We start from the raw sequence: 56,218 nt of genomic DNA on the forward strand, positions 1-56,218 counted from the left end.
ACCTGCCCAGCAGCTCACCGAAGCTGGGAACGCTCGACGGCATCACAAGCCTCCCTGATCATCGGGATCATCCGGGCCGGAATCCGGATGATCGCTTCCGTGTCCGGCACCGAGCCGTTCGCCGGACTGGTCGCCTCGCACTGGGCATGAGTCTCCGCGTTGGGCTTCCAGCCCTGGAAGAGGACTTCCTGAGACTCCGTGTCGGCCCAGACGGTCGGGCAGTGGTCGCGGTCGGTGTTGGGGTCGATTCCCACGAACTCTACGGACATGCTGGCCTCCCGGCTCAGAGAGTTTGCTCAGACTTGCGTAAGCCCTACCCACCTGCACTGATGCATCAACTTCGTTTCACATGCAGAAAATTGGTGTGCAAACTCATGCAAGGAAGTTGAGTCCCGGTGAGCGCGGTCCCTAGCGTCTTTGCAGAGCCCGACCAGGCTCTCCCGCCACACCCGTTCACAGCCAGGGGAGAAATGACGACGCGCCATAAGACGACGCAGGAGGCACCGGTAGACCTGCCGGTGGGATTCAACGCATGGTTGCTGGACTGCGCTCCCGCTCCGGGCTGTGCGACCTGCCGGACCGAGTGGCGAAGCCTCAAGGAGGCCGAGGAGACCGGGGAGATCTGGCAGGCCGCCGACCACGCCACGAAGATCCGCGACCACGCTTCGGGGAGCCACTGATGCCGATGGATATGCATACCTACCGTGACGGCACCGTGCACTTCCGTGCCGCGACCACCACTTTCCGGCGTGGCGGATGACCTGCCTCCTCTCGGCTTGGGCCCTCGTCGACCAGTCAGTTGCATAGATCAGAGGAGATGGACGATGACCAGTACCCACGTTCCGGTTGAGGCCGGGAAGCACGGTGGGTCCCCGTCGGACAGGCCGTGGACGCCGCCGCAGGAGCCGAAGCCGTCGCCGGACGGCAGCCGTCCCCAGTTCGTGCCGCAGTCGTGAGCGGCGCGCGCGAGGCACCTTCGTACGCGGACCTGGTCCAGGATCTTGCTGATCGTGGGTTGCTCACTGGTCGTTGGCGGGAGGTGTTCGATGCTGTGCCGCGTAGCCGGTTCGTGCCGGCCGAGGTGTGGCGGCAGCTCCCGGACCGTTGTGAGCCGGTGGTGGGGGTGGATGCCTGGCTTGCGTTGGTGAACAGTGATGAGCCGGTGGTGACGCAGCTCGACGACGGGGTCGGGGGCGGGCCTGGTGTGGCGACGTCGTCGAACTCGATGCCGTCGATGGTGGCCCGGATGCTCGGGCTGCTCGACGTCCTAGACGGGCAGCGGGTGTTGGAGATCGGGACCGGCACCGGGTACGTGTCAGCGTTGCTGTGCGAGCGTCTCGGGGATGATCTGGTCCACAGCGTGGAGCTGGATCCGGTCGTGGCGCGGCAGGCGGCCGAGGCCCTGGCCCGGTCCGGGTACCGGCCGCACCTGCGGGTCGGGGACGGCGAGCGGCCGTGGCCCGGCCTGGGGCTGGTGGACCGGCTGATCGCCACCTGCGCGTTGCGGTACGTCCCGTACGCGCTGCTGCGGCAGGTCCGGCCCGGCGGGGTCGTCGTGGCCCCGCTGGCCCGGGAGTTCTGGTGCGGTGCCCTGGTCCAGCTCCATGTCCAGGACGACGGCACCGCGTCCGGCCCGTTCCGCGGCGGGGCGACGTACATGCCGATGCGCGGCCACCGTGTGCCCGACCTCCACGACGTACACGGGAAGGGGCGGGCGCGTGCGGCCGGTCTGGACCCCGCCCAGGTCCTCGACCTCGGGTTCGCCCTGTACGCGGGCGCGCGGCTTCCCGGTGTCCGGCTGATCCACCAGAACACCGGCGAGGGTGCCCAGGTGTGGGTGACTCGCGAGAACGGGAGTGCCGCGACGGCCGCCACGGGGGAGGAGGTGTGGCAGTACGGGCCCGGGTTCCTCTGGGAGGAGATCGAGCAGACCTGGTGGGAGTACGAAACGGAGGGCCGGCCCGACGCCGACCAGTTCGGGCTGACCGTCACCGACCGGGGCCAGCACGTATGGCTGCGCGACCCGAGCGAGGTCATCCGGCCTGCCAGAGTCCGGCTTGCGCGTCCCGGCGTCGGACGACCCGGGGGGTGACCTCGTCGCGCTTGGTCGACCAGTTCGTGACGATCGGCTTGTCCACCGTGGGCGCGTCGGGCAGCTCGACCTCGGCCGGGTTCGGGTGGTCCACGCCGACGGCCAGGGCGGAGGGGGTGGCGAGGCACGAGCGCATGGTGAACTCCAACGGCGGCCGATGCGGCCCTCCGGGCTGACATCGACGCCGTCAGGGGCGGCTCCATCCCGAAATGAACCTGCGTAGGTCCAGGTTCTGCTTCAGCGAATCCGTTCCATCGAAGAGTCGATCATTTTCGCCACATCGCAGCTCACGGTGCTTGTTCCGGCCCGGTGACCGCTACCGCTCCCCGTTCGTACACCCGGCACACATCCAGGTCGCCGAGCCTGGCGAACAGCAGCGGCTTCGCGTCTCAGCCCCACCCGTCCGACCTCCGGGACCGGCGGCCGTCCCCGTGGCTCCACTCATGTGCGGCCACGACCAGGCAGACGGCCACCAGTACCACGTTCTTGACGACGTACTGCCCCTCCATCGTCGGGGCGGGCGAGTGGGGTTGCCACATCGCGTCCGGGAGGAGGAAGAGGGTCGAGAACACGCCGCCCATGTGGAGGAAGAACGCGACGAGCGCGGGGCGCAGCAGGCGGCGGCCGGCTATCAGGCCGATGCCGATGGCCGTCTCGAGAGCTGCGAGGGAGAGCAGCAGCACGGTCTCCGGGACGAGGCCCAGGGTCATCTTCGTGGCTGCGTCCACGGCCAGCTGCTCCGCCGGGCTGGCCGAGGGGAACAGCTTCAGCACGCCGAAGCCGACGAAGACGAGGCCGACCGTCGCCCGCAGCAGAGTGAGGGCGTGGGTATCGACCAGCTCGGCGAGCCGTCGAGGGAACCGAGGGCCGGGCGGTCGGTGCGTTCGGTCCAACTCGCGCTCGCTTAGCGGACCTTCAGGGCCTTCGCCGGCCGGGGGCAGGCTCGGCTCTACGGTGTGGCTGCTCATGTGCGATCTCCCGTGATGTCTGTGGGGGTGGGAAAACGTGCATGGATGGGCCCGCGCGGCTCGTCGGGCGCCCGGGGAATGGGGGAGTGGGGGGATGGGGGCGGGGAGGGGGACGCGTTGCTGGGCGTCGGGGCCGGCGCAGATCAGTGCGCGCCTTGAAGCGGGGCTGGGTCGGCACGTGATCGACGTGCCCGGATCACCCTCACCGCTTGGTCTAGACCATACGGATCGGGGTTGGCAGGTCGTCAAGGGGCGCGTGTCGCGGCACCCGTCGCAAGGGGCGCATTCGCGCCATGTTGCTTCAACGGATGCAAGCGGTTGCTCGCACGGTCGTCGTACGGGGGCGGGGTGCGACCTCTGCGAGGCCCGGCAGGGTCCACCCTCGGCTCACCGGTGCGGATGGGCTTTTCGGTCACCCCACGCCCCGCTGCTCATCACGGCCGCTTCTCGCCCCACCCTCCGTGATTCCCTTCGCATTCCCCCGTATCCCCGATCTTCCATCCGGCCGAAAGCCGTCCGGCCGAATCCGGGAGGAATCAGCTGCCGTACGCCGAAGGGTCCCGGGGCGCGTACACCCCGGGACCCTTCGACGCGTTGGGATCAGCCCCGCTCCAGCCCACCCCGCCCGATCACCTCCGCGTACCACCGCGCGCTGTCCTTCACCGTCCGGCGCTGCGACGCGAAGTCCACGTGCACGATGCCGAACCGCTTGCTGTAGCCGTACGCCCACTCGAAGTTGTCCAGCAGCGACCAGAGGAAGTAGCCCCGTACGTCGACCCCGTCCTCGATCGCCCGGTGCACCGCCCCCAGGTGCCCGTCCAGGTACGCCACCCGCTCCGGGTCGTGCACATCGCCCTCCGGGTCCGCGTAGTCGTCGTACGCCGCCCCGTTCTCCGTCACCAGCACTGGCACGGTCGGGAGTTCGTCGCGCAGGCGGGTCAGCAGTTCGTACAGGCCGTCCGCGTCCACCGGCCAGTCCATCGCCGTGCGCGGGCCCGCCGCCGGGGTGAACGCCACATGCTGCTCCGCGCCCGCCCACGGGGACGGGGACTCCGACGTACCCGCCGAAACCACGCTCGGCGAGTAGTAGTTGATGCCCAGCGAGTCGATCGGCGTCGACGTGATTTCCAGGTCGCCGTCCTTCACGAACGACCAGTCCGTCACCGCCGCCGTGTCCGCCACCAGGTCCTGGGGCAGCCGCCCGTGGAACACCGGTTCCAGGAAGATCCGGTTCGCCACCGCGTCGATCCGGCGCACCGCGTCCCGGTCCGCCTCGGTGTCCGTCAGCGGGCGCAGGGCGTGGAGGTTCAGGGTGAGGGAGATCTCCGCCGTGTCCGGGAGGCGGTCCCGCAGGATCCTCGCACCCGCTCCGTGCGCCAGGTTCAGGTGGTGGGCGGCGCGCAGGGCCGCCAGGTCGCTGGTACGGCCCGGGGCATGGACCCCGTTTCCGTATCCGAGAAACGCCGCGCACCAGGGCTCGTTGAGCGTCGTCCACGTCGACACCCGGTCGCCCAGCGCCCCCGCCACCAGGCCCGCGTACTCCGCGAACCGGTGCGCCGTGTCCCGCTCCGGCCAGCCGCCCGCGTCCTCCAGCTCCTGCGGCAGGTCCCAGTGGTAGAGCGTCGCCACCGGTCTGATCCCGGCCGCCAGCAGCTCGTCCACCAGGCGGCGGTAGAAGTCCAGGCCGCGCTCCACCGCCGGGCCCCGGCCGGTCGGCTGGACCCGGGGCCAGGAGACCGAGAACCGGTAGTCCGTGACGCCCAGTTCCTTCATCAGGCGTACGTCGTCCGGCATCCGGTGCAGATGGTCGGCGGCGATGTCACCGGTGTCGCCGTTGCGCACCTTGCCGGGCGTCCGGCTGAACGTGTCCCAGATGGACGGCGTACGGCCGTCCTCGGCGGCCCCGCCCTCGATCTGGTACGCGGCGGTCGCCGTGCCCCACCGGAATCCGGCCGGGAAGCGGAGCACCGTACCGGTCTCGGGTCGGGCGCCGGGGGAGGTCGCCGGGCGGGCTTCATCGACAGCGGTCATGAGACGGACACTCCAGAGTGAGGGGAGGAGGGGGAGAGGAGGAGGGGGCGGCTGCTCGGGTCAGCCCTTCACCGCGCCCTGCATGATGCCGCCGACGATCTGCCGGCCCAGCAGGCCGAAGACCAGCAGCACCGGCAGCGTGCCGAGCAGCGTGCCGGCCATGATCACCGACTGGTCGTTGACGTAACCGCCGCCGAGCTGACGCAGTGCGACCTGCACGGTCGGCTCCTGTGAGGACAGCGCGATGATCGGCCAGAAGAAGTCGTTCCATGCCGTCATGAACGTGAGCATCCCGAGTACCGCCATCCCCGGCCGGGCGATCGGGATCACGATCGACCAGAAGATGCGCGCGGTGGACGCGCCGTCCACCCGGGCCGCCTCGATCAGCTCGTCCGGCAGCGACTGCACCAGGTACTGGCGCATGAAGAAGACCCCGAAGGCCGAGACCAGGCCCGGCAGGATCACTGCCTGGAGCTGGTTCACCCACTGGAGTTCGGCGATCAGCATGAACAGCGGGATCACCCCGAGCTGCGGCGGGATCATCATCGTCCCGATCGTCAGCGTCAGCAGCGCGTTGCGGCCCTTGAACTTCAGCTTGGCGAAGGCGAATCCGGCCAGCGTGCAGCACAGGACGGTGCCGATCGTGATCGACCCGGACACGATCAGCGAGTTCAGCAGCGCCTTGCCGATGTCCGCCTCTTCGAGGACCTGCTCGAAGTTCTTGATCAGGTTCGGGCCCGGCAGCAGGCTCGGCGGGACCTTCGCCATGTCCGCGTTGGACCGGCTGGCCGTGACGATCGTCCAGTAGAACGGGAACGCCGAGATGAGGAGGGCGAAGCCGAGGATCAGGTAGGAGAGCCAGCCGCCCTTCATCGTGCGGCCCGCGCCTCCCTTGCCGATGCGCCTGCCCGACGGCGGGGTCTGCGGCGGGTCGCCCTTCTCGGGCGCGGTCGGCGGTGCGGCGAGCGCGGTCATCGGCCGGCCTCCTTGCGTGCGCGGCGGCGCGCGATCAGGGCGTTGACCCCGACGAGCACCACGATGAGGACGAACATCACCCAGGCGATGGCCGCGGCCCGGCCCAGGTGGAAGAAGCCCCAGCCCTGCTCGTACATGTACAGGCCGAGGGTCTGGTACTGGTGCGAGATACCGCCCGAGATCGACCCCTCGAACAGCAGCGGCTCACCGAAGAGCTGCGTCGCGCCGATCGTCGAGATGATGACGGTGAAGACGATCGTGGGGCGCAGACCGGGCAGCGTGACGTGGAGGAACTGCCGCCAGCGCGAGGCCCCGTCCATCTCCGCTGCCTCGTACAGCTCGTGCGGGATCGACTGCATCCCCGCCAGGTAGATCAGCGCGTTGTATCCCGTCCACCGCCAGATCACGATCGTCGACACCGCGATCTGCGAGGCCACCGTGCCCGTCTGCCAGTCCACCGGGTCGAATCCGACCAGGCCGATCACATAGTTGATCAGCCCGAAGTCCTTGCCGAAGAGCTGCGCGAAGACGAGCGTCGCGGCGGCCACGGAGGTCGCGTACGGGAGCAGGATCGCGGTCCGGATGAAGGTCCGGCCGCGCAGCTTGTAGTTGAGCAGGTGCGCGAGGCCCAACGCCATCGCGAGCTGCGGGACCGTCGACAGCACGCCGATCGTGAACGTGTTGCGCAGCGAGGTCCAGAAGTACTCGTCGGTGAACAGCGCCGTGTAGTTGGCGATGCCCCGCCACTCCATCTCGCCGCTCGTCTGGAGCTCGACCCGGTAGAGCGAGACGAACGCGGTGTAGAGGAGCGGGAAGAGGCCGAAGGCCAGGAAGAGCGTGAAGAAGGGGGCGATGTAGGCGTACGGGGAGGCTTTACGCCAGGTGCGCCGGAGCGCGGCGCCCCGGCCGTCGTCGGGGCCGGGCCCGGTTCCGGCGGGGCTGTGGGGCCCGGCCTTCGCGGTGGCGGTGAGGGACACGGTGCGGCCCTTCGGGATCGGGGGCGGGAGAGGCGGGAGTTACGGGTGGCGAGGAGTTACGGGGAGCGCGGGCGGGTCTTGGCCGGCGGGCCCGTCCCGCCTGTGGGTCAGCGGTGCGGGGGTGGGCGCGGGTGTCGGTGGCCCCGCGCCCTGCGTCGGTTGTGCGGGCCCCGTCGGGCCCGTCCCTCCCGCTCAGCGGTACGGGGCCGGGGCCGGTCCGCCCGCGCGCTGCGGGGGCGGACCGGCCCGGGTGGGGAGCTGGGCGGCGCGTCCCGGCGTCAGCCGGTCAGGTCGCCCCGGGGAAGAGGGACAGCGCGTGCCGGCGTCAGCCGATCACGTTGTCCACGCCCTTCTTCGCCGTCCCCCACGCCTTCTCCGACGACGTCCCCTTGCGCTCGACCTCGCTCAGCGCGTTCGTGATCTGCTGCATCACGTTCTGGTCGTGCACACCCAGCACCTGGACCGGGGCCTCCTTGGCCGCGTCACCGAAGATCTGGCCGATCGGCGCGCCCGAGAAGTACTCGTCCTTCGCGTCCGCGATCTTCTCGATGGCACCCGTCGAGGACGGGAAGTTGCCCTGCTTCTGGAAGACCTTCGCCTGCTGCTCGGGGGCGGTCAGCCACTCGATCAGCTTGTACGCCTCCTCCTTGTGCTTGGCCGCACGCGGGATGGAGAGGTACGAGCCGCCCCAGTTGCCCGCGCCGCCGGGCAGCTTGGCGATGTCCCACTTGCCCTGGCCGCCGTCGCCGGCCTGGCCCTTGATGTAGCCGAGCATCCACGCCGGGCAGGGGATGGTGGCGAAGGAGCCGGCGGCGAACGCCTGGTTCCACTGCGGGGACCACTGGTCGAGCTTGGCGCTCAGGCCCGCCTCGGCCGCCTCCACGGAGGTGTCCCAGGCTTCCTTGACCGCCGGGTTCTTGTCGTAGATCAGCTCGCCGGAGGCGTCGTAGTAGCGCTCCTCCTCCTGGCCGATCATGATCCCGTAGAGCGAGCCGACGCTGTCCAGCCAGGCGCTCTTGGCGGGGGCCTTCTTCTTGTACTCCTTGCCCAGCTCCAGGTAGCCGTCCCACGTGGCCCACTTCTTGGCCAGCTCCTCGCGGTCCGTGGGCAGCCCGGCCTCCTTGAAGAGGTCCGTGCGGTAGCACATCGCCTCGGGGCCGACGTCCGTGCCGAGGCCGAGGATCTTGCCGTCCTTGGTGGTCGCCGCCGACCACTTGGCCTCGGCGAACTCGCCCTTGAGCTTGTCGGCCCCGAACTCCTTCAGGTCCTGGAACTTGTCGGACTGCTGCTGGGTGACCGACGCGATACGGCCCACCTCCACGCCCTGCACGTCCGCCAGGCCGCCGCCGCCGGCCAGCCGGGTCTGGAGCGACTTCCAGTAGTCCGCCTCGTCCTGGGTGTCGCTCTGCTTGATCGTGATGTTCGGGTTGAGCTTCTGGTACTCCTCGTAGAGCCCGGCCTCCTTGAAGCCGAAGGACCCGAAGAGGTCGACGTTGAGCGTGACCTTCCCGCCCGCGCCGTCGGAGGAGTCCGACGAGTCGCTGGATCCACAGGCGGCGAGGAGGGCCCCGGCGAGGACGACCGCGCCGAGGCGGGCGGTGGCTCTCTTGGCGGCTCGGGCGATGGGCATGGGAAGCCTCCCTTGGCTTCGGGATGAACCGAGCGCCTTGAGAGCGCTCTCAAAACCTGCGTCTGGAGCGTCCCCCACCGCCCCCGCCCCGTCAAGACTCGAACGCATAACAGCTTGGGGTTGCATCGGGTCGTCTCCCAACTGCCTCCTGTGTGCGTTCTCTTGACACTCACGTTTCAGGAGTTTTACGTTCCTTGGCACTTGAGAGCGCTCTCGAACGCGCTCTTCGCCCCCCATGATCGAGGTGCTGCTCGTGCTGACCTCCCTCTCCGGACTCGCTTCCCGAGTCACCCCCAGACCCGCGGCCGCGACGCTCCTCGCGATCGCCGTGGCCGCCGTGGGCCTGGGCCCCGCCGCTTCCCCCGCTGCCGCCGCCACCATCCCCGCCGGCGCCGGCAGCTACACCGACGCGCGCCCGGCCGGCACCCAGGGGCCGACCTCCAACACCGGGGCGCCCGTCACCCCGAAGATCACCTCCGCCGTGCGGGACAAGCCGGTCCCGACCAACGACTGGTGGTCCTCGCTGGCCTTCCAGCGCTACGGCGACAACCCGTACAGCACCCCCATGTACGGGCACCCGCTCACGTACCAGGCCAAGGCCTCCGGCCTGGAGGTCGGCTACCCGACGACGCCCGCGATCGTCGGCGACGGCCGCCAGTACGAGTACGCCCACAAGGCCGACCTCACCGTCGGGCTCTCCGGGCTGAACTCACCCGACACCAAGGCCGACGCCTGGTCCGACTGGACGGTCACGCCCTACTGGGCCGACGGATCGCGCACCTTCCGGGCCACCATCGGCCACGGCATGCCCTTCGTGTACGCCAAGGGCTCCGGCGGCGACGCCCGGATCACGACCGCCTCCGCGCCCACCGTCTTCTCCGACCAGGGCAACGTCCTCGGCATCACCGTCGCCGGTCACCACTACGCGCTCTTCGCGCCGACCGGCAGCGACTGGAACATCTCCGGTTCCACGATCACCGCCGGCCTGGGCTCCAAGGACTACTTCTCGCTCGCCGTGCTGCCCTCCACGGACGCGCTCGCCACCTACCGCAAGTACGCCTTCAGCTTCGTCACCGGCTCCCAGGTGGCCTGGCAGACCACCGGCGGCAACGTGCGGGCGACCTACAGCCTGACCACCGAGGCCAAGGAGGGCACCGAGCGCGGCACGCTCCAGGCCCTCTACCGCCACCAGTGGCTGCACACGGCCGACGCGCTGACCCCGTACACATACGTATCGCCGCGCGGCACGATGAAGGTGCGCGAGTCCGCCACCTTCACCACCAGCCAGAAGAACAACGGCGTCGTGCCCGCGCTGCCCGCGTCCAGCGGCGTCGACAGGGCCCGGCTGACCGGCTATCTCAACGAGGTCGCGAACGCCTCCGACCCGTTCTCGGGGGCCACCGACACCTACTGGACGGGCAAGGCGCTCGGCCGCCTCGCCCAGCTGGTGCCCGTCGCCGACCAGATCGGCCAGACCGCCACTCGCGACAAGCTCCTCGGCCTGATGAAGGGCCGGCTCCAGGAGTGGTTCACGGCGGGCGGGGCCAGCGAATTCAGCTTCGACAGGAACTGGAAGACCCTCACCGGGTACCCGGCCTCGTACGGCAGCGACACCGAGCTCAACGACCACCACTTCCACTACAGCTACTACGTCTACGCGGCGGCGATCATCGCCCAGTACGACCAGGCCTGGGCGGCCGACTCGGCCTGGGGCACGATGATCAAGCACCTGATCCGGGACACCGCCAACCCCAGCCGCACCGACTCCGCCTACCCCTTCCTGCGCGGCTTCGACGTGTACGCGGGCCACAGCTGGGCCTCCGGCCACCAGGGCTTCGCTGCGGGCAACAACCAGGAGTCGTCCTCGGAGTCCATCAACCTCAGCGCCGGTCTGGTGCTCTGGGGCTCGGCCACGGGTGACACCGCCCTGCGGGACCTCGGCAGCTATCTGCTGACCACCGAGTCCGAGGCGATCACCCAGTACTGGTTCGACGCCTCGCAGCAGGTCTTCCCCGCCTCCTTCGGCCACGACACGGTCGGCATGGTCTGGGGCAGCGGTGGCGCGTACTCCACCTGGTGGACCGCCAACCCGGAGGAGATCCACGGCATCAACGTCCTTCCGGTGACCGGCGGTTCGCTGCACCTCGCCCGCGAGAAGGCCGCCGTCAAGCGGAACATCGCCGAGATGGAGCGCGAGAACGGCGGGCCCGCCCAGGAGTGGCGCGACCTCCTCTGGGAGTTCGAGTCGCTGGCCGACCCGGCGGCCGCGAAGGCCAAGTGGGACGGCGTGAACGGCAATTACGAGCCGGAGCAGGGCGAGTCCAGGGCGCACACCTACCACTGGATCAACACCCTCGCGGCGGTGGGCGCCCCCGACATGACGGTCAGCGGTGACATCCCGACCTCCGCCGTCTTCTCCAAGAACGGGACGCGCACCTACACCGCTCACAACCACGGCTCCAGCGCCCGTACGGTGACCTTCTCCGACGGCAAGACCCTGTCCGTGCCCGCCCGTTCGACGGCCACGAGCACCGGTCCCGGCGGCACCGACCCGGACCCGGAGGAGCCGGGGGAGCCGGGCAACGGGAACACCTTCCGACTCAAGACCGGCGGCGTCCTCACCACCGCCACCACCGACCCGGCGGGCGCGGACACCATCGCCTCGGCCGACGGCGTCAACCGGGACGGCACCCCCTACCGGCCGACCGTCTACGAGGTGAAGAGGGTCAACGGCAAGGTCACCGCCGGGGCCGCCACCGCGTTCCGCCTCCGGGTGGACGCGGGCGCCAAGGTCGGGCTCGCCCCGCAGGTCCGGGTCAGCTACGACCTGACCGGCGACGGCACGTTCGACCGGGCCGAGACCTTCCGCTACTTCGCGACCGACCCGGTCAACGGGTGGGAGGAGTACACGCAGGCGGCCGGCGTCAAGGCGTCCACCGGAAGCCTCGGCGAGCTGAAGAACGGCACGGTCCGGCTGGAGATCTGGAACGCGCTCGGCAACGGCACGTCCCAGGTGCAGACCGGCACGGACGCGGCGGTGCTGCGCATTCCGTACCAGTGACCGTCGCCGGTCAGCGGCCGGTCGACGATCGGCCGCTGACCGGTGTGCGGTGATCTGTACCGGGCGACCACTGGGGGACGGCCGGTACGGGTGACACAGGGCGCGGCGGGTCTCCGGTTCCTCAGGCGGAGGCCCGCCGTACCAGCGTGACCGGGGTGATCACCGACTCCGGGACGTCCCCGCTGCCCGTACGCTCCCGGTCCAGGGCGCGCAGCAGCAGGCGGGCCATCAGCCGCCCCTGCCCCTCGATCTCCTGGCCGACGGTCGTCAGCGGCGGATCGGTCTCCGAGGCCACCGAGTCCATGTCGTCGAAGCCCACCAGCGCCACCTGCTCCGGCACGGAGATCCCCCGCTCGCGCAGGACCCGCAGCGCGCCCGAGGCCATCAGGTCGTTGGCGGCGAACACCGCGTCCAGGTCGGGCCGCCGCTCCAGCAGCTCCGCCATCGCCCGGGCCCCGCTCTCCACGGTGAACGCCCCGTTCGCGACGAGCGTCGGGTCCACGTCCAGCAGCACGTCCCGGTAGCCGTCCAGCCGGTCCATCGCGGAGGTCTGGTCGGCGGGCCCGGCGATGTGCGCGATGCGTCGGCGCCCCAGGTCCCGCAGGTACTGCACGGCCAGCCGCGCCCCGCCCCGGTTGTCCGCGTCCACGTACGGGACGGCCTGGTCGCCCGGGTCGGCGGTCCAGCTGGGCCGTCCGCCGTACACCGCCGGGATGCCCGCCCGCCGGGTCATCGCGGGGACCGGGTCGTCGGTGTGCAGCGAGAAGGCGAGCGCCCCGTCGACATGCCCGCCGGCCAGATACCGGGCGATCCGGTCGAAGTCCCCGGGCCCCTCCACCAGCAGCAGGACGAGCTGGGTGTCGTGGGCGGTGAGCTCCTTGCTTATGCCCCGGATCTGCTGGGAGAAGAAGGGGTCCGAGAAGAACCGGGTCTCCGGCTCCGCGATGACCACGGCCACCGCGCCGGTGCGCCGCGTGACGAGGGTCCGCGCCGCGTGGTTCGGGATGTAGCCCAGCTCGTCGACGGCCTTGAGCACCTTGTCCACGAGCGGCTTGCGGACGCCGTCGCCCCCGTTGACGACCCGGGAGGCGGTGGCCCGCGACACCCCCGCGCGTGCCGCGACGGCTTCCAGGGTGGGCCGGGACCCGGGGGACTGCTCGGGCAAGGCGGTCGCTCCTTGTCGACGGGGCGGCGATACGCGGGCCGGTGCGTGCGTCTGCGCGTACGTGTGCGTGATGCGTGCTCGGTGTCGTCGCCGGATCGTCTACAGCCTAGCGCCGGGCGCCGACAGCGTTGAGAGCGCTCCCAGGAGCTGTGCTCGCTACGCTGCTCCGATGGCCGGGGATTCCTGGCGGCTGGGCTGCCGGTGGGCCGGGCGGCGCCCCCGGAGGAGGGCGAGTCCCCGCGGAACCCGTGGCCGAACTGGCGGGACGGCGACCCGGAGAAGGGGTGGCCGGAGCCCGCCGCCGCGGCCCGGGTGCCGTTCTGGTCGGACCTGGCGGGCCGAGGGCTCAGGGCGCACGTACGAGGCGGCGGGGCCGACCCCTCCTCGGGGCCGGGCCCGCCGCCGCTCGGGGGCGTACGCCGGTGTCCGTCACATGATCCGGTACGCCAGGTAGTACGCGGACAGTTGCTCGTGGTAGGCCGGGTCCTCGGTCTGCCGTTGGCGGTCGAACTCCGGGGAGTTCTTGACCTGTTCCCTGGTGAGCTCGACGTGGACCTTCCGGTCCTCCGGGTCGATGCGCTTCACCGTGCCGGCGGGCAACAGGACGTGCTTGCCGAAGATCCAGACCCCGGTGTCGACGAGCAGGCAGGCCGATCCCACCTTGTCGGAATGCTTGTCGACCTTTCCGATACTGCCGTCGGTCGCCTCGACCGAATAGCCGGTCAGATCGATTCCCGCGGTATGCCCGCACGAGGGCTGATAGCCCCACAGGGAGTCGCTCATTGTGGCTCCTTTCTTAAAGGTCGGCCGGGCCATTCCTTCCGGTGTTCTCGCCGACTTTCTTCCGGCGATCTTTCGGCTTTGCCGCGGCGGATCATCGACGCTTCGCCGATGTCTCCGCCGGACTTCGTGTGCCCGGGGTGAGGCGGCTTACACCCGCTGCGGCTACCAGCGGTACCACCGGCCCCGTCGGCCGCCACTCGCGGCGGGGCGGACGAAGAACCCTATGAGCCAGAGCACCAGGACGATCACGGCTATCCACCAGAGAGCCTTGACCGCGAATCCGGCACCGAAGAGAACCAGGGCGAGCAGAAGAACGAGAAGCAGGGGAACCATGATTATCAACCTCCGGAAATTCAGGTTCCCGCTTACGCTTTTCCTACACGCATGGATTCCCGGGGAATTTTTGTCCGTGGGCCGGGTGACAGGAAAGGCGGAGTCGAGGGACGGAGAAGAGACGGTGTCCGAAGAGGTGCAGGGGCGCCGGCACCGGGCGGCGAGGCCGTGCTGCCTGCGCGCGGCCACTCGTTCGTGGGACGCTGTGAGGGAACGGCCGACGGCCGTGAAACCCCGATCTAGCCTGCTCGGCAAGGCCACGGAAGAAGGGACCCGCGATGACCGCAGCGTTTGTCGAGAACGGCCAGGCATCGGATGGGCGCGCGTGGGACTACCTCCTGCAGACATGGCGTGAGCTGGACGTGCCCGAGGGGTGGCGCGCCGAGATCGATGAGGGGCAGATCGCTTTGGTACCGCCGCCGCACGCACACCACAACGGGATCGCCGAAGCGGTCCAGCGCCGCCTCTACCGGGGGCTGCCTGATGGACTGGGGATCTACCAGACCCTCGGCATCCACATCGCGCCGCTCGGCAAGCTGTACGTCCCCGATCTGGTCGTCATGCCCACGGAGCTGATCGCCGCCGCCGATCCGGAGGCCAGCGACCCGATGGACGCCTCGGAGGCGATGCTCGTCGTGGAGATCACCTCGCGCGGCAACGCCCGGGAGGACCGCACCAAGAAGTACCGCGCGTACGCCCGGGCCGGCGTCCCGATGTATCTGCTGATCGACCGGTTCGACACCCGGGGGCCGATGGTCACCCTGTTCACCGAGCCGAACGAGGACGGCACCTTCAAGCACACGGACGCGGTGCCGTTCGGCAAACCGCTGACGGTGCCGTCCCCGTTCGACGCACAGCTGCCGACGGAGGAGTTCCCGGGCGCTTCGTGAGCCGTCCGGCGACTACGGCCGGGTGACCACCTTGATGTTGAAGGTGTGGGAGTCCACCCCGCCCGCGATCCCCATGAACAGGAACGCGAAGTGCTCCTGGCCGCGCGCGGTCGTGATGCCGCCGATGTCCAGCTGGGAGGAGGCCGGCCAGCCGAGGTCCGTGAGCAGCCGGCCCGTGGTGGCCTTGGCCTCGGGGTCGTCGCCGGAGAGGAAGACCGTGCCGGGCTCGGTGAGTTCGCCCGGGGCGACCATGGTGGTCGAGTCCATCGTGCAGAGCGTCTTGACGACGGGGGTCAGGGGGAAGGCCTCCTGGATCAGTTCGCCCAGGCTGCTGTTGGGGTGGGTGAGGGCGCTGAAGTCGTCGGAGAGGCCGACCCCGACGTCGATCAGCAGGGTGCCGGCCAGCGCCGGGGCCCCGATCGAGCGGAGCAGGTCCACGGAGACGCCCCCGGGCGTCGCGTTCACCAGGACCTCCGCGTGTGCGGCCGTCTCGTCGAGGCCCGCGACGGGCAGGCCGAGGTCGGTCCGTTCCTTCGGATGACGCGATCCGAGGAGGACGTCGTGCCCTGCGGCGCGCCAGCCGTTGGCCAGGGCGCGGGCGACGTTTCCGGTGCCGAGCAGTCCGATTCGCATGAGGACGACGCTAGGCGGCGGGGCGCCCGGGGCGGATCGGGCCGGAGACCGGGATGGAGCGGCCCTTGAGGTGTAGGCCGTAGGACGCGGGACGCGGGACGCGGGACGCGGGACGTGGGACGGAGGGCGTGGTCCGGAAATGCCCCGGCCCGCCGCCCCAGGGGTGGGGCGGCGGGCCGGGAACACGCAGAGCGGGCTCGGGCCGGAGGTCAGACCCCCGCCGGGGTCTTCGCCGGGGAGCCCGGGTCCGTGCCGCCGGAGTCCGGTCCGCCGGAGGGGCCGGGCGTGGTCGCCGGGGCCGGGCCGCCCGTCGCCGCGACCGTGGACGGGGTCGGCTCCTGGGAGACGTTGAATTCGGCCAGCAGGTCCTTGCCGAAGCCGAAGAAGTACGTGGCCAGGAACCCGGCGACATAGCCCACCAGCAGGCCGCCCGCGTAGATCGCGATCGTCGAGCCCAGGCCGTGGTTGCCGTCCAGGAGCGGGAACAGGGCCCAGCCGGACGGGCCGATCGCCGTCGAGCCGACCGTGTCGCCGAGCTGGTTGAACAGGCCGACGAAGCCGCCGCCGAACGCCCCGCCCACGCACGCCGTGATGAACGGGCGGCCCAGCGGGAGCGATACGCCGTAGATCAGGGGCTCGCCGACGCCGAGCAGACCCGCCGGGAGCGCCGACTTGATCGTGCGGCGGATCGACTCGTTGCGGGGGAGGCGGAAGTAGACCGCCATCGCCGCACCGACCTGGCCCGCCCCGGCCATCGCCAGGATCGGGAGCAGGACCGTGTAGCCCTGCTGCTCGATGAGGGTCGTGTGGATCGGGATCAGCGCCTGGTGCAGGCCCAGCATGACGAGGGGGAGGAACAGGCCGCCGAGGACGAAGCCCGCGCCCGCGCCGCCGTTGGAGAGCAGCCAGTCGGCGAACGTGCCGATCGCGGAGGAGATCTCCCCGGCCACGAACATCAGGCCGAAGATCGTCACCAGACCGGAGATCAGGACCGTCAGGGTCGGGGTGACCAGGACGTCCAGCGCCTCCGGCACCCACCGGCGGCACCACTTCTCCACGTACACCGCGAGCACCGCCGCGCCCAGCGCGCCGAGCACACCGCCCTGGCCCGGCGAGAGCGTCTGGCCGAAGGCGTCGATGTTCGCGACGCCCGGGAAGACGATGATCGCCGCCACCGCACCGCCCAGGATCGGCGTACCGCCGAACTCCTTCGCCGTGTTGTAGCCCACGAACACCGCGATCAGCGCCATGAAGCCCGACGCCATCGCCGCCAGCGCGGGCGTCACGGCGGGCAGCCACTGAAGGTTCACCAGCAGACCGTTGAGGCCCGCGATGATCCCGCAGCCGATGAGCGCCGGGATCAGCGGCACGAAGATGTTGGCGATCTTCCGCAGGAACAGCTTGAAGGGGGTCGCGTTCTTCGCCTTCCGCTGGGCCTTGATCGCCGCGCCCTGCGCCGCCAGATCGTCGGCGGAGACGGCGGCCGGACCACCGGGGCCGGGGGCCGGGGCGGCCTCGCGGTCCTCCTCGACCAGCTGCTCGAACTCCGGCGTGACCCGGGCGACCGTGCCCGGGCCCAGCACGATCTGGTACGTGTCGTCCTCGACGACGCCCATCACGGCGGGCAGGGCCTTGAGCGCCTCGTCGTCGACGAGGGACCGGTCGTGCAGCCCGAGGCGGAGCCGGGTCATGCAGTGGGCGATGGAGGCGACGTTCGCGGCCCCGCCGACGAGCGGCAGGATCGCGGCCGCGGAGGCGCGGTTCTTGTCTTCAGTGGCCATGGTGCTGGTGCCTTGCTGTGCGGGGGGTGGGGCGGGGTACCCGGGTGGGTCAGGTGGTGCGTACGGCCGCGAGCGCGGCGCGGAGGTGGCCGTCGGACTCGGTGAGGAGCCGGGCGGCGGTGGGGCCGTCGACCTGGCCGAGGATGACCAGGATCGCGTTCTTGACCTCGCCGTCGGTGGCGGCGAGGGCGGCCTCGATCGCGGTGTCGGACGCGCCGGTGGCCAGCGAGACGATGTGCCGGGAGCGGGCCCGCAGCTTCTCGTTGGAAGCGCGGACGTCGACCATGAGATTCCCGTACGTCTTGCCGAGCCGGATCATCGTGACCGTCGAGATCATGTTGAGGACCAGCTTCTGCGCCGTGCCCGCCTTCAGCCGGGTCGAGCCGGTGAGCAGCTCGGGGCCGGTGACGACCTCCAGGCCGTGTTCGGCCGCCGCCGCGAGCGCCGAGTCCGCGTTGCAGGACAGGCCGATCGTCAGGGCCCCCCGCGCGCGGGCGTGCTCGACCGCGCCGATCGCGTACGGGGTGCGGCCGGAGGCGGAGATGCCGACCACCGTGTCGTCGGCGGTCAGCTTCAGGGCGTCCAGGTCGGCGGCGGCCAGCTCCTTGCTGTCCTCCGCGCCCTCGACGGCCGTGACCATGGCGGAGGGGCCGCCCGCGATCAGGCCGACGACCTCGGCCGGGTCGGTGTTGAAGGTGGGCGGGCACTCGCTGGCGTCCAGCACCCCGAGCCGGCCCGCCGTGCCCGCGCCCGCGTAGATCAGTCGGCCGCCGCGCGCCATGCGCTCGGCGGTGGCGTCGATGGCCGCGGCGATCTGCGGCAGCCGCTCGGCGACGGCGGCCGGGACCGTGGCGTCCTCGCCGTTCATGATCCGCGCGATCTCCTCGGTGGACAGCCGGTCGATCTCGGCCAGTTCGGGGCGGAACGCCTCGGTGGTGAGGGTGGCCAGCTGGGCACGGAGCTCGCCGTACGTCCCGGGGGTGCCGGAGGTGCCGGGGGTGCCGGAGGTGCCGGGGGTGCCGGAGGTGTCGGTGTTCGCGTCGGTGGTGGAGGTCATGAGGTGCGGCTCAGCTTTCTCGGGGTGCTCGGTCTCGTACGCGTACGGGGGTGGGGCGGCCGGGGGCGGTCAGCGGGTGCGCGGGGTGTGGCGGTGGGCCAGCGCCTCGTAGGAGGCGGCCAGGGCGGGTGCGGCGGTCTCGTACGTCCGCTGCGCGACGCCTATGAACAGGCAGTCGACGACGAGCAGTTGGCTCGTCCGGCTGGACATGGCGGCGGGGCGCAGCTCGCTCTCGCGCGCGGTGGACGTGGTCAGCACATGGTCCGCGTACTGCGACACGGGCCCGTCGGGCCGCCCGGTGATCGCGATCGTCGTCGCCCCGTGGTCGAAGGCGACCCGCAGCGGCTCGATCACATCGCCCGTGGATCCGGAGTGCGTGATCGCGATGGCCACGTCGCCGCTGCGCAACTGCACGGCGTTGGTCACCGCGAGGTGCGGGTCCATGTGGGCGTGGGCGATCAGCCCGATCCGGAGGAGCTTCTGCGCCAGGTCCTGGCCGACCAGGGAGGACGCCCCGACGCCGTAGATGTCGATGCGGCGGGCGGTCGACGCGGCGGCGACGGCCGCCCCCAGCTGTACGGTGTCGAGCCCGGCGGCGGTGTCGGCGAGGGTCTGCTGCTCGTCGTAGGCGAGCTTGGCGACCACGTCGGCGATCGGGTCGTCCACCGCGATGTCGGCGGTGACGGCGGGGGCCCGGCCCGACTCCTGGTGCGCTGCGAGACCGGCCAGCGCGAGGCGCAGGTCCCGGTAGCCGGGGTAGCCGAGGAGGCGGGCGGTGCGGACGACGGTGGCTTCACTGGTGCCGGTGCGCTCGGCGAGACCGGTGACGGTGAGGGCGGCGCAGCCGGCCGGGTCGCCCGCCACGGCTTCGGCGACCAGCTGCATCGAGCGGGTCATGGAGGGGGCGAGGGTCCGGACCTTGGCGGCGAGGGCCGCGGGCGCCGGCGGCGAGTCGCTGCTGAAACTTTCCTTCACGTCACTGGTCACATCTGAAAGATATTTTCAACCTCGGGGTCCGTCAACCCCCTTTGGTCCCTACCTCTGGCGGGATCTCCGGACGGGCCCTGTGCGCGCGGGCGCACAATGGGTGCATGGAGTTGAACGCCCTGGAGCAGTCCCTGCACACCGCCCGCGCTCTCGTCATGGCCGACCTGGCGGCGGCCGACGTCGCCGAGGCGGACATCGTCTCGCTGGTCGAGGACGCGGTGACGCACCGGCGCTGGTGGGTGGAGCAGTGGCCCGAGGGCGCGGAGTTCGTCGCCGGTCTGATCGCCCAGGACGTCCAGGACGCCCTGCTGGAGCGGTACGGACGCTGGCCGCTGTGCCCCGCGTGCTCGCCGGAGGACGAACCGCACGCCCTGGACGTCGAGCCGGAGCTCGGGCCCGACCCGCACTGGGTCTGCACCAAGGCGGCGCTGGCGGTGGCCCCGGTGGGGGCGCTGGGCGAGGTGCTGCGGCGGTGACGCTCTACATCGACCCGCCCACCTGGCCCGGCCACGGCCGCCTCTGGTCCCACCTGGTGAGCGATGTCTCGTTCGAGGAGCTGCACGCCTTCGCCGCCGCGATCGGCTGCCCGCCGCGCGCCTTCGAGCGCGACCACTACGACGTACCGGAGGCGCACTACGCGGACGCGGTACGGGCCGGGGCGCGCGAGATCGGCTCGAAGGAGCTGGTCCGGCGGCTCACGGCGGCGGGCCTCCGGCGGCCGAAGGGGCGGCCGGCGCCGACGGGGAGCCTGCCACCGGCGGGGGGCGCTACACCGACGGGGCGTCCGACGCCCGGATAGCGCTGCCCGCAGCCCCGCTTCGCGCGCCGCCCGGCGCCGTGCTCTTCGCGATCAGCCGGGACCGCGACCCGCCGCCCCCGCCGTCGCCGCGCTGGAGGCGCAGCGCCACGCCCACCGCCGCCAGGGCCAGGGCCGTCATCGCCGCGCCCGCCCAGGCCGTGGAGGCGAAGCCGAAGTCCAGGTCGATCACCGTGCCGCCGAGCCAGGGGCCGCTCGTGTTGCCCAGGTTGAACGCGGCCGTCGTGGTGGCCCCCGCCAGCGTCGGGGCGGCCCCGGCCACGTTGAACATCCGGGCGTTCAGCGCCGGGGCCGTGAAGAAGGCGGACAGGCCCAGCAGGAAGGACAGCGCGACCACCGCCACCTGGCTGGAGGCGAACAGGGCCAGCGCCACCAGGAACACCGTCGACGCCGTGATCCCGCTCAGCAGCACCCCGAAGAGGTGCGCGTCCGCGACCCGGCCGCCGATCACCGTGCCGATCAGCGCGCCCACCCCGAACAGGCCGAGGATCCACGGCACCCAGCCCGACCCGAGGCCCGCCACATCCGTCAGCAGCGGCGCGAGATAGCTGAACGCGCAGAACACCCCGCCCGCCGCGAGCGCGGTGATCACGATGGCCAGCCAGACCTGCCGGTCCCGGTAGATCGTCAGCTCCCGCTTCAGCTCCGGCTTCTTCTCGGGCAGCGGGATGTGCGGGATGCGCGTGACCACGCCGACCAGGGCCACCGCCGAGGCCGCGCCCACCGCCCAGAACGCCGATCGCCAGCCGAGGTGCTCACCGAGGAAGGCCCCCAGCGGCACACCCAGCACATTGGCGACGGACAGGCCGCCGATCATCACGGCCATCGCCCGCGCCCGCTGGTTCACCGGGACCATCGCGATGGCCACGGCCGCCCCGACCGCCCAGAAACCCGCGCAGGCCAGCGCGCTCACGACGCGGGAGGCGAAGAGGACCTCGTACGTCGGCGCGAGCGCACCGGCGATCTGGCCCAGGCCGAACACCGAGATCAGCGCGATGAGGGTGGTGCGGCGCGGCAGCCGCAGTGTGGCGACGGCCAGCAGCGGGGCGCCGACCACCATGCCGATCGCGAACGCGGATATGAGGAGCCCGGCCTGGGGGATCGACACGTTCATGTCGTCGGCGATCGGCGGGAGCAGGCCCGACAGCATGAACTCGCTGGTGCCGAGGGCGAAGACCGAGAGGCCCAGGATGTATACGGCCAGGGGCATGGGTGCGCGGCGCGAGGGAGAGTCGGGCATGACTCGTCCCAACGCCGGAGAACGCCTCCGCATTCCCGGCGCCGGGAGGGGGCCCGCCTGTTCACACCCCTGTCACGTACGTCATCCGTCACACGGGCAGGGCGTGGAGCTTCTTGCCGTGCAGGGCGTAGACGCGCTTTCCGTCGGTGGCCACCAGCCAGGCGTGGTGGTCGCCGGTCCTGTCGTTGAACGTCCAGCGCAGGGCGCCCGTCGTCGCGTCGAAGGCGTGGATGCCGCCCTGCGGGTCGAGGTCGGTGGCCGCGTAGAGGGTGCCGCCCGCCTTGACGAACTGCCGGGGCACCTGCGCGCTCGCGTCCTTGAGGGCCGTGGACTGCCAGACCTTCTTCCCGGTCCCCGGCTGGAGGGCCCACAGCGTGCGACCGCTGTCCGCGATGTACAGCACGCCCTCCACGAGGCTCGGCTCCCGGAACAGGGCGAACTCCGCGGCCTCCACGGACCACTTCTCGGCCCCGTCGGCCAGTGCGAAGGCCTGGAGCCGCTGCCCCTGCGGGACGATCACCAGGTCCTGGTGGACGACGAACGGCCCGTAGCTCGTCTTCGTCGTCTTCTGCGTCCACACCTGCCGGCCGGTGGCCGTGTCGCGGACCGTGAGGTTGTTCTTGAAGTCGGTGTAGACGAGGTAGCGGCCCCGCACGGCGGCGTGGACGCCGTTCTGCTCGGTGCCGAGGTCCCGCTGTTCCTTCCAGGCGACCTTGCCCGTGGTGCTGTTCAGCGCGGCGATCACATTGGTGTGGGAGGAGTGGTCGGCCTCCAGGATCTCGGCGATGACGTACACCTGCTCCCCGTCCACCGCGATCGGCCGGGGCTGCCGGTACTCCTTCCCGAGACGGCTGCGCCAGGTCTCCTTGCCGGACCCCGGTACGTAACCGATGACGCTGCCGTCGTACGTGCCGCTGGCCAGGTAGAGCGTGCCGTTGCCGAGCAGCAGCGGCGCACCGGGCACCGCGCCGCCGAGCAGCGACCACCGCTCCTTGCCGGTCGCGCCGTCGAGCGCGGCCAGCGGATCGCCGCTCGCGATCACCACGCCGTCCACGGTCACCAGCTCGTCGTTGTCCCCGTAGGTCCGAGCCGAGGTCGACTTCGTCCACAGGGGGGCCGGGGCCCCGCCGTTCTTGCCCCCCTGGTCGCCCTTGCCGTCCTGGGGGGACTCGCTGCGCGGCGGCGGCGTGCTGCCATCGCCGCCGGTCGCGAGCTCGTCCTCGCAGCCGGTCAGGCCGGCTCCGAGCACCGCCATCGTGAGACCGCCCCCGGCCAGTCGCAGTATTCGCCGCCGGGAAGTTCTGCCGACCTTCATGCCGAGTCCCTTGGACATTTCGCCTTACCCCCGTGGAGTTGTGTGAGCGGAAGAATGAACGGGTTGCCTTTGCAGCGTGTGTGCATCTGCGATGCGAGACGTTAGCGGCCGATCGGCTTCACCGGTCGGGCGAGGGCGTGACCGGGACGACACCGTGAACGAACCGGAACATTCGCGGGGCGGGGCGCGTGGTCAGGCCGTGCCGGACGAGGCCAGCAGCTCCAGCTCCGTCGCCAGGTTGTGCCGGGCCCGCGCCTCCCACTCCGCCGCGCCGAACGGGGTACGGAACAGCCGGGGCAGGTCGAGGAGTTGCCGCAGCACCGCCGCCCGGCCCGCCCGGAACGCCTCGTCCGGCACGAAGCCGTACTCCTCCCGGACCTGCGCCGCGTACGCCCCGTACTCCTGCGGTCCGCCCGCCAGGACCGCCAGGTCGGCGTCGCACAGCACCTCGCCGTTGCGGTCGCCCTCGGCCGGGTCGTGCGTGACGGTGAGCCGGACCAGCCGGGCGACCTCCGCCACCGTCGCGTCCGGCACCCCCGCCTCGGCCAGCGCGCGCTCGGCGAGGGCGGCGCTCCGCTCCTCGTTCTCGCTCCGGTCGGGCCGGTACACCGCGTCGTGGAACCAGGCGGCGAGCCGTACCGCGTGCACGTCGTCGGCATGGCCGGCCAGCGTGTCGACCCGGTCCAGGACCGTGCTCAGGTGGGCGGTCGTGTGGTAGCGGCGCTGCGGTTCGGCCCAGCGGGAGAGGAGGTTCTCGGCGTACGGCAGCGGATCGGGTCCTTCCGCCCCGGCGCGCGCGGCCACCAGCGTGTCGTGCCAGCGGTCCCGGAGGCCGGCTTCGGCGTCACCGTGGGGGCCCTGGGGCGGGTGGGGGCTGTGGTCCGTCATGGGGGCGACTCTAGGACGTACGTGGCCGGTTCGGGGCGTACGGGTCGGGGGAGGGGCACGAGGAGGCGAGGGGGTCCGCCCACCGGACCGGCCCTTGTCGCCCGGCCGGGACCGCCCTAGCGTGCGCCCGTGATGATGGATCTCAACGCCGACCTCGGCGAGGGCTTCGGCACCTGGACCCTGACCGACGACGACGCGCTCCTCGCCTGTGTCACGAGCGCCAACGTGGCCTGCGGCTTCCACGCGGGCGACGCCTCCGTGATGCGGCGGGTCTGCGACGCGGCGGCGGCCGGCGGCGTCCGGATCGGGGCGCAGGTCTCCTACCGGGACCTGGCCGGGTTCGGCCGGCGGTCGATGGACGTGCCGTCCGCCGAGCTGACCGCCGAGATCGCCTACCAGATAGGCGCGTTGCGGGTCTTCGCCCAGGCCGCCGGGTCCACCGTCAGTTACGTCAAACCGCACGGCGCGCTCTACAACCGGGCCGTCTGGGACGACGACCAGGCCGCCGCCGTCGTCGCGGGCGTCCGGCTCGCGGGCGGCGGCCTGGCCGTGCTCGGACTGCCCGGGTCCCGGCTGCTCGCCCACGCGGCCGAGGCCGGACTGCCCGCCGTGGAGGAGGCCTTCGCCGACCGCGCGTACACCCCGCAGGGCACCCTCGTGCCGCGCGGCGAGCCGGGCGCGGTGGTGCACGACGCGGACGACGTCGTCCGCCGAAGCGTCGGGATGGCCGTCGAGCGGGCGGTGACCGGGGCGGACGGCAGCCGGATACCGGTCTCGGCGCGATCGCTCTGCGTCCACGGGGACACCCCGGGCGCGGCGGCGCTCGCCCGCCGGGTGCGGACCGCCCTGGAGGAAGCGGGCGTCGCGGTACGGGCGTTCACGTGAGCCGGGCGGGCGGTACGGACAACTCGGGCAGCCCCGGCGCCCCCGGCACGCTGCGGGTCCTGCCCGCGGGGCCGCACGCGCTGCTCGTCGAGCTGGCCGACGGCGAGCACGCCGAGGCCTTCCACGCCGAAGTGCTCCGGCGTCGCGAGCGCGGCGGCCTCCCCGCCGTGCGCGACATCGTCCCGGCCGCCCGCACCGTCCTCCTCGACGGGATCGCGGAGCACACGCCCGGGTCCGGGGCCCGGGACCGGCTGGCCCGGGAGCTCGTCTCGTGGCGGGTGGAGCCGCTGCGCCGCGAGGACCGCGAGGCCGTGGAGATCCCCGTGATCTACGACGGCCCCGACCTCGACGAGGTCGCCGGGCTCTGGGGCGTCGGGGCCGACGAGGTGGCCGCCCTGCACTCCCGCACCGCGTTCCGGGTGGCGTTCTGCGGGTTCGCCCCCGGGTTCGGCTATCTCACCGGGCTGCCCGAGCGGTTGCACGTGCCCCGGCGCACGACCCCGCGCACCCGCGTCCCGGCCGGGGCGGTGGCCCTCGCCGGGCCCTACACGGGGGTGTACCCGCGCCCCTCGCCCGGCGGCTGGCAACTCGTCGGGCGGACGCCGGACCCGGGGGCCCTGTGGGATCCGGACCGGGTACCGGCGGCGCTGCTGGCACCGGGGACGCCGGTCAGGTTCGTACCGGTGGAGGCGGGGAAGGCGGCCGCGCTGCCCGCTCCCCGCGCGGGCGACGTCGGAGCGGACACATGACGCCCGCCGCCGGTCGGACCCCTGCCGCCGCAGGCCCCGGAGCGCTCGCCCGCCACCAGGCCGTACGCCCCGCGGCGCCCACCCGCCACCGGCTCCACGTCGTACGCCCCGGAGCGCTGACCACCGTGCAGGACGCGGGCCGCCCCGGCTTGGCGCACCTCGGGGTGGGGCGGGCCGGAGCGCTGGACGCGCCCGCCGCCCGGCTGGCCAACCGCCTGGTGGGCAATCCGCCGGACGCGGCCGTCCTGGAGACCACCCTCACCGGGTGCGCGGTCCGCCCGGACCGGCCGGTCGTCGCCGTCGTCGGCGGGGCGGGCTGCCGGGTGACGGTCGACGGGCGGCCGGTGGCGTGGGGCGCGCCGGTCCGGGTGCCCGCGGGCGCGGTCCTGGACGCGGGTCCCGCCGGGACGGGGCTCCGGAGCTACCTGGCGTTCGCGGGCGGGCTGGTGCCGGACCCGGTGCTGGGCAGCCGTTCGACGGACCTGCTCTCGGGGCTCGGGCCCGCCCCGCTGAGCGAGGGCGACGAAGTCCCGCTGGGCGAGACGGTGCCGGGTGCCCCGCTTCCCGCCGCCGGTCCCGTGCCCTGGCCGGGCGCCCCCGCCGAACTGGTGCTCCCGGTCCATCCCGGGCCCCGCGACGACTGGTTCACGCAGGCGGCGCTCCGTACGCTCCTCACCGCCGCCTACCGGGTCTCGCCGCACAGCAACCGCATCGGCCTGCGCACGGAGGGCCCGGCGCTGGAGCGGTCCCGTACGGAGGAACTGCCCAGCGAGGGCATGGTGCTGGGCGCCATCCAGGTGCCGCCGGACGGCCGGCCCGTCGTCTTCCTCAACGACCATCCGACGACCGGGGGTTACCCGGTCATCGGTGCCGTCCCCGAACGGGCCCTCGCCGCGGCGGCGCAGGCCGTACCGGGGACCCGGCTGCGTTTCGTACGCGCCTGAGCGCGGCGGGACCGCGAGGCCCCGCCGCGCCGCTCGGTACCTCACGCCCCCTTGAACGTGCGCAGCCGCAGGGAGTTGCCGACCACGAAGACCGAGGAGAAGGCCATCGCGGCCCCGGCGATCATCGGGTTGAGCAGCCCGGCGGCGGCCAGCGGGAGGGCGGCGACGTTGTAGGCGAAGGCCCAGAACAGGTTGGTGCGGATGGTGGACAGTGTGCGGCGGGAGAGGCGGATCGCGTCGGCGGCGGCGTTGAGGTCGCCGCGGACGAGGGTCAGGTCCCCGGCCTCGATGGCGGCGTCGGTGCCGGTGCCCATCGCGAGGCCCAGGTCGGCCTGGGCGAGGGCGGCGGCGTCGTTGACCCCGTCCCCGACCATCGCGACGACGCGGCCCTCGGCCTGAAGGCGCTTGACCACGTCGACCTTGTCCTGCGGCATGACCTCCGCGTACACCTCGTCGATGCCGACCTCGGCCGCGACCGACTCCGCCACGGCCCGGTTGTCGCCGGTGAGGAGGATCGGGGTCAGGCCGAGGGCGCGGAGCCGGCGGACGGCCTCGGCGCTCGTGTCCTTGACCGCGTCGGCGACCTCCAGCACCGCCCGCGCCTCGCCGTCCCAGGCGACGGCGATCGCCGTGCGCCCGGCGGCCTCCGCGGCCTTCTTGGCCTCGGCGAGAGGAGCGGGAAGCCGGATCTCCCAGTCGGCCAGGAGCTGTTCGCGCCCGACGAGGACGGCGTGGCCCTCGACGATGCCCTGGACTCCGAGGCCGGGGACGTTGGTGAAGTTCTCGGGGGTGGGGAGGGGGCCGGTGGTGTCGGTCGCCGCGGTGGCGACGGCTTGGGCGATGGGGTGTTCGGAGGCGTTCTCCAGGGCGCCTGCGAGCCGCAGGACTTCGGTCTCGTCGGTTTCGTCGGTGGTGTGGGTGGTCTGGAGGGTCATGCGGCCGGTGGTGACGGTGCCGGTTTTGTCGAGGACGATGGTGTCGGTGCGGCGGGTGGTTTCGAGGACTTCGGGTCCCTTGATGAGGATGCCGAGTTGGGCGCCGCGTCCGGTGCCGACCATGAGGGCGGTGGGGGTGGCGAGGCCGAGGGCGCAGGGGCAGGCGATGATGAGGACGGCGACGGCTGCGGTGAAGGCGGCGGTGAGTCCGGCGCCGTTGCCGAGCCAGTAGCCGAGGGTGGCGAGGGCGAGGGTGATGACGACGGGGACGAAGACGGCGGAGATGCGGTCGGCGAGGCGTTGTGCGGAGGCTTTGCCGTTCTGGGCGTTCTCGACGAGTTCGGCCATGCGGGCGAGTTGGGTGTCGGCGCCGACGCGGGTGGCTTCGACGACGAGGCGGCCTGCGGCGTTGAGGGTGGCGCCGGTGACGGTGTCGCCGGTGGTGACCTCGACGGGCACGGACTCACCCGTCAGCATCGAGGCGTCGACGGCGGACGAGCCCTCGACCACCGTCCCGTCCGTCGCGATCTTCTCCCCGGGACGGACCAGGAAACGGTCGCCGACCTGCAACGCGGAGGTCGGGATCGTCGTCTCCCCACCGTCGCGCAGAACGGTGACCTCCTTCGCCCCCAGCTCCAGCAGAGCCTTCAGCGCCGCCCCGGCCTTCCGCTTCGAACGCGCCTCGAAGTACCGCCCGGCGAGGATGAACGCCGTCACCCCGGCCGCGGCCTCCAGATAGATGTTCCCGGCGCCGTCGCTGCGGGCGATGGTGAACTCGAACGGGTGCGTCATCCCGACCATGCCCGCCGTGCCGAAGAACAGCGCCCACACCGACCACAGGAACGCCGCCGACGTGCCGACGGAGATCAGCGTGTCCATCGTCGCCGCGCCGTGCTTCGCGTTCGTCCAGGCGGCCCGGTGGAACGGCCAGGCGGCGTAGGTGACGACCGGTGCGGCCAGCGTCAGGGAGAGCCACTGCCAGTAGTCGAACTGGAGCGCCGGGATCATCGCCATCGCGATCACCGGAACGGCGAGGAGGACGGCGGTGACCAGCCGCCGGCGCAGGGTGGTGAGCCCGTCGTCCTCGGCCGCGCCCCGTTCCGTGTCGCCGCTCCCCGGTGGCGGGGCGGCGGTTTCGGCGGCGGGCGGGGCGGGCGGCCGGGCGGTGTAGCCGGTGGCCTCGACCGTCGCGATCAGATCGTCGACGGACACGTCGGCGCCCGCGTAGGTGACCTTCGCCTTCTCGGTGGCGTAGTTCACGGTGGCTTCGACGCCGTCCATCCGGTTGAGCTTCTTCTCGATACGGGCCGCGCACGAGGCGCAGGTCATCCCGCCGATCGCGAGCTCGACCGCGGTGGTTCCGGCGTCGGAGCCGGCGGCGGTGGTTGCGGTGGTGGCGGAGTGCGCGGACACGGGGGTCCTCCCTGAAGCCGTCCCAGATACCCCTGGGGGGTATCTCTGTCTCTTCCCAATGTATACCCCCCTCCCCTATGAAGTGCAAGGTGTGGCGGGAGGGGTCCGTCACCCGCCTGCGGGGCCGGGTCGCGCTCGGCCGTACCCGTGCGTTCAGATAGAGGGCTGCGCCGTCCGGCGGCCACCCGTAGGCTGGCCATTGGACTAGACCTATAGCCGTGCCGGCCCGTAGCCGCGTATCGGCCTGTCGCTGTGTATCGGAGGAATGGGGACCCATGAGCAACCGTGCAGTCCTGGAGGTGATCGCTCTCGACGCGGAGGACGCGGTCGCCGCTCAGGCCGGTGGTGCAGACCGCCTGGAACTGGTCACCGACATGGCCGCCGACGGTCTCACCCCGTCCCGGGAGACCTTCGTGGCGATCAGGTCCGCCGTGGACATCCCGCTGCGCGTGATGCTCAGGACGGCGGACGGCTTCGCCGCCGGTGACATCGACGTCCTGGTCGGCCGGGCCCGTGAGCTGCGGGAGGCAGGGGCCGAGGAGTTCGTTTTCGGCTTCCTCGACGCGGAGGGCCACGCCGATCTCGTCGCCGTCGAGCGGCTCGTCGCCGAGCTGGAAGGCTGCCGGTGGACGTTCCACCGGGCGATCGACCGGGCCACGGACCGGGACGCCCTGCGCAAGCAGCTCGCGGACCTGCCGGGCCTCGACACGTTCCTCACGGCGGGCTCCCCGGCCGGGGTGGACGCCGGTGTCCCCACCCTCCTGGCCGAGGCGGCCCGGAGCGGCGAGCCGGGATACCAGGCGCGGATCCTGGTCGGCGGTGGCCTCCACCTGCACCACCTGCCCCAGCTGCTGGCGGCACGGATCGACGCGTTCCACATCGGCGGCGCGGCCCGCCCGGCGGGCTGGTCGGCCCCCGTCGACGCGGCGGCGGTACGGGAGTGGCGGAAGGCGCTGGACGGCTGAGGCTCGACGGGGTGCGGGACCGGACAGTCCCGCACCCGAGGGCCCTACGCCTGAACCAACGCCTCCGGCAACGGGGCCGCGTGCAGCACGGTCAGCCCCGACACCGCACGGGTCAGCGCCACGTACAGCCGCCGCAGCCCGGTCCGCTCGTCCGGCTCGCCGTCCACCACGGCCGCCGGCTCGTCCAGCACCACGTAGTCGTACTCCAGGCCCTTCGCCAGCGACGCGGGCACCAGCGTCAGCCGGGACTCGGCGGTGGTCTCCTCACCGGGGGACAGATACGCGTGCCCCGCCGCCTCCAGGGCCGCACCCAGCACCGGGATGCGGGCGTCGGCGGCGATCAGCCCGATCGACCCCTCGTTGCGCAGCGACTCCTCGCAGGCGGCGACGACGGCCGCGTCCAGCTCGTCCGCCGACGCCACCTCCCGTACGGCCAACGACCCCGGCGACTCCCGCACCGAGTCCACCGCGGCCAGCCCCGGCGAGATCGCGGGCAGCAGCCGGGAGGCGTACGCGATGACCTCGCGCGGCACGCGGAAACCGGCCGTCAGCTCCTCCACCACCGCGTCCGGCTTGCCCAGGTGGAACAGCGCCTCGCCCCAGCTCTCCGTGGACCACGGCGTCGTCCCCTGCGCGAGGTCGCCGAGGACGGTGGCCGAACCGGTCGAGCAGCGCCGCCCCACCGCCCGGTACTGCATGGGGGACAGGTCCTGCGCCTCGTCGAGCACGACATGGCCGAGCGAGTGCGTACGGGCGATCAGGTCACCGGCCTCGTCGATCAGCACGGCGTCGGCGGCCGACCACTTCGCGGACTTCACACTGCGGGCGGGCTTCGCCCACAGCAGCCGCTTCTGCTCCTCCTCGCTCAGCAGGCCTTCCGCGTGCGCGGCCAGGAACTCCGCGTCGGACAGCAGCCGCAGCACGACCTTCGCCGGGTCCACGGCGGGCCAGACCGCTTTGACGGCGGCCTTCACGGCGGGATTGCGGGCCACGGCGTTCTGCACCCGGTCGTCGGGGGCCTCCCCGGCCTCCTCCATCCGTACGAGCACGGCGTGGGCGATCCGCTGCGGCAGCGCCTCGTGCGCGGCTCCGTACCGCATGTCGCGGGAGAGCAGCTCGTCGACCATCTCCTGGATCTCGTACACCGGCACCCGCCAGCGCCGGGAGCCGCGCACCACGACGACCGGCTCGACGGGAGCGGTCACATGCGAGCGGATGGCCCGCCGGAGCACCTCGGCCATGCGGGCGTCGCCCTTGACGACGGCGGTGGCCGCCTCGTCCTCGCCCCGGACCTCGACGCCGGTGCGCACCAGGTCGTCGACGGTGGCCTGCTTCACCTCCAGCTCGCCGAGGGCGGGCAGCACCTGCTCGATGTAGTGGAGGAAGGAACGGTTCGGCCCGATGACGAGGGTGCCGGTGCGGGCGAGCCGCTCGCGGTGCGCGTACAGCAGGTACGCCACCCGGTGCAGGCCGACGGCGGTCTTCCCGGTGCCGGGCCCGCCCTGCACACAGACGGTGCCGCCGAGGCCGCCGCGGACGATCTCGTCCTGCTCGGGCTGGATGGTGGCGACGATGTCGCGCATCGGGCCGACACGGGGCCGCTCGATCTCCGCCTGGAGGAGCCGGCTGGTGTGCTCGGCCTCCGCCGGGTCGGTGAGGTGCTCGTCCTCGTACGCGGTCAGCTCGCCGCCGGTGTAACCGAAGCGGCGGCGCAGCCCCACGTCCTGGGGGTTCGTGCGGGACGCCTGGTAGTACGGCTGGGAGACCGGCGCGCGCCAGTCGATGACCATGGGGTCCCCGGCGGCGTCGTGAACGTGCCGGCGGCCGATGTAGAACCGCTCGCCGTCCGCGCCCTCGGCCAGATCGCCGCCGACGGTGTGCAGATAGTCGAGGCGGCCGAAGAACAGCGGGGTGTGCGAGAGATCGGCGAGCGCCTTGATGCGGTCGTCGATCTGGGACTGGAGCACCGCGGCGTTGACCCAGTTCGCGGTGACATCGCGGATGTCGAGGGCTTGGACGTCCTCGCGCATCCCGCGCAGTGCGGCGCGGGAGGCGGCGAGATGGGCACGTTCGTGCGCCAGGGGGTCGGTGGTGCCCGTGGTGCCGGTGGGATCGGGGGTGGAATCGCTCTCTGCTACGTGCGCGGGCACGGTGTTGCCTCCGGCTCTTCAACGCAGGACGGCGGACCGCGCGCCGACACCGGCTGAGGCCGGGCAGGGCGGTCCGCTCGGAAGGTTGGTTCGCGTGGGTGCCGGCCGGTTTCCGTCCGGCCGACGGCGCTCCCCCGGCTGCCGGCGGCGAAGGCCGGTACCACGGTGCGGGAGGCGGGCAGACCGGCGATTGTAGCCCCAGGGCGGCGTACGGTCGAAACGCATTACGGGGGCTCCGCCGACGCGGGGGACCGTACGCGGGCTCCACCCGGGGGAGTGGGTCCAAGGGATACCCGTAGGGGATGCCGGGCCCCGGCATGGCACCGCAGACCTACGCGCCGGCTCACCGGCTTCCGTCTGCGGGCCGACGCGCCCGAACGGGTGACAGGAGCACCATGGATACATGAGCACAGCCACCCTGAACCCACGCACGACCGGCCCCGCGCACGGCGCGACCGCGGCGACCGGTGACCACCGACCCCACCGCGTCGGCGACGCGCTGCGCGCCGTGAAGGTGTTCGTGACCACGGCGTTCGGCGTCGTCGTCCTGGGGGAGTACGCGGAGGAGGCGGGCATACGGCGGAACCGCTGAGGTCCCGCCGTGGAGCCCTTCGGTCCTCAGCTCTCCGCGAGCAGCTCGTCCGCGTCGACGATGCGGTACGCGTACCCCTGCTCGGCCAGGAAGCGCTGGCGGTGCGCCGCGAAGTCCTGGTCGATGGTGTCGCGGGCGACGACCGAGTAGAAGCGGGCCTCGTGCCCGTCGGCCTTCGGCCGCAGGACGCGGCCGAGCCGCTGGGCCTCCTCCTGGCGCGACCCGAAGGTGCCGGAGACCTGGATGGCGACGGTGGCTTCCGGCAGGTCGATGGAGAAGTTGGCGACCTTGGAGACGACGAGAACGCTGATCTCCCCGTTCCGGAACGCGTCGAAGAGCTTCTCGCGCTGGGCGTTGCTGGTCTCGCCCTTGATGACGGGCGCGTCCAGGTGTTCCCCCAGCTCGTCGAGTTGGTCGATGTACTGCCCGATGACGAGCGTCTGCTCGCCCTGATGCTTGCGCACCAGCGCCTCGGTCACCTTCCGCTTGGTGGCGGTGGTGGCGCAGAACCGGTATTTCTCCTCCGTCTCGGCGGTCGCGTAGGCGAGCCGCTCGGAGTCGGTGAGATTGACGCGGACCTCGACGCAGTCGGCGGGCGCGATGTAGCCCTGCGCCTCGATCTCCTTCCAGGGCGCGTCGAACCGCTTGGGCCCGATGAGCGAGAACACGTCGGACTCCCGCCCGTCCTCCCGCACGAGGGTCGCGGTCAGCCCGAGCCGCCGCCGGGCCTGGAGGTCGGCGGTGAACTTGAAGACGGGGGCGGGCAGCAGATGCACCTCGTCGTAGACGACGAGCCCCCAGTCGCGGGAGTCGAAGAGCTCCAGGTGCGGGTAGACGCCCTTCCGCCGGGTGGTCAGCACCTGGTAGGTGGCGATGGTGACCGGCCGGATCTCCTTCTTCGTACCGCTGTACTCGCCGATCTCGTCCTCGGTGAGCGAGGTCCGCTTCACCAGCTCGTGCTTCCACTGCCGGGCGGAGACGGTGTTGGTGACGAGGATGAGCGTGGTGGCCTTCGCCTCGGCCATGGCACCGGCGCCGACGAGCGTCTTGCCGGCCCCGCAGGGGAGCACCACCACCCCCGACCCACCGTGCCAGAACCCCTCGACGGCCTGCTTCTGGTACGGCCGCAGGGCCCAGCCGTCCTCGGCCAGCTCGATCGGATGGGCCTCGCCGTCGACGTAACCGGCGAGGTCCTCGGCGGGCCACCCGAGCTTGAGCAGCGTCTGCTTGACCTGCCCGCGCTCGGAGGGGTGCACGGCCACGGTGTCCGGGTCGATCCGGGCGCCGACCAGCGGCTGGACCTTCTTCGACCGGAGGATCTCCTCCAGCACGGGCCGGTCGGTGGTGGTGAGGACGAGCCCGTGCACGGGGTGCTTGGACAGGGTGAGCCGCCCGTACCGCGCCATCGTCTCGGCGATGTCGACCAGGAGCGCGTGCGGCACGGGATACCGGGAGTACTCGACGAGCGCGTCGACGACCTGCTCGGCGTCATGCCCGGCGGCGCGGGCGTTCCACAGCCCGAGCGGGGTGACCCGGTAGGTGTGGATGTGCTCGGGCGCACGCTCCAGCTCCGCGAACGGCGCGATGGCACGACGGCAGGCCTCGGCCAGGTCGTGGTCGACTTCGAGGAGCAGCGTCTTGTCGCTCTGGACGATGAGGGGTCCGGTCACGCGCTTCGGCCCTTTCTGCGGGGTACGGCCACGGCTGCGGCCAAACGTCCAGTGTGCCGCATCCGGGGGCGGGACGGGATGGGGCCGATACGCCGGGGCCCGGCTCCCCTCAGGATCCGCGGCGGGCGGCCGGGTCCGGGGCGATGACGAGACCCGGGCCCTGCGTGGCTCCGGTGATCAACGCCGTGTGCGGGTCCATGGCGTCCACCCCGCGTCCACCCCTGCCGGCGCCGCACCGGATCACCGGGGAGCGAGCCGGCCCTGCTGTTCGCACCACCGGGCAACTGGGCGGCCCCGGTGGATGGGTGGCTGATACAAAGAGATGGCGTGCCGGCAGAGTGCCGGTGCGGGGGAGGTCACGCGTGTCTCAGCCGTACGACGAGAAGCCGCCGACGCCGCAGGGGCAGCAGCCCTTCGGCGCACCGCCGCCGATGCCGCCGGTGCCCCCGGGACCCCCGCAGCCCGGCTACGGCGTACCGCAGCAGCCGGTCGACGGGAATCCGTACGCACAGCCGCAGGGGTACGGATACGGCGGCGGCCAGGAACAGCCCCACGGCCCGTACGGGGCGTCCGGCACCTTCGGAGCGGGCGGTTTCCCCCCGCCGCAGCCGGGGCCGCCCGCACCGCGGAAGAGGACAGGGCTCATCGCGGTCGCCGCCGTGCTGGCCGCGGTGGTCATCGGCGGCGGTGTCTGGTTCGCCGTGGGGCGGGGAAGCGACGGCGCGAGCGACGACGCCAAGTCGCCGACGTCCGTGGGGACTCCCGGCGCGACCGGGTCCGACGGAAGCACCGGCGAGGCCCCGGACCCGACGGACCCGACGACGGCCCCGTCCGATGAGCCGTCCGTCTCACCGCCCGCCCGCTCGGACAATCCGCTCGTGCCCCAGCCCACCGGCACCGGGCTCCAGGCGGTGTGGAAGATGCCGGACTCCACGATGCTCGGGCTGGGCGAGGCGTACACCGACGAGCCCGCGAGGATCAACGCGATCCTCAGCATTCGCGACGGGTTGCAGTGCAAGGGCCGCTGGCAGGAGGACGAGAGCGGCGACTTCCTGGAGATGGCTCTGCTGTGCGAGCAGGACGGGGTCCGGGTCGCGAGCAAGGACCGGGTCGGCAACCTGCGGCAGAACGGCGACACGTTGACCGTCACCTGGAAGAAGGGCGCCACGGGGACGGACACCTTCGAGCGGTTCTCGGACATGAACCCCGACTGACGTCGGTACGGGGCCGGGGCGCGGGGCGGCCGAGGCCTCAGGCCCCGCGCCGCTGCGGCCCGAACCGCACCGGCACCCCCGGGGAGTACAGCACGCTCATCGGCTCCCCGACGGGCGCGGGCAGCCCGCCCGCCGCGATCAGGTCCTCGTCGCACTCCAGCAGCTCCGCCCGGTGGAGCGGCCACCGGGGGTGGACGTTGGGGAGGTGGACGGTCCGCCCGAGGAGCGAGGTGTGCAGGGCCCAACGGGCGGTCAGGAAGTGCTCCAGCGGGGTGGGCTCGGCGATCGCGTCACCGGGCCGGAGCACGATCCTGCTCCGTGCCCCACGCGGACCGGGCCAGCGGCGCCCGCTCGTGTACGTGACGGTGTCGCCGGACCGCTCGATGTCCATCCGGGACCACATGTACGGCAACCGGACCGCGGCCCGCGCCACGACGACCGGAACGAGCCGGGAGGCGTCCAGGGACCGGAAGACGACCGCGCGCCGCCCGCGTCCGTCGACGGAGTAGAGCCGGACGTTGGTCTCGGGAAAGGTCCCCAGATACGGAATCCCCGGCAGCCCGAGCACCCCCACCCGATACATCCGGAACGCCACCAGCCCCACGTACGTCGTCGCCCCGTCGAACGTGTCCGGCACCGTCCCCGCCGGCAACAGCGGCGCGACGTCCGCCGGGTCGACCGCCCAGTGCAGGAACGCCAGATCCAGCCAGGACTGGGTGAGCAGCGGAGGCATCGGCGCGCCGGGCGGGTGCGGCGACACCGGTTCGGGGGAGACCGGGCCGGAGGCGGGGCGGGCTGTGGACATGCCCGCAGCATCGCAGACGGACGCGCCTGCCGACGGGGTGCGGCCGCTCTTACCCCTCCCCCTCCTCCGCCAGTTCCGCCACCCCCGTGATCCGGTGCAGCGGGTAGGTGCGGACCTCGTCGGCCGTGTGGTCGTAGGCCGTGACGAAGCCGCCCTCCACGCGGACCGGGGCGATCACGCGTTGGCTGGCGGCGCCGTCCGCGTTGACGTAGCCGATCCAGACCGTGGAGCCCGTCATCGCGGCCGCCTGGACCGTGGCCAGGGTCTCGGCGGGGGTGGTGCGGGGAAGGGCTCCGGAAGGGGTGGACCCCGTGGTGCCCTCCGGCGGCTCCTTGCGGGCCACCGTGGCGGCCGTGTCGCCGGCCCGGATGGCCCGGACCGCCGCGCCCAGGAGGGTGTCGTCCGGGGCCGGGGGGCCTTCGGGGACCGGGGCCGGAGGGGTGCGGGGCGGGGTGCGGCGGGCGCCGGCGCGGGTGATCAGGACGTCGCCCTCGGCGGATTCGGCGGCCGGTGCGTAGCCCATGTCGCGCAGGGCTTCCAGGAGGGAGCCGGGGTCGGACTGGGCGGCCAGGACCGTGGGGGCCAGGCGGCGCAGGCGCAGGCCCGCGGAACGGCGGTCGGCCAGGATCTCGTTGAGGACCGCCTCGTCGTCGCAGCGGACGTACGCGGACGCCGCCCCGATCCGCAGATGCCCGTGTCGCCGGGCCACGTCGTCGATGAGGTAGCTCAGCGGCTGCGGCACCGGCGTACGGCTGTGCGCGGCCAGGAACGCGTGCAGGTCGGCCGCCGCCTGCCCGGCGTCCAGGGCGCGGCGGACGGAGCCGGGCGTGAAGCGGTAGACCGTCGCGCCGCCCTTCGACTCGACGTCCGCCAGGACGGAGAGCGTGTCCGCCAGCGGGCGTTCCAGCGGGCCCGGCGCCACCGCCGTCAGGTCCGCCTGGAGCAGGACGTGGTCCAGGGGTTCGGGGAGGAGGGGGGCGAGGCGTGCCGCCGCCGTCTCCTCGTCCTCCTCCAGCAGCGCCCGGGCGGGTGCCGCCAGCGCGCCCCGGCCCGTGATGCCCAGCAGCTCCGCCTCGTTGAGCGTCCACAGGGCCAGGCGGGAGCGGAGGTCCGTGCCCTCCGCCGTAGGCGCCGAACCGCGCGACGGGCGTTCCCAGCGCAGCCGGCGCAGCAGCGTCCCGGCCTCCGGCGCGGTGCCCGGCGGGAGTTCGGCGAACAGGGCCAGCACCCGGCGGCGTACGTCGGGGGCGGCCGAGCGGTCCAGCTCCGGGCCCAGCGCGGACAGGGCCCGCCCCTTGGCGTCCTGGCCGCCGACCAGCCCCGGGGTCCGGGTCGCGGCGAGCCAGGCGGTGGCCAGATGCGTCCAGCGGTCCTCGGCGGACAGGTCGAGCCACTCGTCGGACGCGGGCGTCGGAGCGTACCGCTCGTCGGTCTCCCCGTCGGAGGCCAGCAGCCCCGCCCCGTAGGCCAGTTCGATCCAGAACGCGGCGACCGGCTCGGTCACGTCCAGCGCCGTCGCCGCGCGCTTCAGCTCCCGTACGCTCAGGCCGCCCGCGCGCAGGATCGTCGGGCCGCCCCCGTCCCAGAGCTTCAGCAACTCCTCGATCGTGGACAGCGCCATGAACGCCTGGCCCGCCGCCGCCCTGTCCACAGCCTGTGGATCCCGTTCGGCCGCCGCCGCGACGGCCGGGGGGACCGGTTCCGGCACCCGGTGCGCGCGCCCGGCCCGGAGATGGAGCGCCGCCTCGCGCGGCAGGACCACCGTCCGCGTGGACACCGGCAGCAACAGGCCCCGGTCGCGCAGCCACTTCACGGGAGGCGTCGGGTTGGGCGTGACCTCCCCGTACGGCGGCCCCCACACCAGCCGGTCCAGCACCGACAGCGCCTCCGCCGGGGCCGTGTCCAGCAGTTCCGCCATCCGCGTCCGGTCCGTGAACAGGGCGGACAGCGCGGCCACCGCCGAGACCGGGTCGTGCGTCGCGGGCAGGCCGGTCGCCGCCAGGATCTCCTGGAGTCGGCCCGGTGACATGCCCGCCGTCGCCTCCGCGACCGTGGGGCCCAGGCCCGTGGGGGAGGGGTGCTGCGGGGACGGGGCGAGCAGTTCGCGCGCCGTACGCACCAGCCGCAGCCGGTCGTCCTCGCCCCAGACCAGGGCCTGTTCGCGCAGCGTCGCCAGCGCGCCCGGCAGTGCGGCGGTGACCGCCGCACCCACGTCGTCGCGCTGCTCGCCGTCGTCGAGACCGTCGCCGGTGAGCAGGGAGAGCAGGGTGTCGTACGGGGCCGGGTCCGGTGCCACCGCCAGCGCCTCGGCGGTCTGCAGCGCGAACCGGTCCAGGTGCTCCAGCGCGCGGACGACGGACGCCCGGGTACCGGCCCGCGTGGCGAGCTGCGTGATGTCGTTCGGCACCGGGTTGAGGAGATCGGGGCGGGCACGCAGCAGCCCGGCCAGCGATTCGTCGCCCCGGGCGCGCAGGGCTTCGGCGAGCGTGCGCGGTGGTGTGGTCGTCCCCATCCGCCCCACGGTAGCCGCTGGAACGCTACCGTCGGGGCAGGGCCGGGTAGAGGGGACGCACCGCGTGGGGATCGAGAGCGACCAGCTCGTGTACGACTACCTGAGCCGGGTCGGCGACCTGGCTCAGCAGCAACAGCTCCCGTCGGGCGCCCGGATGCGGCTCGTCTCGACGCTGCGCGGCGAGATCGACCGCCGCCGCACCACGGAGGGCGCTGACTCCCCGGCGGCCGTGCGCCGCATCATCGGCAGGCTCGGCAGCCCCGACGAACTGGTCGCCGCGGCGGCGAGGTCCGGCGACGGCACGGTCCCGCTGCCGTCCGCCCGGACCGGGTCGGGCAGCGGCGAACCGTCCCGGCGCGGTCTGCCCCGGCCCCGGAGCGGGCTGCTGCGCAAGGAGCCGAGGGAAGCCGGCCGAGCCGGCTCCCGCGCGGACGAGGGGCGGGAGGCGACGGGCCCCCGGAAGCCGAAAGCCGGTTTCGGGCGGGGCGCGTCGCGCCGCGAGGCGAAGGGGCCGGCGGACGCGGGGACGGACGGACGGGCAACCGATGCGATCCGTGGGGCCGGCGGGGCCGGTGGTGCCGGTGTGGTCGGAGCCGCCTCTGCTGACGTTGCCGCCGCCGTGCCCCGCCCAGGGCCCGCTCCCGACGACGCCCCCGCCTTCGACGACGGCCCGGGCCCCGAGGACGCCCCCGCCCGCGCCTGGCCCGATCCGTCCGCCCCGCACATGCTCGGCCAGGACCAGGGGGGAGGCGCGGACGACGCGACCGACTGGTGGCGCCTGGAGCCCGGGCCCTTCGAGGCGGGGACCTCCGTCCCCGGGTTCTTCGGCGGCATCGAGGCCCCGGAGCTGCTCGGCAGACGGCCGGGGCCCGTCGAGATGGACAAGAAGGACACGGAGGAGGAGGGCGGCCCGGAGGGTGCGGGCGGCGCCGACGGGAAGGCCGGAGACGCCGGGAGCGGCGAGAGCACGGCCGCCCGCCGCCGGGCCCTGCGCCTGGTGAAGCTCCGCCGCCGCACGCTCGCCCCCGCCGTCGCCGAGCCCGCGGTCGCCGCCCCCGGCCCCCGCGGCGGCTTCGCCCACCCGCTGCTGCTCCTGGCCGCGGTCCTGCTCATCGCCGGCGTGGTCACCGGTTCCTGGCTGCCGCTGGCGGGCGGCTGGCTCATCGCGTACAGCTCGCGCACCCTCTCCCGTACGGAGGCGAAGTGGGCGGCGCTCGGCCTCCCCGGCGTGGTGGCGGCCGGAGCACTCGTGTGGGTGTGGGGGCGGACGGAGGGGCGCTGGGGCGAACCGATCCGCGAGGGCGCGATGCGGGACGTCCTGCTGGAGACCTGGCCGGTGGTCCTCCGCGTCGCCGCCGTCGCCTCCGCGCTCTACCTGGTGTGGCGGGCGCGGCGGCGGGCGTGACCCGCGTCGGAGCGGGCCCCGGGGCCCGTGCTCAGGCCGTGCGCCGGACCCCGGCGAGCAGGGCGGCGACCATCCGCCGGGCGTCCGCCCGGCCGTAGTCCGGGCCGGTGATGCACAGGTTCCCGATGGCCCGCATCAGCGTGTACGCGGTGACGTCGGGGTCGGTCTCGTCGGCCGCGGTGCAGGCGTCGAGCAGCGTCGCGCAGGCCGGGACCAGCGTGTCGAGCATCAGGGCGTGCAGGTTCTCCAGCCCCGGGTCGCCGGAGCCCAGTGCGGCGCCGAGGCCGTGCTTGGTGACCAGGAACTCCACGAACGCGTCCGCCCAGCGGGTCAGGGCGGTGAACGGGGACGCCGATTCCGCCAGCAGCCGGGGCGCGAGCGCGCTGCAGGTGTCGATCTGGTGCCGGTAGACCGCGGTGACCAGGTCCGCGCGGGTCGGGAAGTGGCGGTAGATCGATCCGACGCCGACACCGGCGCGTTCGGCGATGTCGCGGATCGGCGCCTGGACGCCCTGGTCCACGAAGACCGCGGCCGCGGCCGCCACCACGGCCTCGCGGGTGCGCTGTGCGCGGGCCTGGCGTACTCCGAGCGATTCCGGCACGGGTCGGTCCTCCTGCACGGGTCCTCCTTCACGGGTCCGGTTGGACGGCCCCTTCTTTACTCGCGGAACATTGTTCCGCTATTTTGACGGAACGGCGTTCCGCGAAAGTGCGGTGGCGTGCCCTCCAGAAGAAAGCGTGGCTCCCCATGTCTGCTCAGCACCCGGACCGGCCGATCGTCGCGGTCAAGCCGATCACCGTTCCCGCCCCCGGCCGGGGCGTGGACCTCCAGGTGAAGGTCACCGCCCCGCTGACCGGCCAGAACCTCCCCGTCATCGTGTTCTCGCACGGCAACGCATGGTCCATGGACGGCTACGAACCCCTCGTCGACCGGTGGGCCGCCGCCGGATTCGTCGTCGTACAGCCCACCCACCTGGACTCCCGCCGCAACGGCATCGGGTGGGACGACCCGCGCTTCGCCACGATCTGGCGCGTCCGGATATCCGACCTCCATGCCGTGCTGGACGGCCTGAGCGACATCCTCGCCCGGGCGGCCGGCCCGGCGGACCGCGCCGACCTGGACCGGGTCGCGGTCGTCGGCCACTCCTGGGGCGCCCAGACCGCCGGCACGCTGCTCGGCGCCCGGGTGCTCGACGCCGACGGGGTGCCGGGGGAGGACTTCACCCACCCCGCGGTCTCGGCCGGCGCCCTGATCGCCGCGACCGGCACGGGCGACTCCCTCACCCCGTTCGCGGTCGAGCACCTTCCGTTCATGCGGCCGGACTACTCCACGATGACCACGCCGGCCCTGGTCGTGGCGGGCGGCCGGGACCGGTCCCAGCTCTCCACCCGGGGGCCGGAGTGGTTCACCGACGCCTACCGGCTCAGCCCGTCCCCGAAGAGCCTGTTGGTCATCGACGAGGGCGAGCACACGCTGGGCGGTCTCGCCGGGGAGAAGGTCGCGGAGACCACCGACGAGGACCCTGCCCGCGTCGCCCTCGTGGCCGACGCCGTCTCCGCCTACCTCCTCGACGCCCTCGGGATCGATGCCTCGGCGTGGGCGGCCTTCGAGAAGGCCGCCGCCGCGGACGGCGTCGGCAGGAACGTCACCGGCAAGTGAGCCCGCCGGGGGCGTCCCACGCCCTCACTTGGTCAGGCTCTTGTGGAGTTCGCCGAGGATCTTGTCGGCCGCGGTGTAGCCGATGCCCTGGATCCACAGCTGGTCGTCGACCGCGAAGACCCTGCCGTTCTTCACCGCGTCCATGTTCTTCCACAGGCCGCTGCCGGTGGTCTGCGTCTCCTTGGCCTTCTTCGGGTCGCCGTACGTCGAGTGGAAGATCACGCCCGCGTCCGCCAGGTCGATCTTCTCGGGGCTGACGTCGTAGGAGAAACCGTCCTTGGCCTTGTCGGTGATCGCGGGGCGGCCCAGCCCCACGTCGGCCAGGATGGTGGCGATGTAGTTCTTCTTGCCGTAGATGCGGATGTCCGCGCCCTCGACGAAGCGGACCATGTTGACCTCGGTCGCGGCGACCTTCTCCTTGCCGCCGAGCGCCTTCGTCACGTCCGCCACATGGTCCGTGTAGCCGTCCACGACCATCTTCGCCTCGGCCTCCTTGCCGAGGGCCTCCGCGTGGACCTGGAAGTTCTCCTTCCAGGGGTAGCCGGTGTTCTCCGTCATGACGGTCGGCGCGATCTTGGACAGCTCGTCGTACTTGTCGCCGTGCCGGATCTTGCTGGTGAGGATGAGGTCGGGCTTCAGGCCGGCGATGGCCTCCAGGTTCGGGGTCATCATCTGCCCGACGTCCTTGATGCCCGCGACCTGGTCCTTCGGCAGGTAGTTCAGGAAACCCGATGCCACGTCCGCGTGGGTCGCGCCGACCGGCTTCACGCCGAGGGTGAGGGCCGAGTCCAGTTCGGCGGTGTCCAGGACGACCACCCGCTGGGGCGTCTTCTTCACCTTCACGTCGCCCATCGCCGTCTTCACCGTACGGGTGGCGTCGGAGGCGGGGGCGGAGTCGGAACCGGAGTCGTCGGACGAGCCGCAGGCGGCCAGGGTCAGTGCGGCCACGGTCGTCAGGGAGACGGCGGCCAGGGCGCGGGGGCGGAAGCTGCGCAGGGTCATGGTCAGAGGATCTTTCCGGGAGTCGGGGCGGAGACGGGGGTGGGACCGGAGGCTGGGGTGGGACCGGAGGCGGAAGGGGAAGCGGAGGAGGGCGTCGAAGGGGTCCAGGGGGCGCCCGGGACGACGAGCGGCGAGCCCGTCACCGGGTCCGGGACGATCACCGCCTCCAGGCCGAAGACCTCGCGGACGAGCTCGGCCGTCACGACGTCCCCGGGCGCGCCCTCCGCCACGATCCGGCCCTCCTTCATGGCGACCAGGCGGTCCGCGTACCGGGCGGCCTGGTTGAGGTCGTGCAGCACGGTGACGACCGTGCGGCCCCGGGTGCCGTCCTCGGCAGGGGAGGCCAACTGGCGTACAAGGTCCAGGACTTCCACCTGGTGCGCGATGTCCAGATACGTCGTCGGCTCGTCGAGCAGCAGCAGGTCCGTGTCCTGGGCCAGCGCCATCGCGATCCAGACCCGCTGGCGCTGACCGCCCGACAGCTCGTCCACCGACCGGTCGGCCAACGCCGTCACATCCGTGCGGGACATGGCGTCGGTCACCGCCCGCTCGTCCTCGTCCGACCACTGCTGCCACCAGCTCTGGTGCGGCTGGCGGCCCCGTGCGACGAGGTCGGAGACGGTGATCGCCTCGGGCGCCACCGGGGTCTGCGGGAGCAGCCCGACGGACCGGGCGATCTGCTTCGTCGGTATGCGCGCCAGCTCCGTACCGTCCAGCAGGACCGCCCCGCCGCGCGGCTTCAGCAGCCGGCCGAGCGCCCGCAGGGTGGTGGACTTGCCGCAGGCGTTCGGGCCGACGATGACGGTGACCTGCCCGTCGGGCACGGTGAGGTCCAGCTCGTGGACCACGGTGCGGTCCTCGTACGCGAGGGTCAGGGACCGGGCGGTCAGGCGGGAGCCCGGCTGCGCCGCGTCGGTCGTCGGGCTCGGGCCCGTGCTCGGACTCGGATGCGTGCTCGTGCTCGCGTTCGTGCTTCGGCTCGGGCTCATGCGGTGCCTCCACTGCGGCCACGGTGACCGCGGATGATCAGCCAGATCAGATACGGGGCGCCGACCGCCGCCGTGAGGACGCCCACGGGCAGTTCGGTGGGCGAGAACAGCCTGCGGGCCAGCAGATCGCCGAGGACGACGATCACCGCGCCCAGCAGCGCCGAGGACAGCAGGGGGATCTGCGCGGTCCGGGTCATCCGGCGGGCGATCTGCGGGGCGAGCAGCGCCACGAAGTCCACCGGGCCCGCCGTGCCCGTCGCCACGGAGGCCAGGACCACGCCGAGGGCGACGAGCCCGAGCCGTACGCGCCCCAGGCGTACGCCCAGGCCGGTCGCGGTGTCGTCGTCCATCGTGACGGTGCGCTGCGCGCGGGCCGCCCAGGCGATGGCGGGCAGCAGGACCAGCAGCGTCCAGCCGATCGGGGCAGCCTCCGACCAGCCCCGCCCGTTCAGCGAACCGGTCATCCAGATCTGCGCCTGCTGGGCGACGAGGTAGTCGCCCTTGGTCAGGAACAGCGTGGTCACCGACCGCAGGGCGACGGCGAAGCCGATGCCGATGAGGACGAAGCGTGTGGCGTGCAGGCCGCCGCGCCAGGCGAAGACGTAGACGAGCGCCGCTGCCGCGATGCCGCCGATGACGGAGAGATAGGGCAGGACGGTGTACGAGGTGATGCCGAAGGTCATCGCACCGACCGTGAGCGCGCTCGCGCCCTGGCTGATGCCGATGATGTCGGGGCTGGCCAGCGGGTTGCGGGCGACCGTCTGGATCAGCGCCCCGGCGATCCCGAACGCCGCGCCGACCAGCAGTCCGACGACCATGCGTGGCAGCCGCAGCGTGCCGACGACCAGCTCGGCCGACGACGGCTGCCCCAGGACCACCTTCACGACCTCGCCGGGCGCGACGAAGCTCTCCCCGACACAGAGGTACGCGACGCAGACGGCGGCCAGCAGCACGACGAGTCCCGCCGCCACGACGGACGCCCGCCGGTGCAGCAGGAACCGGCCGCGCGGCCCGGCCCTCACGACGGAGTACCCGGCGGGCCGGACCCGTACGGACTTCACGGCCACAGGCGTCCCGCTCGTCTCGCTCGTCATGCCGGCGCCGCCTTCCGGCGTACCAGGGTGACCAGGAACGGCACCCCGATCAGCGCCGTCATCACGCCCGCCGGGACCTCGCTCGGCGGGAACACGATCCGGCCGACGACGTCCGAGACGAGCAGCATCACGGGTCCGATCAGCGCCGCCATGGGCAGCACCCAGCGGTGGTCGTTGCCGACGACCGCGCGGGCGATGTGCGGGACGGCGAGCCCGATGAAAGCGATCGGCCCGGCGGCGGCGACCCCGACCCCGGTCAGCACGGTCGCCCCGACGCCGCCGACGATCCGGACCGCCGCGACGTTCTGCCCGAGCCCCTTCGCCACGTCCTCGCCGAGCGCGAGCGCGTCCAGGCCGCGGGCGACGGCGAGCACGAGCACCGTTCCGACGACGAGGAACGGCCACACCTGCTGGACGACGTCCGCCTCCCGGCCGGCGATCGAACCGACCTGCCAGAAGCGGAACTCGTCCAGCGCGGACGCCTTCGTGGTGAGGATCCCCATGGTCACCGACACCAACAGGGCGTTGATCGCGGCCCCGCCGAGCGCGAGCTTCACGGGCGTCGCGCCACCGCGCCCCCTCGACGCGATGGCGTACACGGCGACCGAGGCGAGGGCCGCGCCCCCGAAGGCGAACCACACGTACCCGGTGAGCGTGTGGACCCCCGCGAAGGCGATGGCCATCACCACGGCCACCGACGCGCCCTGGCTGATGCCGAGGATGCCGGGGTCGGCGATGGGGTTACGGGTGATGCCCTGGAGCACCGTGCCCGCGAGGGCCAGCGCCGCGCCGACCATCAGTCCGATGAGGGTGCGCGGTATTCGCATGGTGCGGATCACCTCGGCGGCGTCCGAGTGCCCGCCGTGCAGCAGGGCGTCGAGCACCTCGCCCGGCGGGATGGAGCGCGCGCCCACGGCGAGGCTCAGCAGGACGGCCAGCAGCAGGGCGACGACGGCGGCGGCCGTCGCGGTCGCGCGTCGGGAGAGGCGGGGCGCACGGCGTGCGCGGGGCACACCGGGTGGCGCGGCGGCCCGCACGGGCGCTGACGCTGACATGGGAACCAATCGGGACGGGCGCGGAAGGCGAGCGAGCGGTACGGACTGGCCCGAGCCGGGCCGGGCCGGTAAGGCTTGGCTAAGTGCGCGCTTCAGTCTAGGCGGCGCGATTTCGCCGCCGACGGGGGCCGGTCGGCACAATGGCGGACATGGCTTCCACGGTTCAGCACCCCGTCCACCAGCCCCTGACGGTCGGCTTCGACCTCGACATGACGCTCATCGACTCCCGCCCCGGCATCGCCGCCGCCTACCGGGTCCTGGTCGCGGAGACGGGGGTGCCCATCGACATCGACCTGGTGGTGAGCCGCCTCGGGCCGCCGCTGGAGGCGGAGCTGGCCAACTGGTTCCCGGCGGCCGAGGTGACCGCCGCCGCCGACCTCTACCGGGCGGCCTACCCCGACCACGCGATAGCCCCGAGCACGGCGCTCGCCGGGGCACGGGAGTCGGTCGCGGCGGTGCGGGCGCTCGGCGGCCGGGCGATCGTCGTCACGGCGAAGAACGAGCCGCACGCGAAGCTGCACCTGTCGTACCTCGGGATCGAGCCGGACACGGTGATCGGCTCGCTGTGGGCGGAGGCCAAGGGCGAGGCCCTGCGCGATCAGGGCGCGCAGGTGTACGTCGGCGACCACACCGGCGACGTGCGCGGGGCGCGGGTGGCCGGCGCGCTGTCGGTGGCGGTGACGACGGGCCCGTGCGACGCGGCGGAGCTGCGGAGGGCGGGCGCGGACGTGGTGCTGGAGGACCTGACGGGCTTCCCGGCCTGGCTGGCCGCCTTCGAGACGGACCGGGCGGCGTAGGAGGGAGCCCGCGCCCTCCGGGCGACGACGGGAATCCGACGACAAAACCTGTCCGACGACAAAACCTGTCCGACGACAGGACCTGTCGACGACAGAACCTAGAGGTCGGCGGCCCGTTTCGGCGAGTTCACCCATGCCGAGCGGACGACGCCCGCCCCGGCGATCAGGAACCCGACGCCCATCAGCATGCAGACGCCGTACGCGACCGGAGGGAACGGGTCCGTACCGAGGAACAGGGGGGCGACGGTGACCAGTGTGGCCAGTGCGCCGACGAAAAAGACGATCGCGCCGACCTGAACGAGCCGGTCGCCTGCGCCTGAAGGAGTAGTACTCACGCGACCAGGGTAGTTCCCAGCCCGGAGGAACTCTCCGGCGACGTCTTGTCACCGGCCGTAGGGCGATTAGCCTGGGACCGGGCGGGTCACGGTGACCCGCTGTATTGCTATCCGATGCTTTTCGGAGCCGTTTTCCGGCTCTCCCGCACACCGACGAGTACGAGGACGAGGACAGACGTGCCCACCGGCAAGGTCAAGTGGTTCAACAGTGAGAAGGGCTTCGGCTTTCTCTCCCGCGACGACGGCGGCGACGTCTTCGTCCACTCGTCGGTACTCCCTGCCGGAGTCGACGCACTCAAGCCCGGCCAGCGCGTGGAATTCGGGGTGGTCGCGGGCCAGCGCGGCGACCAGGCCCTCTCCGTGGTGGTCCTCGACCCCACCCCGTCGGTCGCGGCCGCCCAGCGCCGCAAGCCGGACGAGCTGGCGTCGATCGTGCAGGACCTGACGACGGTCCTGGAGAACATCACGCCGCAGCTGGAACGGGGCCGCTACCCCGACAAGGCCGCCGGCGCGAAGATCGCGGGCCTGCTGAGGGCGGTCGCCGACCAGCTCGACGTGTAGGTCCTGCCGTACGGGCCCGGAGCGCCGGGCCCGTGCCCGGCGCTCGCCCGTCGCTCAGGGAAACGCCAGCGCGTCCGGCCCCAGTGGCGGTACCAGTCCCTCCGCCGCCGCGCGGGTGAGCAGGCCGCGGACCGCCGCGTAGCCGTCCTCGCCGAGGTCGGCGGTGAACTCGTTCACGTACAGCCCGATGTGCTGGTCCGCGACGGCCGGGTCCATCTCCTGGGCGTGCTCCAGGACGTACGGGCGGGAGACCTCCGGGTGGTCCCAGGCGAGGCGGACCGAGCTGCGGGCCGCGTCGGCCAGGCGGCGCAGGGTTTCCTCGCCGAGGGAGCGCTTGGCGATGATCGCGCCGAGGGGGATCGGGAGGCCGGTGGTGTCCTCCCAGTGCCGGCCCATGTCGGCCAGGTTATGGAGCCCGAAGTTCCGGTACGTGAAACGGGCCTCGTGGATGACCAGGCCGGCGTCCACCTTGCCGTCCCGTACGGCGGGCATGATCTCGTCGAACGGCATCACGACGACCTCGCCGACGCCGCCCGGGACCCTCTCCGCCGCCCAGAGCCGGAACAGCAGGTACGCCGTCGAGCGCTCGCTGGGCACGGCGACGGTCCGGCCGGTCAGGTCGAGGCCCAGCTCCTTGCCGAGGACCAGCGGACCGCAGCCCCGGCCCAGCGCCCCGCCGCACGGCAGCAGCGCGTACTCGTCCAGGACCCAGGGGAGCACCGCGTACGACACCTTCAGGACGTCCAGCTCGCCGCGTTCGGCCATGCCGTTGGTGATGTCGATGTCGGCGAAGGTCACGTCCAGGGCGGGCGCGCCGGGGACCCGGCCGTGCGCCCAGGCGTCGAAGACGAAGGTGTCGTTGGGGCAGGGCGAGTAGGCGATCCGGATCGTGTCGCCGGCCGGGCTGCCCCCGGCCGCGGTGGTGCCGGTGTCGTTCGTCATGCCGGTTCAACCTTCCGGGTTGTCGTGGCTGTTCCAGCCTTCCAGTACGGGTGCCGCCGCCCCGAACGCGTCCGTGAGCGCGGCCAGCGCGTCGCCGATGCGCCAGGCGTCCCGGTCCCGGGGGCCGACGGCGTTCGAGACGGCCCGCACCTCCAGTACGGGCACGCCGGCCCGGGCGGCGGCCTCCGCGACCCCGAAGCCCTCCATCGCCTCGGCCAGCGCCCCCGGGTGCGCGGCGAGCAGGGCGCCGGCGCGTTCGGCGGTGCCGGTCACGGTGGAGACGGTGAGCACGGGGCCGGTGGCCGCGCCGGTGGCGGCCGCCACCTCCCGTACCAGCGCGGGCGGCGGGGCGAAGCGGTCCCGGCCGAAGCCGAGCGCCGTGACCGGCAGGAAGCCCTCGGCGGTCTCCGCGCCCAGGTCGGCGGCGACGATGCCGTCCGCCACGATCAGTGAGCCGAGCGGGGTCACGGGGGTGAACGCCCCGCCGATCCCGGCCGAGACGACGAGCCCGTACGGGGCGGGCGCCGAGGCCCCCGACGCCAGGGCGAACGCGGTGGCCGCCGCAGCGGCGGCCGGTCCCGCACCGCCCGCCAGGACGTCGAACGCACCGTGGCGGTGCAGCTCGGCCCCCGGCAGGGACACGCGCTCCTCAGTGCCCCCGAACGCACGCGTGACCGCGTCCCGTTCCACCGGGACCGCGGTCACGACGAGCACACGCACGGATGTCAGCCTCAAAGTCGAGGACGGGGAGCAGCGGGGAAGAAGTGATCCCGGGGCGCCGGGGTCAGCCCTTGTCCTTGTTCTTGAACTCGAACTGCCAGACGCCCGTGAGCTTCTTGCCCTTGGTCTCCACGATGGAGACGGTCGTCTTCTGGGCGGTCTGGCCCGTCTGGCTGGCCAGGAACGCGTTGCCGGGGATCGTCCGGTACGTCTTCTTGTACGGCTCCTGCTCGGCCTGCTGGCCGTTGATGAAGAGCGTCCAGCCGTTCTCGGCGATCTCGGGGTCGACGCCGAAGCGGACCTTGTCGTCCATGGAGATCTCGACGGTCTTGTCCGCCTTCTTGTTCAGGCAGCCCTGGATCAGCGATTCCTTGATCGCGTCGCCGTCGTTGTAGCAGGCGGCCTCGGTGTTCACCGAGTCGCTGCCGACCGTCACGGTCGCGAGCGGCGTCGGCTTGTCGCAGGCGGACAGGACAAGGAGTCCCGCGGACACGGCACCAAGAGCGACGCCGATTCGACGGCCCTTACCGGAGAAGAACGCAACGGTCATGGGCCGAAGGCTATCGGTCGTCTCCGCTCACGCCACGCGGGGGTGCGGCGTGCCGCGCCGCGCGGCCCCCAGGAGGCCCCGTACGGAGGTGGCCGCCCCGAGCGCCAGGATGCCCGCGGCGACCGACATGCCGAGCGCCGCGTTGAGCGGCAGGGCGATGCCGATACCGCCGCCGACCACCCAGGCCATCTGGAGCAACGTCTCCGACCGGGCGAACGCCGAGGTGCGGACCTCCTCGGGTACGTCCCGCTGGATCATCGCGTCGAGCGACAGCTTGGACAGGGCCTGGGTGAAGCCCGCGACCGCGCCGAGGGCCGCCACCAGCACGGTGGAGAAGAACACGGCGGCCAGGACCGCCACGCTCAGCGCGAGCCCCAGCACCGTGGCGATGATCACCTCGGGGCCGCGCGCCCGGAGCCAGGAGCCCACCGCCGTACCGCAGGCGTTGCCGACCCCGGCCGCCACGCCGACGATGCCGAGCGAGACCGCCGCGCTCTGCCCCGCCAGCGGGTGCTCGCGCAGCAGGAACGCCAGGAAGAAGATGAGGAAGCCGGAGAGGGCCCGGTGCGCGGCGTTGGCCTGGAGCCCGTGCAGGACGGACCCGCCGACGGACCGCAGACCCGGCGGCCGCTCCTTGGCCGGTTTCTCCCCGTTGCCGGCCTTGCCGCGGCCTCTGCGCAGCCCGGCCCGGGTGCTGCCCGTCCGCCCCGATGCCCTGCCGGGGGCGGGCCGCGAGAGGGTCTCGCCGTGGTGCGGGACGATCAGCCGCGCCCGGCGCTCGCCCTTCGCGGAGTCGACCTTGTGCGGCAGGGTGAAGGCGAGGAAGGTCCCCGCCACGAAGATCGCGCAGGCCCCGTAGAGCGGCCAGGCGGAACCGATGGTCTGGAGCCCGGCCCCGATCGGGGCCGCGATCCCGGTGGCCAGCAGCCCGGCCAGGGTGACCCGTGAGTTGGCCTTCACCAGGGAGAAATTCGGTGGCAGGAGGCGTGGCACGACCGCGCTGCGCACCACGCCGTACGCCTTCGACGAGACCAGGACGCCCAGCGCGGCCGGATACAGCTCCAGACCGCCGGTGGCGACCGCGCCCGACATGGTGAGCGCCAGCAGCGCACGGGCCAGCATCGCGCCCGCCATCGCGGCCCGGCGGCCGTGCGGCAGACGGTCCAGCAGCGGGCCGATCACCGGGGCGAGGAGGGTGAAGGGGGCCATCGTGATGGCGAGGTAGAGGGCGACGCGCCCGCGCGCCTCGTCGGTGGGTACGGAGAAGAAGACGGTGGAGGCGAGCGCGACGGTGATCATGACGTCGCCCGCGCCGTTCACGGCGTGCAGCTCGATCAGCTTGCCGAGGCCGGATTCCCCCGCGCCGTGGGCGTGCGTCGCCTTGCGGATGGAGCGCGCCGTGCCGGTGAACGGGGCGCGCAGGGCACGGCCCGTCGCCCGTCCCGCCCTGCGGAGCGGGCCGGGACCGTCGTGCGACCTGGCGGCAGTCACCCCGTCATAGTGCCCCAACCCCGGCCGGTATGAACGGTGATCGGCCGCGGACTCGCGCGGGCCGCCGAGGGTGACGCCCTGTCGGGCGCCGCCGGCGGTGCCGTACGGGGGACGGGCGCCGGTCGCCGGTCGCCGGTCGCCGGGGGGAACGGATACGGCTCGTTTGGGACGGGCAGGTGGGCGCAGGGCGGCGGAGAGGGTAGCGTGCGTAACGCGCCACCGGCGGTTGTTCTTGGCCGCGCGCCTCTCGGCGATCCCGCAGAATGGGTGGCAGAAGGCGCGCCCGAGGCAGGCACAACGGGTGTGGACGTCGACGCGGCCCCCAGGTCCGCTCCGCCCGCACCTGTCTGGCCGAAACGGCAATCGTGCAGCAGCTGGCGCGCTCGTGAGACTGGCGTATGGAGAGAAGCGAAGACCTGTGAGTGCTGCGACGACCACGCGAAGCCGTACGACCCGTGCGAGCCGTACCCCCGTTCCCGACCGCCTGTGCGCCGAGGCGGTCGACCTCGCTCGCTCGGCCGCCGAGGAGGCCGCCGCGCCCGGGGTGGTCGGTGAGCACGTCGGCGTGGTCTCCGAGGGGGACCGTGTCGTCACGCACTACTTCGAGGCCAAGGAGCCCGGCTACCGGGGCTGGCGCTGGGCGGTGACGGTGGCGCGGGCCTCCCGCGCGAAGAACGTCACCCTGGACGAGACGGTGCTGCTGCCGGGGTCGGACGCGCTCCTGGCCCCGGAGTGGGTGCCGTGGAGCGAGCGGCTGCGCCCCGGCGACATGGGCCCCGGGGACCTGCTGCCCACCGAGGCGGAGGACCTGCGCCTGGAGCCCGGCTGGACCGGCGAGGACGAGCCGCCGCCGAACTCCGTGGTCTCCGAGGAGCTGGCGGAGCTGGTCGACTCGGAGGACGCCGAGCTGACGGACCGGCCGGTGGCCGCGACCAGCCGGGGTTCCATCGCGGCGGTCGCCGAGGAGCTGGGTACGCGCCGGGCACGGGTGCTGTCGCGGTACGGGCTGTACGAGGCGGCCGACCGCTGGGACGAGGCGTTCGGGCCGAAGACGCCGATGGCCCAGGCGGCCCCGGCGACGTGTGTCAGCTGTGCGTTCCTGATCCCGATGGCGGGCTCGCTGAAGCAGGCCTTCGGGGTGTGCGCGAACGAGTTCGGTCCGGCGGACGGCCATGTGGTGTCGCTGGCGTACGGGTGCGGGGGGCACTCGGAGGCCGCGGTGATGCCGGCGCCGCCGAAGCCGGCGCCGCATGCCATGGACACGATGCGGGTGGACGCGTATTCGCTGCGACCGGAGCGGGGCGAGGGGTCGGTGCCGGCCGAGGCGGACGGCGCGTCGGAGGACTTGGGCCACTCCTGACGCTCCTGCCCGCTGAGGGGGCCGGGCTCGCGGTGCCCGGGCATCGCGGTGCGCCTTCGGCCCGTCCGGCGCGTTTTCCAGCCCGTCCGGCCACCCGAGCCCTTCCGGCGTCGGGTGAGCAGATCCAGCCCGTCCGGCGATGGAGGACGGAACCGTCGACGTGGTCCCGGGTGCCACCGCAGGGTCCCGCGCACCAGGTGCCTGTCAGGTGACCGCTGCCCCGGTCAAGGGTGCCGTCCTCAAACGCCGGACGGGCTTGAAGCGACCGCCGGTACGGCACGGGCGGCCGGCGCGGTACCTTCGGGCGCACACTGGGTCGCACAGGGATACGCGGGCCACCCACAACGCGGACGGAGTCGAGAGCGTGAGCATGAAGGCGACCGAGGAGGCCGATCCGTTCGGGACGGCACGGCTGCGGCGCGGCGTGCTCGACGCATGGGGCGCCGGGCCCGCCCGGTTCCGGGAGGACGCCAACGCCGAGGAGGACCTCGCGCTCGGCGGCTACCGCGACCGCCTCGTCGTCGAGCTGGCCCAGAACGCCGCCGACGCCGCCGCCCGCGCCAAGGTCCCCGGCAGGCTCCGCCTCACCCTGCACCCCGCCGCCCCCGGCGACCCGGACGCCCGCTGCGTGCTGGCCGCCGCCAACACCGGCGCGCCGCTCGACGCGACCGGCGTGGAGTCCCTGTCCACCCTGCGTGCCTCCGCCAAGCGCGAGGGCCACGAGTCCGCGGTGGGCCGCTTCGGCGTCGGGTTCGCCGCCGTGCTCGCGGTCAGCGACGAACCGGCGGTGCTCGGCCGCCACGGCGGTGTCCGCTGGTCGCTGGCCGAGGCGCGCGAGATGGCCCGCCAGGCGGCCGTCGGCTCCCCCGGCCTCGGGGACGAGCTGCGCCGCCGCGACGGACACGTACCGCTGCTGCGCCTGCCGCTGCCCGCCGAGGGCTCCGCGCCCGAGGGGTACGACACCGTCGTCGTGCTGCCGCTGCGCGACGGCACCGCCGAAGACCTGGTGGCCCGGCTGCTGGCCGCCGTGGACGACGCGCTGCTGCTCACGCTGCCCGGCCTGGACGAGATCGTCATCGAGACCCCCGACGGCACACGGACCCTGAGCCGGTCGCAGCACGGCCCGTACACCCACATCGACGACTCCGCGCGCGGCCTGAACCGCTGGCGCACCGTCCTCCGTCACGGGCCCGTCGAGCCCGCCCTGCTCGCCGACCGCCCGGTCGAGGAGCGGCTGCGTCCGCACTGGTCGGTGACCTGGGCGGTCCCGGTCGACGAGTCCGGGGCCCCGCTCCACCCCCGTACGGCACCGGTCGTGCACGCCCCGACCCCCACCGACGAACCCCTCGGCATCCCCGCCCTGCTCATCGCCTCGCTCCCGCTGGACACCGCCCGCAGGCACCCCGCGCCGGGGCCGCTGACGGACTTCCTGGTGGAGCGGGCGGCCGATGCGTACGCGGAGCTGCTGGGCGACTGGCGGCCCGTGTCGACCGGGACGATCGACCTGGTGCCGGGCCAGCTCGGCAAGGGCGCGCTGGACGGGGCCCTGCGCGGGGCGATCCTGGCCCGGCTGCCCCGGGTCGCGTTCCTGGAGCCCGCCGCGCCCCGGGCCCCGGAGGCGGAGAACGGCTGGGCCGACGACTGGGACCGCGACCGGGACCGGGACGGTGCGGAGGAGCCCGCCGCTGCGCTGAGGCCCGTCGAGGCCGAGGTCGTCGAGGGCGTCGGGGCCGAGACCGTGACCGTGCTCGCCGAGGTGCTGCCCTGTCTGCTGCCCGCCGGCCTGGAACGGCGGACCGAGCTGCGCACCCTCGGGGTCGCCCGGGTCCCGCTGACCGAGGCGATCGACCGCCTCGCCGGTCTGGAGCGCGACCCCGCCTGGTGGCACCGTCTCTACGACAGCCTCGCGGGCACCGACCCCGACCGGCTCACCGGCCTCCCCGTGCCGCTCGCCGGTGACCCGGAGGACGAGCGGGCGGGCCGCCCGCCGCGTACCACGATCGGGCCGCGCCAGATCCTGCTGCCCCTCCCGGACGCGCTGACCGGCCCCGTCCTCGGCCGCCTCTCCCGGCTCGGCCTGAAGGTCGCCCACCCGGACGCCGCCCACCCCCTCCTGGAGAGGCTCGGGGCCCTGCCCGCCACACCCCGCGCCGTGCTGACGACCCATCAGGTGCGCGCGGCGGTAGCGGGGTCCCTCGACGCGGGCGAGATCTGGGACGAGGACGCGCTCGACGCCGACGAGCTGGCCGAGACCGTCCTCACCCTCGTACGCGACGCCGAACTCGCCCCCGGCGACGAGCCGTGGCTCGGTGCGCTCGCCCTCCCCGACGAAGAGGGTGAGCCGGCCCCCGCCGGTGAACTCGTCCTCCCCGGAAGCCCGTTCGCGCAGATCATGCGGGAGGGGGAACTCGCCCTCGTCGACCAGGAGTTGGCCGACCGCTGGGGCGAGGGCCCGCTGGCCGCCTGCGGGGTGCTCGCGACCTTCGCCCTGGTCCGGGCCACCGACGTCGTCCTCGACCCGGACGAACTGGAGCCCCGCGACAGCGACTTCGCCGAACCCGACGACGCCGGGCTGCTGGACGCCGTCGATGTCTGGTGCGAGGACCTGCTCGACCAGCTGCCCGAGACGCCCGTACCGCCGGTCGCCACCGAGATCGTCGCCGTACGGGATCTGGACCTGGTCGACGACGACGCCTGGCCGCAGGCGCTCGCGATGCTGGCTCAGCCGCCGTTGCGCGACGCGCTGACACAGCCGGTGCGGGTGCTGCTCCCGGACGGCACCACGCAGTCCGTGCGCGCGTACACCGCGTGGTGGCTGCGCGACCACCCCGTGCTGGACGGCCGTCGCCCCGCCGGCCTGCGTTCGGCCGGCGGCGACCCGCTCCTGGCCGGGCTGTACGACGCGGTGGACGCGACCGGCTTCGACGACGCCCAGGTGCTGCGGGCTCTCGGGGTGCGCACGTCGGTCGCCGCCCTGCTGGACGAGCCCGGCGGTGCGGCCGAACTGCTGGGCCGTCTCGCCGACGAGAGCCGCCCCGTCACCCCCGTACAACTGCACGCGCTCTACACGGCGCTCGCCGAACTCGACCCGGACCAGGTGACGTTGCCGGACGAGCTGCGGGCCGTGGTGGACGGGGAGGTGGTCGTGGTCGACGCGGCGGACGCCGTGATCGCGGACGCCCCGGACGTGCTGCCGCTGACGGGCGGCCTGCCCCTGCTCCCCGTGGCCCCGTCCCGGGCCGCCGAGCTGGCCGACCTGCTCCAGGTGCGACGCCTGGGCGAGACGGTCGAGGCGGACGTCACCAGCGAGGGCGAGGAACACCGCGTACCGGAGCCGGTCCGCGTCCTCCTCGGCCCCGCCACCCCCGACGCGTACATCGAGCACCCCGAACTCCGCGCGGGCGGCGTCGAACTGGACTGGCGCCGCACCCCGGACGGGGTCGTCCACGCCGCCACCCTGGAGGGCGTGGCGGCGGGCCTCGCCTGGGCGGCGGGCCAGTGGCCCCGCCGCTTCGAGGTCGCGGCGCTGCTGGAGGACCCGTCGCGCACGGAGGAGCTGGCGCGGGACCGCTGGTTCGACTGAGGGCCGGCGGTTTCCCGGGAGTGAGCTGCGGGTTCACAGAAAAGTCACAGACCGTACAACCGTTCACCTGGTTCGCCTGTCTGTTCCTGTGAGCCAAGAGGCTCATGGACCAGATGGGTCCCGCCGGGCTGACGGTACAAGCGCGCCCCGGGGCCCCTTCTCCACTTGGGGACACATGCGTATTCGTGCCACCGTGGCCGCCGTTTCCGGCGCCCTGG

General features: G+C 72.9%; 52 protein-coding genes (2 of these 52 only partly in view). 19 read left to right on the plus strand and 33 right to left on the minus strand.

Going from position 1 to position 56,218, the window contains the following annotated elements:
- On the minus strand, positions 1–43 hold the 5' portion of the coding sequence (locus CCZ36_RS19690) for a DUF6879 family protein (RefSeq protein ID WP_069735439.1). 473 nt of this gene lie to the left of the window's left edge; the window shows 43 of its 516 coding nt (coding positions 1–43); the start codon lies at positions 41–43; the stop codon falls past the left edge of the window.
- Positions 15–269, minus strand: coding sequence for a hypothetical protein (locus CCZ36_RS19695; protein ID WP_128818246.1), 255 nt, complete (start codon positions 267–269; stop codon positions 15–17). Before CCZ36_RS19695 ends, CCZ36_RS19690 begins: the two co-directional genes overlap by 29 nt.
- 201 nt (positions 270–470) lie before the next feature.
- Between CCZ36_RS19695 and CCZ36_RS19700 the strand changes: the two genes are divergently transcribed.
- Both CCZ36_RS19700 and CCZ36_RS19705 read left to right on the plus strand, forming a co-directional pair.
- Positions 471–680: a hypothetical protein gene (locus CCZ36_RS19700; RefSeq protein WP_069735608.1), complete on the plus strand. Its 210-nt coding sequence runs from the start codon at positions 471–473 to the stop codon at positions 678–680.
- A gap of 272 nt (positions 681–952) precedes the next feature.
- The gene (locus tag CCZ36_RS19705) at positions 953–2,092 is read left to right on the plus strand and encodes a methyltransferase domain-containing protein (RefSeq protein WP_128818247.1); all 1,140 of its coding nucleotides are present in this window, start codon (positions 953–955) and stop codon (positions 2,090–2,092) included.
- Here CCZ36_RS19705 and CCZ36_RS19710 read toward each other — a convergent pair.
- From CCZ36_RS19710 to CCZ36_RS19735, 6 genes are all read right to left on the minus strand, one after another.
- Complete coding sequence (locus CCZ36_RS19710; protein WP_128818248.1) at positions 2,034–2,228, minus strand: hypothetical protein; 195 nt, start codon at positions 2,226–2,228, stop codon at positions 2,034–2,036. The two genes, CCZ36_RS19705 and CCZ36_RS19710, sit on opposite strands and share 59 nt — an antisense overlap.
- A gap of 253 nt (positions 2,229–2,481) precedes the next feature.
- Complete coding sequence (locus CCZ36_RS19715; RefSeq protein WP_128818249.1) at positions 2,482–3,060, minus strand: DUF417 family protein; 579 nt, start codon at positions 3,058–3,060, stop codon at positions 2,482–2,484.
- 600 nt (positions 3,061–3,660) lie between these two features.
- The gene (locus CCZ36_RS19720) at positions 3,661–5,091 is read right to left on the minus strand and encodes a GH1 family beta-glucosidase (RefSeq protein ID WP_128818250.1); all 1,431 of its coding nucleotides are present in this window, start codon (positions 5,089–5,091) and stop codon (positions 3,661–3,663) included.
- 60 nt (positions 5,092–5,151) lie between these two features.
- Positions 5,152–6,066: a carbohydrate ABC transporter permease gene (locus CCZ36_RS19725; RefSeq protein WP_006126515.1), complete on the minus strand. Its 915-nt coding sequence runs from the start codon at positions 6,064–6,066 to the stop codon at positions 5,152–5,154.
- A complete protein-coding gene (locus CCZ36_RS19730; protein ID WP_069740913.1) occupies positions 6,063–7,043 on the minus strand; it encodes a carbohydrate ABC transporter permease in 981 nt (326 codons plus the stop codon). The genes CCZ36_RS19725 and CCZ36_RS19730 overlap by 4 nt, the downstream gene beginning before the upstream one ends.
- 325 nt (positions 7,044–7,368) lie before the next feature.
- Positions 7,369–8,673, minus strand: a complete 1,305-nt coding sequence (locus CCZ36_RS19735) for an ABC transporter substrate-binding protein (RefSeq protein WP_069735433.1) — start codon at positions 8,671–8,673, stop codon at positions 7,369–7,371.
- Between the two features lie 235 nt (positions 8,674–8,908).
- On the opposite strand from CCZ36_RS19735, the gene CCZ36_RS19740 reads away from it, so the two are divergent.
- Positions 8,909–11,734, plus strand: coding sequence for a glycosyl hydrolase (locus tag CCZ36_RS19740; RefSeq protein ID WP_128818251.1), 2,826 nt, complete (start codon positions 8,909–8,911; stop codon positions 11,732–11,734).
- A gap of 121 nt (positions 11,735–11,855) precedes the next feature.
- Here CCZ36_RS19740 and CCZ36_RS19745 read toward each other — a convergent pair whose 3' ends face one another.
- The 3 genes from CCZ36_RS19745 to CCZ36_RS19755 all read right to left on the minus strand — a co-directional run bounded on the left by CCZ36_RS19745 (position 11,856) and on the right by CCZ36_RS19755 (position 14,015).
- Entirely contained in the window at positions 11,856–12,899 is a 1,044-nt protein-coding gene (locus tag CCZ36_RS19745; RefSeq protein WP_128818252.1) for a LacI family DNA-binding transcriptional regulator, read from the minus strand.
- Positions 12,900–13,328: 429 nt separating this feature from the next.
- A complete protein-coding gene (locus CCZ36_RS19750) occupies positions 13,329–13,682 on the minus strand; it encodes a PRC-barrel domain-containing protein (RefSeq protein WP_128818253.1) in 354 nt (117 codons plus the stop codon).
- 162 nt (positions 13,683–13,844) lie between these two features.
- The gene (locus tag CCZ36_RS19755) at positions 13,845–14,015 is read right to left on the minus strand and encodes a DUF5670 family protein (RefSeq protein ID WP_010071635.1); all 171 of its coding nucleotides are present in this window, start codon (positions 14,013–14,015) and stop codon (positions 13,845–13,847) included.
- A gap of 278 nt (positions 14,016–14,293) precedes the next feature.
- Here CCZ36_RS19755 and CCZ36_RS19760 point away from each other — a divergent pair, with 278 nt between their 5' ends.
- Positions 14,294–14,905 (plus strand): Uma2 family endonuclease, encoded by a 612-nt coding sequence (locus CCZ36_RS19760; protein ID WP_069735428.1) that lies wholly within the window; start codon positions 14,294–14,296, stop codon positions 14,903–14,905.
- Positions 14,906–14,917: 12 nt separating this feature from the next.
- Here the strand turns inward: CCZ36_RS19760 and CCZ36_RS19765 are convergent, their stop codons facing one another.
- The 4 genes from CCZ36_RS19765 to CCZ36_RS19780 form a co-directional block, all read right to left on the minus strand.
- On the minus strand, positions 14,918–15,538 hold the full coding sequence (locus CCZ36_RS19765; RefSeq protein ID WP_069735427.1) for an NADPH-dependent F420 reductase: 621 nt from the start codon (positions 15,536–15,538) through the stop codon (positions 14,918–14,920).
- A 209-nt stretch (positions 15,539–15,747) separates the two neighbouring features.
- Positions 15,748–17,319: a PTS transporter subunit EIIC gene (locus CCZ36_RS19770; protein WP_128818254.1), complete on the minus strand. Its 1,572-nt coding sequence runs from the start codon at positions 17,317–17,319 to the stop codon at positions 15,748–15,750.
- A gap of 49 nt (positions 17,320–17,368) precedes the next feature.
- Positions 17,369–18,376, minus strand: coding sequence for an N-acetylmuramic acid 6-phosphate etherase (gene murQ / locus CCZ36_RS19775; RefSeq protein ID WP_128818255.1), 1,008 nt, complete (start codon positions 18,374–18,376; stop codon positions 17,369–17,371).
- A 69-nt stretch (positions 18,377–18,445) separates the two neighbouring features.
- Positions 18,446–19,363, minus strand: a complete 918-nt coding sequence (locus CCZ36_RS19780; protein WP_069735424.1) for a MurR/RpiR family transcriptional regulator — start codon at positions 19,361–19,363, stop codon at positions 18,446–18,448.
- A 104-nt stretch (positions 19,364–19,467) separates the two neighbouring features.
- Between CCZ36_RS19780 and CCZ36_RS19785 the strand changes: the two genes are divergently transcribed.
- Entirely contained in the window at positions 19,468–19,839 is a 372-nt protein-coding gene (locus CCZ36_RS19785) for a hypothetical protein (protein ID WP_069735423.1), read from the plus strand.
- On the plus strand, positions 19,836–20,162 hold the full coding sequence (locus tag CCZ36_RS19790; RefSeq protein WP_069735422.1) for a DUF4031 domain-containing protein: 327 nt from the start codon (positions 19,836–19,838) through the stop codon (positions 20,160–20,162). Before CCZ36_RS19785 ends, CCZ36_RS19790 begins: the two co-directional genes overlap by 4 nt.
- On the opposite strand, the gene CCZ36_RS19795 is transcribed toward CCZ36_RS19790, so the two are convergent.
- The 3 genes from CCZ36_RS19795 to CCZ36_RS19805 all read right to left on the minus strand — a co-directional run bounded on the left by CCZ36_RS19795 (position 20,131) and on the right by CCZ36_RS19805 (position 23,623).
- Positions 20,131–21,390: a Cmx/CmrA family chloramphenicol efflux MFS transporter gene (locus CCZ36_RS19795; RefSeq protein WP_164873626.1), complete on the minus strand. Its 1,260-nt coding sequence runs from the start codon at positions 21,388–21,390 to the stop codon at positions 20,131–20,133. The two genes, CCZ36_RS19790 and CCZ36_RS19795, sit on opposite strands and share 32 nt — an antisense overlap.
- A 118-nt stretch (positions 21,391–21,508) precedes the next feature.
- Positions 21,509–22,753: an outer membrane protein assembly factor BamB family protein gene (locus CCZ36_RS19800; protein WP_128818256.1), complete on the minus strand. Its 1,245-nt coding sequence runs from the start codon at positions 22,751–22,753 to the stop codon at positions 21,509–21,511.
- A 174-nt stretch (positions 22,754–22,927) separates the two neighbouring features.
- A complete protein-coding gene (locus CCZ36_RS19805; protein WP_069735419.1) occupies positions 22,928–23,623 on the minus strand; it encodes an HD domain-containing protein in 696 nt (231 codons plus the stop codon).
- A gap of 135 nt (positions 23,624–23,758) precedes the next feature.
- On the opposite strand from CCZ36_RS19805, the gene CCZ36_RS19810 reads away from it, so the two are divergent.
- The 3 genes from CCZ36_RS19810 to CCZ36_RS19820 are packed head-to-tail and all read left to right on the plus strand — an operon-like array spanning position 23,759 to position 26,201.
- Positions 23,759–24,508, plus strand: a complete 750-nt coding sequence (locus CCZ36_RS19810) for a LamB/YcsF family protein (RefSeq protein ID WP_069735606.1) — start codon at positions 23,759–23,761, stop codon at positions 24,506–24,508.
- The gene (locus CCZ36_RS19815; protein WP_206515753.1) at positions 24,505–25,257 is read left to right on the plus strand and encodes a 5-oxoprolinase subunit B family protein; all 753 of its coding nucleotides are present in this window, start codon (positions 24,505–24,507) and stop codon (positions 25,255–25,257) included. The genes CCZ36_RS19810 and CCZ36_RS19815 overlap by 4 nt, the downstream gene beginning before the upstream one ends.
- Positions 25,254–26,201: a biotin-dependent carboxyltransferase family protein gene (locus CCZ36_RS19820; RefSeq protein WP_237302707.1), complete on the plus strand. Its 948-nt coding sequence runs from the start codon at positions 25,254–25,256 to the stop codon at positions 26,199–26,201. The genes CCZ36_RS19815 and CCZ36_RS19820 overlap by 4 nt, the downstream gene beginning before the upstream one ends.
- A 41-nt stretch (positions 26,202–26,242) precedes the next feature.
- Here CCZ36_RS19820 and CCZ36_RS19825 read toward each other — a convergent pair whose 3' ends face one another.
- Positions 26,243–28,549: a heavy metal translocating P-type ATPase gene (locus CCZ36_RS19825; RefSeq protein WP_206515754.1), complete on the minus strand. Its 2,307-nt coding sequence runs from the start codon at positions 28,547–28,549 to the stop codon at positions 26,243–26,245.
- 275 nt (positions 28,550–28,824) lie between these two features.
- Between CCZ36_RS19825 and CCZ36_RS19830 the strand changes: the two genes are divergently transcribed.
- Complete coding sequence (locus CCZ36_RS19830; RefSeq protein ID WP_069735417.1) at positions 28,825–29,514, plus strand: copper homeostasis protein CutC; 690 nt, start codon at positions 28,825–28,827, stop codon at positions 29,512–29,514.
- Positions 29,515–29,558: 44 nt separating this feature from the next.
- Here CCZ36_RS19830 and CCZ36_RS19835 read toward each other — a convergent pair whose 3' ends face one another.
- The gene (locus CCZ36_RS19835; RefSeq protein WP_128818257.1) at positions 29,559–31,664 is read right to left on the minus strand and encodes a HelD family protein; all 2,106 of its coding nucleotides are present in this window, start codon (positions 31,662–31,664) and stop codon (positions 29,559–29,561) included.
- A gap of 403 nt (positions 31,665–32,067) precedes the next feature.
- Between CCZ36_RS19835 and CCZ36_RS19840 the strand changes: the two genes are divergently transcribed.
- A complete protein-coding gene (locus CCZ36_RS19840) occupies positions 32,068–32,256 on the plus strand; it encodes a hypothetical protein (protein WP_069740922.1) in 189 nt (62 codons plus the stop codon).
- Between the two features lie 26 nt (positions 32,257–32,282).
- On the opposite strand, the gene CCZ36_RS19845 is transcribed toward CCZ36_RS19840, so the two are convergent.
- Positions 32,283–33,926, minus strand: coding sequence for a DNA repair helicase XPB (locus tag CCZ36_RS19845; RefSeq protein ID WP_069735414.1), 1,644 nt, complete (start codon positions 33,924–33,926; stop codon positions 32,283–32,285).
- Between the two features lie 362 nt (positions 33,927–34,288).
- Here CCZ36_RS19845 and CCZ36_RS19850 point away from each other — a divergent pair, with 362 nt between their 5' ends.
- Positions 34,289–35,140, plus strand: a complete 852-nt coding sequence (locus CCZ36_RS19850; RefSeq protein WP_069735413.1) for a hypothetical protein — start codon at positions 34,289–34,291, stop codon at positions 35,138–35,140.
- 37 nt (positions 35,141–35,177) lie between these two features.
- Here the strand turns inward: CCZ36_RS19850 and CCZ36_RS19855 are convergent, their stop codons facing one another.
- Positions 35,178–35,945, minus strand: a complete 768-nt coding sequence (locus CCZ36_RS19855; RefSeq protein WP_069735412.1) for a YqjF family protein — start codon at positions 35,943–35,945, stop codon at positions 35,178–35,180.
- A gap of 49 nt (positions 35,946–35,994) precedes the next feature.
- On the minus strand, positions 35,995–38,457 hold the full coding sequence (locus tag CCZ36_RS19860) for a helicase C-terminal domain-containing protein (protein WP_069735411.1): 2,463 nt from the start codon (positions 38,455–38,457) through the stop codon (positions 35,995–35,997).
- Positions 38,458–38,521: 64 nt separating this feature from the next.
- On the opposite strand from CCZ36_RS19860, the gene CCZ36_RS19865 reads away from it, so the two are divergent.
- Positions 38,522–39,862 (plus strand): hypothetical protein, encoded by a 1,341-nt coding sequence (locus tag CCZ36_RS19865; protein WP_128818258.1) that lies wholly within the window; start codon positions 38,522–38,524, stop codon positions 39,860–39,862.
- 31 nt (positions 39,863–39,893) lie between these two features.
- Here CCZ36_RS19865 and CCZ36_RS19870 read toward each other — a convergent pair whose 3' ends face one another.
- Complete coding sequence (locus CCZ36_RS19870; RefSeq protein ID WP_176734511.1) at positions 39,894–40,463, minus strand: TetR/AcrR family transcriptional regulator; 570 nt, start codon at positions 40,461–40,463, stop codon at positions 39,894–39,896.
- A 146-nt stretch (positions 40,464–40,609) separates the two neighbouring features.
- Between CCZ36_RS19870 and CCZ36_RS19875 the strand changes: the two genes are divergently transcribed.
- Positions 40,610–41,521, plus strand: coding sequence for an alpha/beta hydrolase family protein (locus CCZ36_RS19875; protein WP_069735408.1), 912 nt, complete (start codon positions 40,610–40,612; stop codon positions 41,519–41,521).
- Positions 41,522–41,545: 24 nt separating this feature from the next.
- Here the strand turns inward: CCZ36_RS19875 and CCZ36_RS19880 are convergent, their stop codons facing one another.
- The 4 genes from CCZ36_RS19880 to CCZ36_RS19895 are packed head-to-tail and all read right to left on the minus strand — an operon-like array spanning position 41,546 to position 45,661.
- On the minus strand, positions 41,546–42,523 hold the full coding sequence (locus CCZ36_RS19880) for an ABC transporter substrate-binding protein (RefSeq protein WP_069735407.1): 978 nt from the start codon (positions 42,521–42,523) through the stop codon (positions 41,546–41,548).
- A 2-nt stretch (positions 42,524–42,525) separates the two neighbouring features.
- Positions 42,526–43,512, minus strand: coding sequence for an ABC transporter ATP-binding protein (locus tag CCZ36_RS19885; protein ID WP_237302708.1), 987 nt, complete (start codon positions 43,510–43,512; stop codon positions 42,526–42,528).
- Entirely contained in the window at positions 43,509–44,606 is a 1,098-nt protein-coding gene (locus CCZ36_RS19890) for a FecCD family ABC transporter permease (protein WP_128818259.1), read from the minus strand. Before CCZ36_RS19890 ends, CCZ36_RS19885 begins: the two co-directional genes overlap by 4 nt.
- Positions 44,603–45,661: a FecCD family ABC transporter permease gene (locus tag CCZ36_RS19895; RefSeq protein WP_128818260.1), complete on the minus strand. Its 1,059-nt coding sequence runs from the start codon at positions 45,659–45,661 to the stop codon at positions 44,603–44,605. Before CCZ36_RS19895 ends, CCZ36_RS19890 begins: the two co-directional genes overlap by 4 nt.
- 149 nt (positions 45,662–45,810) lie before the next feature.
- Here CCZ36_RS19895 and CCZ36_RS19900 point away from each other — a divergent pair, with 149 nt between their 5' ends.
- A complete protein-coding gene (locus tag CCZ36_RS19900) occupies positions 45,811–46,458 on the plus strand; it encodes an HAD family hydrolase (RefSeq protein WP_069741055.1) in 648 nt (215 codons plus the stop codon).
- A 98-nt stretch (positions 46,459–46,556) separates the two neighbouring features.
- Here the strand turns inward: CCZ36_RS19900 and CCZ36_RS19905 are convergent, their stop codons facing one another.
- Positions 46,557–46,793, minus strand: coding sequence for a hypothetical protein (locus tag CCZ36_RS19905; protein WP_069735404.1), 237 nt, complete (start codon positions 46,791–46,793; stop codon positions 46,557–46,559).
- Positions 46,794–46,970: 177 nt separating this feature from the next.
- Between CCZ36_RS19905 and CCZ36_RS36545 the strand changes: the two genes are divergently transcribed.
- On the plus strand, positions 46,971–47,354 hold the full coding sequence (locus CCZ36_RS36545) for a cold-shock protein (protein ID WP_006126557.1): 384 nt from the start codon (positions 46,971–46,973) through the stop codon (positions 47,352–47,354).
- Positions 47,355–47,408: 54 nt separating this feature from the next.
- On the opposite strand, the gene CCZ36_RS19915 is transcribed toward CCZ36_RS36545, so the two are convergent.
- The 4 genes from CCZ36_RS19915 to CCZ36_RS19930 form a co-directional block, all read right to left on the minus strand.
- Positions 47,409–48,296, minus strand: a complete 888-nt coding sequence (locus CCZ36_RS19915) for a 1,4-dihydroxy-6-naphthoate synthase (protein WP_069735403.1) — start codon at positions 48,294–48,296, stop codon at positions 47,409–47,411.
- Between the two features lie 6 nt (positions 48,297–48,302).
- Positions 48,303–49,016 carry a futalosine hydrolase gene (locus CCZ36_RS19920; RefSeq protein ID WP_069735402.1) on the minus strand — a complete coding sequence of 238 codons (714 nt, stop codon included), beginning with the start codon at positions 49,014–49,016 and terminating at the stop codon, positions 48,303–48,305.
- Between the two features lie 64 nt (positions 49,017–49,080).
- Positions 49,081–49,566, minus strand: a complete 486-nt coding sequence (locus tag CCZ36_RS19925; RefSeq protein WP_069735401.1) for a DUF2771 domain-containing protein — start codon at positions 49,564–49,566, stop codon at positions 49,081–49,083.
- A gap of 27 nt (positions 49,567–49,593) precedes the next feature.
- Positions 49,594–51,057, minus strand: coding sequence for an MFS transporter (locus CCZ36_RS19930; protein ID WP_069735400.1), 1,464 nt, complete (start codon positions 51,055–51,057; stop codon positions 49,594–49,596).
- A 418-nt stretch (positions 51,058–51,475) separates the two neighbouring features.
- Here CCZ36_RS19930 and CCZ36_RS19935 point away from each other — a divergent pair, with 418 nt between their 5' ends.
- From CCZ36_RS19935 to CCZ36_RS19945, 3 genes are all read left to right on the plus strand, one after another.
- Positions 51,476–52,417 carry a DUF3027 domain-containing protein gene (locus CCZ36_RS19935; RefSeq protein WP_176734504.1) on the plus strand — a complete coding sequence of 314 codons (942 nt, stop codon included), beginning with the start codon at positions 51,476–51,478 and terminating at the stop codon, positions 52,415–52,417.
- Between the two features lie 370 nt (positions 52,418–52,787).
- On the plus strand, positions 52,788–56,000 hold the full coding sequence (locus CCZ36_RS19940) for a sacsin N-terminal ATP-binding-like domain-containing protein (protein WP_128819635.1): 3,213 nt from the start codon (positions 52,788–52,790) through the stop codon (positions 55,998–56,000).
- Between the two features lie 175 nt (positions 56,001–56,175).
- Positions 56,176–56,218 carry the 5' portion of a DUF5707 domain-containing protein gene (locus CCZ36_RS19945; protein WP_069735398.1) on the plus strand. The gene runs 824 nt beyond the window's last position, so the window shows 43 of its 867 coding nt (coding positions 1–43); its start codon is at positions 56,176–56,178; the stop codon falls past the right edge of the window.

The organism is Streptomyces sp. S063 (assembly GCF_002832675.1).
In the GTDB taxonomy this organism is placed as follows: Bacteria; Actinomycetota; Actinomycetes; order Streptomycetales; family Streptomycetaceae; genus Streptomyces; species Streptomyces sindenensis.

Excerpts from the sequence above, each read along its gene's own strand:
- CCZ36_RS19695 (WP_128818246.1), bottom strand. The coding sequence starts at position 269 with ATGTCCGTAGAGTTCGTGGGAATCGACCCCAACACCGACCGCGACCAC.
- CCZ36_RS19700 (WP_069735608.1), top strand. The coding sequence starts at position 471 with ATGACGACGCGCCATAAGACGACGCAGGAGGCACCGGTAGACCTGCCG.
- CCZ36_RS19710 (WP_128818248.1), bottom strand. The coding sequence starts at position 2,228 with ATGCGCTCGTGCCTCGCCACCCCCTCCGCCCTGGCCGTCGGCGTGGAC.
- CCZ36_RS19715 (WP_128818249.1), bottom strand. The coding sequence starts at position 3,060 with ATGAGCAGCCACACCGTAGAGCCGAGCCTGCCCCCGGCCGGCGAAGGC.
- CCZ36_RS19720 (WP_128818250.1), bottom strand. The coding sequence starts at position 5,091 with ATGACCGCTGTCGATGAAGCCCGCCCGGCGACCTCCCCCGGCGCCCGA.
- CCZ36_RS19725 (WP_006126515.1), bottom strand. The coding sequence starts at position 6,066 with ATGACCGCGCTCGCCGCACCGCCGACCGCGCCCGAGAAGGGCGACCCG.
- CCZ36_RS19735 (WP_069735433.1), bottom strand. The coding sequence starts at position 8,673 with ATGCCCATCGCCCGAGCCGCCAAGAGAGCCACCGCCCGCCTCGGCGCG.
- CCZ36_RS19740 (WP_128818251.1), top strand. The coding sequence starts at position 8,909 with ATGATCGAGGTGCTGCTCGTGCTGACCTCCCTCTCCGGACTCGCTTCC.
- CCZ36_RS19750 (WP_128818253.1), bottom strand. The coding sequence starts at position 13,682 with ATGAGCGACTCCCTGTGGGGCTATCAGCCCTCGTGCGGGCATACCGCG.
- CCZ36_RS19755 (WP_010071635.1), bottom strand. The coding sequence starts at position 14,015 with ATGGTTCCCCTGCTTCTCGTTCTTCTGCTCGCCCTGGTTCTCTTCGGT.
- CCZ36_RS19760 (WP_069735428.1), top strand. The coding sequence starts at position 14,294 with ATGACCGCAGCGTTTGTCGAGAACGGCCAGGCATCGGATGGGCGCGCG.
- CCZ36_RS19765 (WP_069735427.1), bottom strand. The coding sequence starts at position 15,538 with ATGCGAATCGGACTGCTCGGCACCGGAAACGTCGCCCGCGCCCTGGCC.
- CCZ36_RS19770 (WP_128818254.1), bottom strand. The coding sequence starts at position 17,319 with ATGGCCACTGAAGACAAGAACCGCGCCTCCGCGGCCGCGATCCTGCCG.
- murQ (WP_128818255.1), bottom strand. The coding sequence starts at position 18,376 with ATGACCTCCACCACCGACGCGAACACCGACACCTCCGGCACCCCCGGC.
- CCZ36_RS19785 (WP_069735423.1), top strand. The coding sequence starts at position 19,468 with ATGGAGTTGAACGCCCTGGAGCAGTCCCTGCACACCGCCCGCGCTCTC.
- CCZ36_RS19795 (WP_164873626.1), bottom strand. The coding sequence starts at position 21,390 with ATGCCCCTGGCCGTATACATCCTGGGCCTCTCGGTCTTCGCCCTCGGC.
- CCZ36_RS19800 (WP_128818256.1), bottom strand. The coding sequence starts at position 22,753 with ATGTCCAAGGGACTCGGCATGAAGGTCGGCAGAACTTCCCGGCGGCGA.
- CCZ36_RS19805 (WP_069735419.1), bottom strand. The coding sequence starts at position 23,623 with ATGACGGACCACAGCCCCCACCCGCCCCAGGGCCCCCACGGTGACGCC.
- CCZ36_RS19810 (WP_069735606.1), top strand. The coding sequence starts at position 23,759 with ATGGATCTCAACGCCGACCTCGGCGAGGGCTTCGGCACCTGGACCCTG.
- CCZ36_RS19820 (WP_237302707.1), top strand. The coding sequence starts at position 25,254 with ATGACGCCCGCCGCCGGTCGGACCCCTGCCGCCGCAGGCCCCGGAGCG.
- CCZ36_RS19830 (WP_069735417.1), top strand. The coding sequence starts at position 28,825 with ATGAGCAACCGTGCAGTCCTGGAGGTGATCGCTCTCGACGCGGAGGAC.
- CCZ36_RS19840 (WP_069740922.1), top strand. The coding sequence starts at position 32,068 with ATGAGCACAGCCACCCTGAACCCACGCACGACCGGCCCCGCGCACGGC.
- CCZ36_RS19855 (WP_069735412.1), bottom strand. The coding sequence starts at position 35,945 with ATGTCCACAGCCCGCCCCGCCTCCGGCCCGGTCTCCCCCGAACCGGTG.
- CCZ36_RS19860 (WP_069735411.1), bottom strand. The coding sequence starts at position 38,457 with ATGGGGACGACCACACCACCGCGCACGCTCGCCGAAGCCCTGCGCGCC.
- CCZ36_RS19875 (WP_069735408.1), top strand. The coding sequence starts at position 40,610 with ATGTCTGCTCAGCACCCGGACCGGCCGATCGTCGCGGTCAAGCCGATC.
- CCZ36_RS19880 (WP_069735407.1), bottom strand. The coding sequence starts at position 42,523 with ATGACCCTGCGCAGCTTCCGCCCCCGCGCCCTGGCCGCCGTCTCCCTG.
- CCZ36_RS19885 (WP_237302708.1), bottom strand. The coding sequence starts at position 43,512 with ATGAGCCCGAGCCGAAGCACGAACGCGAGCACGAGCACGCATCCGAGT.
- CCZ36_RS19890 (WP_128818259.1), bottom strand. The coding sequence starts at position 44,606 with ATGACGAGCGAGACGAGCGGGACGCCTGTGGCCGTGAAGTCCGTACGG.
- CCZ36_RS19895 (WP_128818260.1), bottom strand. The coding sequence starts at position 45,661 with ATGTCAGCGTCAGCGCCCGTGCGGGCCGCCGCGCCACCCGGTGTGCCC.
- CCZ36_RS19900 (WP_069741055.1), top strand. The coding sequence starts at position 45,811 with ATGGCTTCCACGGTTCAGCACCCCGTCCACCAGCCCCTGACGGTCGGC.
- CCZ36_RS19915 (WP_069735403.1), bottom strand. The coding sequence starts at position 48,296 with ATGACGAACGACACCGGCACCACCGCGGCCGGGGGCAGCCCGGCCGGC.
- CCZ36_RS19925 (WP_069735401.1), bottom strand. The coding sequence starts at position 49,566 with ATGACCGTTGCGTTCTTCTCCGGTAAGGGCCGTCGAATCGGCGTCGCT.
- CCZ36_RS19940 (WP_128819635.1), top strand. The coding sequence starts at position 52,788 with ATGAAGGCGACCGAGGAGGCCGATCCGTTCGGGACGGCACGGCTGCGG.